Consider the following 56,202-nt stretch of genomic DNA (forward strand, 5'->3'; position numbering starts at 1 on the left):
TTGTCGGGAAGTCGTCCGGGGAGCTGCCCCGACGGAGCGGGACGCAGTCCGCACTCGCGGCCGCCGTGCTCGTCGAGTTGGTCGAGTGCGGTCGAGTGGTGCTCGATGATCAGGACCTGGTCCACGTCGTGTCTGCGGCGCCGGTTGGTGATCCCCTCCTCGACGGCGCTCTTGGGGTACTCGTCGAGGGTCTGCCCGTCGTCGACGCCGTGGCGGGGATCACGCCGCCCGGGCTTTACGTTTGGCTTCTCGACCGGCTGGTCGCGCGCGGGATCCTCGCGCCAAGAGCTCGTAACTTCGTTCCTCTTGGCTCCAAGTACGTCTGGCGGGTCGTCGACACCGCGCCTCGGGAACGGCTCCGCGGTTGGCTTGCGGGCGTGCTCGCCGGGCACACCGCCCTCAACCAGTGGAGTGCCGCTCTGATCTCTCTTCTCTACGCCGTCAACGCGGTCGATGTCGTGGTCGAGGGCTCGGACGCCTTCCGGCGGGCCGACGAGATCAGCCGGAGTGGGTGGGCCGCCTCAGCGGTGGTGCACCCGCTGATCGACCGCAGCCACCTCTTCGCCGACTTCTCCGGCATGCCCGGTCCGATGGACTGACCTCGGGCTGGCCCTCGCAGCCGCCCAGATCAGCGCAGTCCGATGGGCCGGAGGAGGCCGGAACGGCTGGCCTTTTGCCGCGGCGCCGCGAGAACGAGGTGAACCCAGGCACTCGTGCTGATCTCGGTGCGACCTTCTCAGACACATCTGACAGCATGCTGACCTCAACAAACGATGATCATGGGACCACGCTGCGGACGAGGCGCTCCAACGCTTCGCGGGGGAGGCGGTCTCCATCAGCCACAGCGTGCTCGCCCGCGGACGGCGTCGATGGCACGAGCCGGTGTGTGCCGTTTGCCCTTGGGGTCTCCGGTATAGATCTCGGTTCCGGCCTGCTTGATCGCTGGTCCGAACGTCGCCAGGCCCGACTCGATGTCGACGTCGGTCCATCGCAGTCCGCACAGGTCGCCACGCCGTTTGCCGGTGGTGAACGCCAGCCACACGAAGGCGCCCCATGCAGGGTCCTTGCGCCACGCCTTGTTAATCAGTAGCGCGGCTTCATGGGCGCTATGCCTCGGCCTTGCACGCAGGCGAAAGCCTACGTGACACCCGGTGGAAGTCGGTCGACATCAGAACTGTCGATGTGTACCACCAGCAGCAGAGAGTCCACAATCTCACCATCGTCGACATCCACACGTACTATGTGCTAGCCGGTAACACTCCGGTGCTGGTTCACAACAGCAATTTGCATCAACATGTCGTCGGCTATTGGTGAAGACAGCTTTTTGGCCAAGGCGGCGCAGCAAGCTGGGCGCAGCGAGCGGGTTCAGCAGGAAATGGATGGCCTCTTCAGGCAGTTCAGGTCGTGCGCGGCTTTTCTTCAGAATGCGAACGGAGGAATACAGATAGTGGGCAAGGCTGATAAGGGTAACGAGTCGGCTGTGATACGAAGGCTGACTGATATCTATGGCCAGTGATCCGTTCTTTCGAGTCCAACTCAATGATGCCGAAGCAATATTCATGCTTGGTTCTGGGGATGCGGTAGGGGCTGTTGAAAACGTAGACGTGGAAGTCGTTCACGTCGACGGCAGTCGGTGGAGTGGTACCTTCTTGTCGCTCGCTGAGATTGGTCGCATAATGGATCACTGGAGGGTTGCAGGTGAGGGCCTCGGCGGGAGTTACTTCCAATGTCCAGACTTGGTCATTGTGAGATGCGGTGGAATCGCTGCCATGGTGGAGGTGTTGAACGGTCTAGTCGATTCCGGCGAGTTTCGAAATGTACTAGTTCGGATTGACATTGAGGAATGATCAGCCTGATCAATGAGACGGCTGCGGGATTGCTCGTGACAGAGGTAGCTGTGGATGCGCCGAAGGACGTGGGCGTTCGAGCGCGTTGTCGTCACGGTCGCCGTCACCGTTCAGTGAGGTAGTGATCGGCTCCTGACTCTTGAGAGGAGTGCGGCCTTGGCGTGCCGGGCTTCGTCCCGGGAAGGCGATGGCGGGGCCGAAGGCCAGAGCCCGGCGCACCCACTATCGTACGATGGTATAGCACGAAACAAGACATTCCCCGACGCGAAGCCACGTGCCTGAGGGCTGTCCCGCGGTGTCGAGCATGAACGAGGCGACGGACGCGACGTGGCGATAGAACGTCGTCCGGTTGATGTTGAACTGCCTGGCGAGGGCGGCGACGCTGGGATAGGCGCCGCCGCTGCGGTGAGCGGCCAGGAGTGTTCGGCTGCTGCGCGGACTTCCTCGTCGGTGGGCAACGTGGGGCCTTTCACTGGTCTGCCTGGGGATATCCGGCTGCGGTGAGCATCGCGGTCAGTTCCTGGTGTTGCTCGGCGAGGCGGTGCGCGACGTAGGTTAAAACTCAAGCTAGACCACTTTCCAGGAAAGGGCCTTCGCCAGGCTCTCGATCGCGCTCAGTGAACTGATCCAGATCTTTCGGAACCGGCTGGTGCTGGTCACCAGTTTCATCATGCCCGTGGCGGTCAGCGCGTTCATCTACAAGCACGAGACGTTCGAGGCCATCGGCAGCCTCGGCTACATCGCGGCAGTGGTGATGTTCACCGTCGGTGCGTTCGGGCTCTACACCACCACGGTGGCCACCCTGGCATCCCGCCGCCAGAACCTCTTCCTCAAACGACTGCGCTCCACCGCGACGGGCGACGCGGGCATCCTGTCCGGACTGTTGCTCCCGATCTCCGTCATCTCGCTGATCCAGGTCGCCGTGATCATGACCGTGCTGGTGTCGGTCACCGGCGACTCGGCGAACATCCCCTCCTGGTGGCGGCCGTCGTGGCGACGGTGGCCATGATGCCCAGCCTGGGCCTGGCCACGGCCGGACTGACGAACTCGCCGGACCACGCCCAGGTGACCACGTTGCCGGTGAGCCTCGGCGTCATCACGGTGGCCAGCTGGGTGGGGATCACCGGCACCGAGGAACTCACCCTGCTCAAGCGGCTGCCCCCCGGCGGCTCAGCCACCGAACTGGTCGTCAACGCCTGGAACGGCGGCGTTCCGTTGGCGGACTCCCTGCTCCTGCTCGCACCCACGCTGTCCTGGGTCGTCGCTGCCGTCGTACTGGCGTCCCGCCTCTTCAGCTGGGAAGCGCGCCGGTGACTGTCCCTTGCCCCGGGAACTCCGACTCGGAGTTCCCGGGGCGAGTGGCGGATGCGGTTGTCGGTCTACGAGTTGATGGTCGCGGACCACCCGCTGGCGACGTGAACCCATTCGTTTCCGTCCAACACGTACCCGAAGGCCGCGGCGCGGAAGGAAACGCCATCGCCGACGCCGGAACGTGGCGTGTAACAGGCGATTCGGCCAGGTGTGACGTGGCCGTTCCCGCCGGATGTATCACACGACATCCGGCCGTAGTACACGCCGTTGTGGTAACGGTAGATCCATGCGTTCGCGAACTGTCCGTAGGGCATCGGGCCCTGCTGTGTCGTATCCAGGTTGTAGTTGATGTACACGGCGAAGAAGCCGCCGCTGTCCTGGCACAGCTGGACGGCGCCCCAACGGTGACCGCTGTAGTTGTTCTTCACGTAGTTCGCCGACCGGGTCGAGTGTCCGTAACAGTTGTCCACGGCAGCGTCAGCACTGGCCTCAGCCGATGCGGACGATCCCATCAGACATACCGCGAACACGATGGCGCCCACAAGTACGATGATTTTCTTTCTCACATTGCCCCTCTCGCCTGCGCCGAATTTCGGTCTGAACGTTATTCAGCTCGATGTTCCCGCGGTATTGATTCGAGACTGTTCGAATCAATACCAGCGTGGTTGAATCACTGGCGTGATCACATTGCGGATGACGGCCGACACGATGGGCCGGACCAGGCTCGCGGCGTCGCCGGCGGCTGAGGTCACGGTATGGTTGTGGTTGCTCGTGGCCGGTCGCAGTCACCCGTTGTTCGGGGCGCACGGCCCGGCAGCCCGGTCGATCCTGAGCCACCCCGACGTCGCGCTTGTCGCCAGCACGCTGTCCCCGGTTTACGCGCCGGACCTGCTGACGCCCGCCGCCACACCGGGGCAGCCGCGATCGGTGCTTGACACCCAGTTGGACAAGGTGAGTAGCACGGCGCAGGAGGCTATCGCCGATCAGGTCGGCCACGCGGTGGGCCACGGGAGGCAGGTGCCCGCACCGGTCCGGGACGCGGTCGACTCGGGCACCTTCGGCCGCCGCGCGGCGAACGGGCTGGCGGTGTTCTGGCGGCACGTCCTCGCCGACGACTGGGGTTCGCTGAACGGCGCGATGGAAGCCGACCTCGCGGAGCGGACGCGGACGATGGCGGGCCATGGGCTCGGTGCCCTGCTCGGCTCGCTGCACCCGACCGTCAGCTGGGCGGGCGGATCGCTGATGATCGACCTGGGCAGACACGACGAGGACGTCGAGCTGGGCGACCGGGAGCTGGTCCTGTCACCGAGCGTGCTCAACTGGCCGAACGTCACCGTGCAGCCGTGCGGCGACGGTCCGGCGGTCATCAACTACCCGGCAGCCGGGCTGGCGGCCGACGCCCGCCGCGACCCGGACGTGCTCGCCCGGCTCTACGGCGACACCAGGGCCGGCCTGCTCGCCGATCTCGGCGCACCGAGGTCGACGGCCGAGCTGAGTGCCCGTCACGAGGTGGCGCCGTCGACGGTGTCCTACCACCTGCGGATCCTGCACCAGGCTGGCCTGATCACCCGGCGCCGAGACGGACATTTCGTGCTGTACCAACGAAAACCTGGCTAGCTTGACTCGCGGGCGAGCAATCCGGGCGGCACGACTGCGATGTGGGTGAAGGATCGGCTGAACGGGTTGTGGCGTGACGAGGATTTCCTCGACTGGTACCCGCGCGATGGACGCCCCGGTCGATCGCCCGCGCAGTTGGCGACGGTCTGTGTGCTGCAGTTTCGGCTTGATCTGTTCGATCGGCAGGCAGCCGACGCGGTGCGCTGCCGCATTGATTTCAAGTACGCTGGACCTCGCACTGGCCCGTCTCAAGGATGCGGGGCTCGTGTGCGAACGTGGCACCGCAGTGCACCAATTCCACCCATGTTCTGGCCGCGGTGCGCGATCTGACTCGGCTTGCGCTGATCGCCGAGGCGATGCGCGCCGCGCTGGAGGAGATCGCAGGCGCTGCCCCACAGTTGCTGGTCGGTCTGGTGGACGAACAGCGGGGCCGCCGCTACGGCCGTCCGGTCCGAGCGGATGACACCGGCGGAGAGACGGAGTCGCCATAGACTGGGTTCAGCATCGCGTTGGGGATCGGCATCGGGTTGTTCCGAGCGGCTTCCCTGTTTTGCTGGTGAGCGCGTACTGCTCGCCCGTTCAGGATCGTGTATCTCCCGGATCGAGGAGACGGACAACTGCCTGCACCGGTGTGGCTCGCAACGGTGGTCGCATTCGTGCTCGCGCGGGGTCCGGTGGTCGATCCGCGGCCGACGGTCGCAGTGCTGGCGACATTGCCGGAGTTCCGCAAGGAAAGCCCTCGAGGACGTGTGGCTGCGCCCACTTGAGAGTGGTCTCACCCACCAGCGCGGATATGTGGTTCTTGTGCTTGCTGCGCCAGCCACGCATCGTCCCCGGGTCGATGTCGACGACGTCGAGAAAGGCGTCGATCAGCTGATCGACGGTCGCGTTGGTCCGCGGTGCCTTCTGGTCATCGACCCGCTTGAGCCCCTGGTCAGTGCCCGCTCGGCAGCCTTGTCCAGATCCGGCGTGCCGACCGGGATCGTCTCGCCGACGTAGATCGGTCGCTTGGTGATCGGATCCCGGCCGTTGTAGACCCGGATCCTCCGCGCTCCGCTACGGAGCGTCTCGATGTTCCCGCGTTTGCGCCGGTTAGAGCGCTGGGTCGTTGAACCCATGGCAAGCCCCCTGGCTTCACTGTATGCCACGGAGATCATGAAGCCGAGCCTGGCCAGCGCGTTTGCGCTGGCCAGGGCTGGCGCCCCCGGCAGGACTCGAACCTGCGACCCAGAGCTTAGAAGTGGATCTCTGCTGTCACTCGACAACGACTGCCGCTATACGCCCTGAGCTGAGTGTTTCGCGGTAGCAAACGTCCGACAACATGCGTGGTCGGTTGGTGTCTGCGGTCGTTTGGGTGGGGTAAGAGTCAGGCGGCTGCGCCTGATTGCTCGCGTCGACCGCATCGACCGACAAGGTCGACTCCTGACGGAGTTGTCCACAGCCCACTGAGTTGTCCACAACCGCCCGGTAACCCGCGTGGTGTGTCGTGTTCCCGCCGTACCGTCGGTCCCATGAAGTTCCCGTACTCAACCCCTGAACCTACGGCTTCGTGATCACTTGGGACAGGTTCGTACTGTTATCTGTCAACACATGCTCTCACCTGCACCGATGGTCGCCGCGCATCGCGACGTATGCCCCGGTTTGACGTCAGCTGCGGTGGTTGCAGCTGATTAAGAGTGTGAGTCGATCTTGCAGACGCGGCGCGCATGATCCGGTAGGTGATCTTGCACACGTAGGACGTTCGGTTAGCACTGACGCTGACGTGGTCAGTAGGCAGATCTATGCACTCACGCGTCCTACCTCACTTTGGGCAGTTAGCGCAGCTCAGGTGGCCGCCTCTCGTCGCAACACGATCAAGGAGGAACATGCCAACCCCACACCCTACGCAGGGTTGCCACGAACACTCGTGCGACCCGCGCCATACGTCCCACCGTAGGCCTCGTAGTTTTCATAGAGTGAGGCCTATGGATCAACCGGCTGTTGACGAGCACGGCTCCCCGGCGGAACCAGCAGCTGCTGAGTTCTTCGCAGGTATCGGGCTGGCCCGCCTGGGGCTGGAGCGGGCCGGCTTCCGCGTGCCATGGGCGAACGACATCGATGCCGCGAAACACAACATGTACATCGGGCACTTCAAGGACCCGACTGAGTCTCACAAGTTCGTCCTGGGCGATGTAGGTCAGGTGAGAGGAGCGGACCTTCCCGAGGGCCTCTCCGTTGCTTGGGCGTCGTCTCCATGCGTGGATGTATCTCTTGCAGGTGCGCGCCTAGGTTTGAGCGGCGCTCGCTCATCGGCCTTCTACCAGTTCACACGGGCATTGAGCGAGCTACCTGCCGAGGCGCGGCCCCCGGTTGTGACACTTGAGAACGTCGTTGGCTTGGCGACTAGCCACGGAGGCGACGACTTGACCGCGGCGATCGCTGAGTTGAACAAGCTCGGTTACTCGGCCGACGTGTTAACGATCGATGCCCGAATGTTCGTTCCGCAGTCACGGCCGCGACTGTTCGTCATCGGTGCGCTGAACCCTCCGGTTGACGACCCGGATGCCAATCCACAGCTGCGTCCGCGCTGGCTGCAAGCACCGTTCGAGAACCCGTCGCTTGTGACGCATCGCGCCCGTCTGCCAGAGATATCTCCTAGCGCTGGCTCTCTCACGTCAGTTGTCGAAAGCATCCCTCCGAGTGACGAACGTTGGTGGGACGCCAAGCGGCTCGCGGCATTCGAGATGGGACTCTCGCCTGCTCAAGCTGCGCGACTTAAAATCCTGCGTGAAGGATCCACGCTTGTTCATCGGACTGCCTATAGGCGAACTCGTCAAGGTAAGCCTATGTGGGAAGTGCGATCTGACGACATCGCCGGTTGCCTACGCACTGCAAGAGGCGGCTCTTCAAAACAAGCCCTCGTCGAAGCTGGCAAAGGAGAATTTCGCGTACGATGGATGACCGGCCGTGAATACGCTCGGCTGATGGGGGCCGACGACTACGAACTGAAGGGCATGCGAGACAATCAAGTGCTATTCGGCTTCGGCGACGCCGTATGCGTTCCTGTAGTCGCCTGGTTGGCTGAACACTATCTGATGCCGCTGGTCGAAGGAAAATTGCAAGAACCAATGCTTCAACACGAACTTGCCATAGCTGGAACTTAAGTATGTGAGCTCACGGCATGGGATCAATAAAGGAGTCGAAGAGTAGGCAGCCATCTTGGGCCTCCTCCCCTGCGACCCGCAGGTCTATGCAGGCGAATCGAAGCCGAGATACAAAGCCTGAGGTAGCTTTACGGCAGCTGCTGCACGCTCGGGGTCTTCGTTATCGAGTGTGCGCTAGACCGATTCCAGGCATGCGGCGCACCGCCGATATTGTGTTTCGCCCTGCACGTGTCGCGGTTGAGGTGTACGGCTGCTTCTGGCATGGCTGCCCTGAGCACTATCGAGCGCCAGCGACCAACAGCCAATACTGGGCGGGCAAGGTAGAACGAAATATGCGACGGGACGCCGACACCGCTAACACACTCAATGATGCCGGTTGGGCGCTTGTCGTGGTGTGGGAGCACGAGAATCTCACCGAGGCTGCAGAGCGCGTGACTGAGCTAGTGATGCTCCGGCGAGCCGCACTAACTCAGTCACGCACTGCTGGTCGACGCGTCTGAGCCCCCTGCTGGCGGCTGACTGCTTCTGTTGTGACGAGGCGGATCAGTTCAGCCAGCTATAAGTATCGTTTTGACTCAGTTAGTCGTCAGTTATCTCTCTGTCCTCCGCGTCCGGAACTTGAGCGCCCACCTCGACAATGCGTTTCTCCGCCAGCCAAGCCAATCTCTTGGCTTGAAGCAACAAAGTGCGCCGCATACCTCCGGACACCTCCCGCTCAGAGATCATCTGAGAGAGTCTTGATATCGTCGCCGCACGCCTGGCAATACGAATGTCGGAGTGTTTTCGATCTTCCCACAACTCGTCTGGGATTATGCGCCCTCGCACGGGAATGGGCAACTCTACTTCCTCAGTTGCGTGAATCTCACCCTCGTTGAGAACGGCATGGAACCGGCTGGCTTTCTCCAGTTGCAGATAGACAGTGTACTCATATGGATTGAGCATCACGCGCTTTTCAGCCGCCGTCGCTTTCTTCTCCGGATCTTTTGCGCTCGGAGCCACCGCAATACTCGGCACCGACCACATAGAAATCGTCGCGACTTCAAACGGATCGAGAATGAACTTTGCAACGGCATCGGAGCGCTGGCCTGTGAGGTGTCTACCAACACGATCCGAAAAGCTAGAGGAAGTCTGTCCGACATAGATAGGCTCGTCGTCGTAGTCGAAGAAAGCGTAGACTCCCGTCTTGGCTGCACCGATCGTTCCGTCGCCATTCGGATCCGGCTGCTGCATCAGCTCCTTGAATTTGGCGCGGATAGATTTGACAGCCGCTGGGGGCTGGTCGCGTTTCGGTATCTTCTGCACTGGCTGCATGAAGAAGTCATCGTCTGACCAGGGCTCGCCTGCAGGCACTCATACCCCCGTTGCTTACAGTTTCGACTGATCACTCCCCGCTACCAGGAAGTGCACGACATCTTACCAACACGAGCATGACACCCGGTCGACTCAGCCATACCAGCATCGCGAGAGCTTCCCTGAACACTGCGGAGAGGCGTACGCACGAAGACTACAGTTGCGGAAGACTAAGACTCCTCGTCTTCGTCCCAAGCATCGCCGCCGATTGGCGTCGAACTGTTCTTCTCCGCCCAGCGATAGTCGAAGGTCATACTGTGCCGCACGTCGACCAGCCCTCCTTCGAGAAGCTCCGCAGAGGCTGCGTTTATAGCACCTTCAACCGCACCGTTGTAGACCGCTTCCAGTCTCTTCTTTCCCGCTTTTCGATCGCCCAATTCGAACTCGATATTGATGGTCAGTATCTTTCTTGTCGCCACGGTGATCACACCCTTCTGATTGGCACCTTGATCTCTAATCGCTCCGCGAGCAAGATCCGTTTCAGATACTCCCCACGAGGAGGGGGCTCCTGCCATCCCGTCGACCTGGCGTAGCCCGATCGTGCCGGGTCAAGGGGGCACTGTCCTCGTGGCCGGCGCTTTGGGCTGGGTCTGCCCCCTTGACGCGGTGCGATAGCCCTTGTGGAGGTCGACGGGATGGCAGGACTTTCCCCCGACGAACCGCAGCCGGACCGCGGTCCCGCCATCCTGTTGGCCTGCCCGTCCGGCGAGGACATTCTCTTGCCGGTTCAGCGCGGGCCTTGCTCCCGGCCCGCCTTCGGCCGACCGGCGCGCGCTGGGACCGGCGCCAGCCGCACGCCCAGCGCGCAGTGCCGCGTCGGCCATGAGCACAGCGGGCCAGCGGGCGCCGACAGGCGCCCGCCTTGAACAAGTAGAGAAAGTCTGAACACAGCAGCCAACCGGTGGGCGTCCATGTCGGACTAGTCGGCGGCGCGAACCTGCGGACCACGTCCAAGCTGGACAGTTGCGTCTCGCTGGAAGCACGCGCCAGAACCAGAGGGGTCGGGGACGACACGCACAAGCTCGAAACCGCGATCGGCGTAGTAGCGCCACAACCCAGGATTGGACCGCCACGCGTCGAGCCTGATCCACTTGCAACCCACTTCGATGGCGCGGCGCGCGGCCCAGTCGATGAGCGCGGAACCGAGTTCGATCCCCTTTGCGGCTGGCTCGGTGACCATGCGGTGGAGGTAGAGGGCCTCGTCGGGGTGATCCTCGGGCAACCACATCGCCGGGTCGGCGTTTCGGTCGACGGTGATCGTTCCAACAACCGTCTCCGCTGGATCACGGACGAGCCAACAGGTCTTGGCGGCAATCGCGGCTCGGATGTTGTCGAGCTTCACCGGGTACTGCCACTGGTCCAGCCCGACATCCGCGAGAGCTGCAGCCGCTCGCACCCACATGTCAGCCACCACGCCCACGTCGGCGGAAGTCGCCCGACTGACCGTGACCGTGTCCATCAGGCGCTCGGCTTCGGGTGTTCGCGCTCGTACACGATCACGTGACGGTCGCCGGGTAGTACGTACTTCTCGACGCGTCCGACCTTGTCGTCCGCGGTGAAGCCGGTCAGGTAGTGCACAGCCACCGGCGTCCCGGTCGGCAGGGCCAGACGTGTGGACTCCTCCGGCGTTGGCATCCGGACGTAGTACTCGTCGATCGCGCGTACCTCACGGCCGAGAAGACGCGTGATGACAGCGTTCGAACCCTCCGGCATGTCGGCCGGGTTCATGATCGGGGTGTCCTTCACGAGATCGAGCAGGTAGTACGTGTCGTTGATGTTGAACGGCTCGCCGTCGATACTGCGGACCCGTCGGCGCACGGCCACCGGCGTCCCCTCAGGCACCCCGTATCGGGCAGCCACCAACCGGTCAGCGGCCTCGATCTTGACGTCGATCTGCTGCGACGGCGTCCGCCCTTCCTCGGTGAGCGACGTCATGAACCGGTCCATCACCTTGGATCGCCGCGGCTCCTCGTCGGACTGCGGCCGGTACACCATGTTCCGTCGCTGCCGGACAGTGCGGCCACGGCCCGCCCGGGCGGACACGAGGCCCTCCTGTTCGAGCTGAGCAAGCGCCTTGCGCACGGTCACCCGACTAGTGCCGTACTGCTCCTGTAGCTGAGCCTCGGACGGGAACTCCATCTCGGCGGTCAGGTTGCCGTCAACGATGGCCTTCCGCAGGTCAGCGGCGATGCGGCCGTACAGCGTGTCCGTTGCCATCGCTCCTCTTCAGTCTCTCGTCACCTTCGGGTGTTGACACCTAGCTTACCTGTAGATACATTTAATACAGCTCCTGTATCTACAGGTAATACAGGACAGACTACCTGGAGGCGCTGTGTTGCGGAACATCCCCGTTCAGTTGTCCGGTCACAAGGTGCTGGTGACGGAGGCTCCGACCGTGAAGATGCGCCAGGGCAAGGACGGTCAGTCGGAGGTCGTGACGGACCGGGACGGTGCGACGCAGTTCGTGGTCGTGTTGTTCGTGAAGCCGCGGCCGAACCAGTCGGGTTACGCGGGTAAGGGCGCGGAGATCAAGTGCACGTTGGAGACGGACCCGGGTGACGAGGTGTCCGAGGGTGACCTGGTGGAGCTGATCAACCCGCGTGTGTCGCACTGGGAGAACGAGTTGGACGGTCGGATGATGTCCGGCCTGGCGTGGCGTGCGACGGGGATCAAGCCGGTCGCCTGATCGCCACTTTCTTCCGAGTAACCGATTTCGAGCGCGTTTTCTAAGCCGTTTTTCTGGGCTGCTTGTTCTTTGAGAATTCCACAGTGGGCCGATCTATGCCTTCTTCCGGCGCTGCGAGAGGTGTCGGGAGAGGAAGGGTTTCGTTTGTTCCCGCGCTGGTCGCTGCCGTTGGTGGGGCGGTTGGCGCGGGGACATTCGTGGCGCTTTCTGTTGGCAGGAAGGGAGGTTGGGTGGTGACGCGGAGAGTGCGGCCGGTGGTGGTGCGGCAGCGGATCGCGGAGCGGTTGGAGCGTGAGCGGGTGCGTGTGGAGTCGTGCCCGGATGAGGAGTTGTTGGTGTCGCCGGTGTGGCGGCAGGGCTATGTGGCGGGTTTGCGGATCGCGCGGGTGATCGTGCGGGAAGGCGGCGAGTGATGCGGGAGATTGAGCGGATTATCGAGGCGGCGAACGCGGCGTACCGGGAGTTCGCGGCGACCGATCCGGACCGGGAGGTGCGGGACGTGGTGCGGAACGCGGTGCGGTTCCTGACGGTGGATCTGACGACGGCGGTGGAGTTCGCGGCCACGGTGTCGGGGCCGGTGTCGGGTCGGGTGATGGGGAGGGTGGCGTAGATGCAGATCGAGTCGGTGAACCGGAGGGCGCGGGAGCGGTACGCGTCGTTCGTGTCGGCGATGGACATGGTGCGTGAGGCGCTGGACAACCTGACTCCGGTGATCGGGAAGGTTCGCTGGGTCGGGGGCAGTTCCGGGTGGACGGTGCCGAGGCGGGAGGAGCTGGCCGGGATCAAACGCACCGTGGTGGAGGAGCTCGAACGACTGCGGGCCAAGACGAAGAAGTACGAGGCGGAGCTGGTCTCGCGGGAGTGGAGGCTCTGATGTCGCATCAGGTGGACCGGGCCGTGGAGGACGTGGACAAGGCGATGGCGATGTTGCGGGAGGCGATCCGCCTGGTTCCGGCGCGGCGGCAGGCGTTCAAGGCGAACCATGACCGGATGGCGCGGGAGATGGCGCGGTTGACGGTGGCGTTGATGGACGCGCGCACGGCGATCGATCCGAAGGACTAGCGGTAGCGGGACGGCAGAACAGACCAGGCAGGGAGCGGCCCCGATCACCCCTCACGGGTGGTTGGGGCTTTCTCGTGCCTGCTGACGGGAGGTGAACAGGTCGTGAGCAAGACGAGCCGCGGGAACGCGGGTAAGCAGGAGTCGACGCGTCGGCCGGGCGCGGAGTGGCGTGCCGCTGGGTGGGCGATGCGGCATCCGTTGAGCGTGGCGGTGCCGGGTGGGCTCGGCTGGGGCTGCGTGGAGTTGGGGCCGCAGACGATGGGGATCGGTGCCGGGCTGACTGCGGCTGCTGTTGGCGCGTGGTACCGGGGGCACCCGAACAGCTTCGACCGGGTGGTCACGCCGCGGGTGCGGTCGGCGCGGCGTCGGTGGTGGACCTACTCGGGTGGCCGGTGGCGCAGGGCTATGCAGGACTGCGAGCTGTTCACCACCCACCGCAAGACCGGCGCGGATCACTTCCCGCGGGTGCTGAAGGTGCGGGCGCACTCGCCGACCGTGGACACGGTGTTCGTCGGGCTGGCGCGCGGTCAATCGGTGCGGTCGTTCACGGATCGGGTGGAGGAGCTGTGCGCGGCGCTGAACGTGGAGCGGATCGGGATCGAGAAGGTCAGGCCGCGGGTGGTCGGGCTCGTGGTGCAGCACGCCGAACCGTTCACCGAGGTCATCGACGCACCGGAGATGCCGGCGGATTCCGACGCGGTGGACCTGCGGTCGGTCTACCTCGGGGACGACGAGTTCGGCGGGGAGTGGCGCGAGTCGCTGACCGGGAACCACTGGTTCGTCGCCGGGGCCACGGGTGCGGGGAAGAACAGCATCGGGTGGTCGTTGCTGCGCACGCTCGCGCCGTTGATCCGGGATGGGCTGGTGCGGCTGTGGGTGTGCGACCCCAAGCAGATGGAGTTCGCCAAGCTCGCGCCGATCGCGCACCGCTACGCGGCCACCGATGAGGACTGCGCCGACCTGATCGCCGACTACGTCCAGGACCTCAAAGAAGGTCAGAGCCGGTTGGGCGGCAAGGGCAAGCGCACCCTCACCGTGTCGGCTGAGACGCCGATCAACCTGCTGATCGCCGACGAGATGGGCGCCCTGCTCGCCTACGGCGACTACGCCCGGGACAACCGGCGCAACCTCGCCATCGTGGGGTCGCAGGGCCGCTCGTCGGGGCACCACATGGTCGGGTTCGTCCAGGAACCCACCAAGGACACGGTGCCGGTGCGGGACCTGTTCACCGTGCGGGTGTGCCTGCGGCTGACTGCGGCCGGGCAGGTCGACAGCGTGCTCGGGGAAGACGCTCGGCTGCGGGGCGCGCTCGCTGACGAGATCCCCAACATCCCGGAAACCGCGGGCATCGGCTACGTCGTCCGCCCGCGCACCCGGACCCCGATGCGGGTCCGCGCCGCGTATGTCGACGACCGCGAGATCGATCAACTCGTCAACTTCGTCCGCACCGGCACACCGGGCGGGCGCGTCAACCTGGAAGTGGTGGCCTAACCATGTCTTCGCTCGATGAGCGTCAAGCCCTCACGTTGGGCTCCCTGATCCTGCTGGGCCTCGTCACCCTCACCGCGGCCGTGCCGGTCGTCGGGTACGTGCTGCTCGGCCTGGTCATCCTGTCCGTTCTCGGACTGGTCGCCGGTGCGGTGGTGCTGTGGCGGAAAACCCGCTGGCAGCCCCTCGACGACCGTCCGATGCGAGTCGCCACGCCGGTCACGCAGAACCGGGAGGTGGCGTGAGCATGCTGCGCACCACAGGACAACTGATCGGAACCTGGCTGCGGGTCACCTTGCTGCTCGGGCTCGCCGTGCTGATCGCCGGGTGGATCTGGGGCTTCGGCTCCGGCCCGTTCGCGCTGGCCGTGGTCGCCGCGGTCGTCGTCGAGACGTTCGCTGTCCGCGGGCTGGCGCGGGAGTGGGTGTTCGAGGCACGCGGCCGCTGGTGGTGGTTGTGATGGCCGATCAACTCGACCTGTTCGGCACCGGCACCACCGATCCCGGGCACGCATCCGCGGCTGACCCGGCTCGGGGCAGGTCTTCGCGACGTTCCCGGTCGACGGGCCGTCCCGAGGTCGCTGCCGAGGTGCTCGCCGACGTGCACCACGGCCGGTACGGGCTGCTCGACGACGGCGACCGGTACGTGGTGTTCGAGGACGACACCCGCGTCCGGCTCGCCACCGACGAGAACGTACTCGCCTCGCTGACCGCGAACGGCTACGTGGAGCGTCGTCCCGCTCGGGACACCGTGTCGTGCAAGCACGGCGCGATCCGCCGACCGGTCACCCCGCTCCGACTCACCAAGAGCGGGCACGCACTGATGCACCGCTGGGCAGCGCTCGCGAAACCGAAGGTCATCCGCGGTGACGAGTCCACCATGACCGCCTCGTGCGGCCACTCCGCGCACGCGGTGGACGACCGGAAACCGTATGGGCGGTGGCGGGTGTCATGGCTTGCGGGCCGCACCGTGTCCCGTAACCAGGCCATCACCGCGCTGGTGCTCGCCTCACACGTCGCGGGCGGTGTGACCGGTCCGGCGCACCGCCATTGGCCGCACATCGTCGGCTGGGCAGTGGAACTGGACCTGACCGCAGAGGAAGCGGTCGCCGCAGTGCAACACACGTCGAACCGCTGATTCCAGAAAGGACGACCCCGTGTCTACAGCAGTCGAATCGGCCGCGTCCCTGTACGACGCCGCGACGCGTCGCCTCGACGAGGTCATCAAAACGATCGAGGACATCCCGGTCAGCGGCCTCCCGAACGAGAACTCCCGCACCGCGGTCCGGCTGGCTGCCGAGGCGTACGACCTGTGGCGCGGCCTCACGGCCGCCCGCGACGCGCTCACGGGCACCGGCTGACCACACAGAGAGGAGAACGGGCCATGCACGGCAAGCTCGCCGACGTGATCCGGATCGGCGTCGCGGTCATCCTCGGCGGGATCGGCGCGGCGGCCGGGTTCACCCACACCCACGACTGGGCCGTCTCCCACGGCCAAACCGGCTGGCTCGCCTGGGCGACCGCGGTGGTCATCGAGGGCATGGCCGTGGTCGCCGGGTTCGAGATCCACCACGACCGGGCCGCAGGTCGCCCGTACGCGCTCCCGGCGACCGTGCTGGTGTTCGGGGTGCTGGTCCAGATGACCGCCCAGGTCGCCGAAGCCGAACGCTCCCCGGCCGGGTGGCTGGTCGCCGCCATGCCCGCGCTCGGCTTCCTCGCGGTCGTCAAGCTGCTCATGCGGCGCGCACCGACCACCCCACCCGAAGAGACGGCCGACAAGGTGGAACCGGCAGCGGAAGCGCCCGAACCGCTCCCGGCACCGGCACCACCGGAGACGACTGCCGTTCCTCGAGTGCGGCTGCCCGCCGACATCACCGCCCGAATCGACGCCGCCATCACCGCGGCACGGAACGAGGGCCGCGACCCCTCCGTCGAGGACATCCAACGCGTCGCCCGCGTACCTGCCGACCTGGCCCGGCGCGTGCTCGCCGACCGCCCGCCGACCAACGGGCACCCGCTCCCTTCGCTCGACTGACCCGCACACGCACAAGGGCGGGGCACGGCCACACCGGCTGATGTCCCGCCCTTCTCGTTGTGCCCCAACAACTTCGAGGTGATACGCCGTGGGCAAACCCCGTCTGCTCGATCTGTACTGCTGCGCCGGCGGTGCCGCGATGGGCTACCACCGCGCCGGGTTCGAGGTGGTCGGCGTCGACATCCGCCCCCAACCCCGCTACCCGTTCGAGTTCCACCAGGCCGACGCGCTCGACTTCCTCACCGCCCACGGCCACGAGTTCGACGCGATTCACGCCAGCCCACCTTGCCACGACCACACCTCGCTCAAGGCGCGCTCCGGTGAGGACGGCACCGGCTGGCTGCTGGACGCGACACGGCAAGCACTCGTCGACCACCCGGTGACCGTGATCGAGAACGTCGCCGGCGCGGACATGCGCGTGGACCTCCGGCTGTGCGGCGGCATGTTCGACCTCCGCACCTACCGACACCGCTGGTTCGAGATCAACGGCCCCCTGCTGCTCGTCGAACCCGCCCACCCGCTCCACCGCGTCCGCACCTCGGCGAAGAAGCGTCGCACGTGCTGGAACGCCGGCCTGCACATCTCCGTCACCGGCGACGTCACCACCGACGTCGCCGCGCAAGCAATGGGCATCGACTGGATGACCAGTCACGAACTGGCCCAGGCCATCCCACCCACCTACACCGAGTTCATCGGCCGACAACTCGTCGACCACCTCGAACACAACCACCCGAACAAGGAGGTGACCGCCGCATGTGGACGGTAGACGACCGCATCCGCGAACGGCTCCGATCCGCCGACTACGGCAACTGGCGTGCCCGCGTGGAGGCCATTGGCGGCTGCGCGAAGCCCATCCGGCTCGCCGGTGGCTCCACGCTCATGCACGCACCCACCGGCGAAGTGGTCGACGAACACAACGGCACTGCATGGGTGCCCTGCGGCAACCGACGCGCCGCGGTCTGCCCGACCTGCTCGGACCGCTACGCCGCCGACGCGTTCCACCTCATCCGCGCCGGGCTCTCCGGTGGCTCCAAAGGTGTGCCTGAGTCGGTCACCGACCGGCCCCGCGCGTTCGTCACCCTCACCCCGCCCTCGTTCGGGCAGGTCCACAACCGCGCGTACAGCAGCGCTGGACGCCCGCTGCGGTGCCCGTGCGGGGAACGGCACCACGAGCACGACCCGCGCATCGGCGCACCCCTGGACGCCGACGGGTACGACTACACCGGGGCGGTGCTCTGGCAGGCACACACCGGTGTCCTGTGGCACCGGTTCGTCACCCGCCTCCGCCGCGAGATCGCCAAACGCGCCGGTATCCGCGTCCGGGACTTCAAACACGTCGCGCGGGTCTCATACGGCAAGGTCGCCGAATATCAGCGGCGCGGGCTCGTCCACTTCCACGCCGTTGTCCGCCTCGACGGACCCGACGGCGCGGCCACACCACCACCCGCGTGGGCCACGCCCGAGCTGCTCGACGCAGCGGTACACGCTGCTGCTGGCGCGGTCTCGATCAAGACCACCCGGCCGGACGGTGCCGCCCTCACCCTCGCCTGGGGTGGACAAGTCGACATCCGGCCGATCGTCCGCACGTCCGATGTGGAGGACGACGACGGCCAGATCAGCGAACAACGCCTGTCCGGCTACATCGCCAAGTACGCCACCAAGGGCACCGGCAAGACCGAAGCCGCCGACCGCCCGGTCAGGTCCCAACTGGACATCGACCACCTGCGGGTCTCCGACCACCACCGGCGCATGATCCAAACCGCCTGGGACCTCGGCGAACAAGAGAAGTACGAGGACCTGAACCTGCGGCGCTGGGCACACATGCTCGGGTTCCGCGGCCACTTCCTCACCAAATCCCGCGCCTACTCGACCACCTTCAAGACCCTCCGCGGCGACCGCCAAGCCCACCGGCTCGCCGAACGCCTGACCGCGCTCGGCATCCCCGCCGAGGACTTCGACGACATCACCGTGATCAACGACTGGGAGTTCACCGGCACCGGCTACGCCGACGACGCCGAACGCGAACTCGCCGCGGCCATCTCCGACCGGACACGGCAAGCACGTCTCAGCAGGAACCGACAAGAACAGGAACAAGCAGCATGAACGCATCCAAGCTGTGGGGAATCAAGGACGTCGCCGAATACCTCGGCATCCCCGAACAGACCCTCTACCAGTGGCGCACCAAAGGCTACGGGCCTCCTGGACGCCGTGTCGGCAAGTACGTCCGCTACCGCGCCGCTGACGTGATCGAGTGGTTCGAGAAGCTTCCCGCGGAGGTCGCCTGATGCCGCGACCACCACTGCCGCTCGGCACCTACGGGAAGATCAATGTGACTCGGGTAGGGCTGTCTACCTGGCGTGCGGATGCCAAGTACCGAGACTTCGACGGCGTGACTCGCCGTGTCGGCCGGGTGGGTGCTTCGGCCAACAAGGCGGCTGACAACCTGCGGGCTGCGCTCCGGGATCGCGGCAAGATCATCGCCGATGGCGAGATCACGCCTGACTCGCGGTTCGCGGCGGTTGCCGACCTGTGGCTGCGGGACCTCGCCGAGTCCGGTAAGGCGACTCGCACGAAGGAGACCTACACCGAGGTCTGGACGAAACTGCTCGCTCCGGCTGCCGCATCGCTGAGGGTCAAGGACTTTCGCAGGGTGTCTGTAGCCGATCGGATCATCCGGGCGATCCGGGACAGCAACGGCGTCGGCCGGGCGCGGCACGCACGAATCGTGCTTGGCGGCATGTGCTCGTTGGCGGTCCGGTTGGACGCGCTGGATGACAACCCGGTACGCGAGCTGACTCCCGCTCCGCGGAAGCGGAAGTCCGAACGTCGTGCTGGCCGCAAGGTGGTTCTCACTGAGGACAGCGTGGCCAGGCTGCGGGCGCACATGGCTTCCTCCGACGTGGCCGTCCGCAACGACCTCGTGGACGTGGTGGACGTGCTCAGCGGCGTTGGTGCCCGGATCGGCGAACTCGTAGCGCTGGACTGGTCAAAGGTCGACTTCGACGCAGGAACGGTTCAGGTCGCGGGCACTGTGATCCGGGTCAAGGGCCGCGGACTGATCGTGCAGCAGCACACGAAATCGGAAGCGGGCATGCGGACCATCCGGCCACCCGCCTGGGTGTTGGAGATCTTGAAGCGCAGGAATGCCGACCGCACGTGCGAGTGGGTGTTCCCGTCGTCTGCGGACACACTCAGGGACCCTGACAACCTGCGCAAGCAACTCCGCGCGGCGGTCGGGGGCACCACATGGGCCGGGCTGCACCCTCATGCGTTCCGCCACTTCGTGTCCACCCGATTGGATGCCGCGGGTTGGTCTGCTCGGCAGATCGCCGACTACCTCGGTCACGATCGGATCTCGACGACCCAAGATGAGTACATGGACCGGCACGTGGCAGGGGAGGGGAGCACGGCGGCAATGCCGGAGATCCTCCCGAAAGAGGCAGGTAAAGGGCATGTTGATCACGAGATGACTTCGTGATCAACCGCCCTACCTGCGGCTACGCGCCCCCGGCAGGACTCGAACCTGCGACCCAGAGCTTAGAAGGCTCCTGCTCTGTCCGCTGAGCTACGAGGGCATGAGGCAACCGGCCGCCCGGGGGCGGATGGCTGTCCCAGTGGGTCTGATCGTTCGCGGACGCTCTGGCGTTTCTCGTTCTCGCCAAGTTGTCCCGACGTCACACCGTCGCGGCGGTCGAACCGCGGACCTGGAGGTCGACTCCGATGGTGACCGGTCTGCCCGGTCTTGCGCCGTCGAGGACCTGTAATGCCAGCTCACCGGCCTGGCGGCCCTTGGTGACGAGGTCCTGCCGGACGGTGGTCAGCGGCGGATCGCTCCAACTCGCGGCTGGGGTGTCATCGAAGCCCACGATGGAGACCTCTCCCGGCACGGACAGCCCGAGGTCGTTCGCGGCGCGGATGGCGCCCAGCGCCAGTTCGTCGGACATGCAGAGCACCGCGGTCGGTCTCGGTTCGCGCCCGAACAGCCACCTCGCGCCCTCCCTGCCCATCTCGCGCGCGTTGCCCGGCGCCTCCCAGAACGGCGCCGCGGATCCGACGATACCCTGTTCACCCAGGGCTTTCAGGTAGCCGGCGAGGCGGTCGAGGGTGACCCGGAAGTGTGCCTGCGCGATCCTCTGTGGACTGACCGGTCCGCTGACCCCGTCCGCGCTCAGGCCGAGGCCGAGGATGCCGACGTGGCGATGGCCGAGGTCGGCGACGTGCTTGGCGGCCAGGTACGCGCCGCCCTCGTCGTCGACGCGCACGCGCGCGGACCCCGGTACGGCGGGTTGGTCGACGACCACGAGCGGCAGGTCACGGGCGCGCACGGCCTCGAGTGCCGGCGCGTTGTCCGGTAGCGAGTAGGCCACCACGACGTCGGTCTGCGCCCGCATCACCGACTGCGCACGTGGCCCGTCGCCGTTGACGCCGGGCAGGAGCAGCAGCGACCGGTCTCCGCTGTCCACCGTGGCGGACAGGGCGTCGAGCATGATCGACAGCGCTGGGTCGGAGAACGCCGAGGACAGGCCGTCGCACAGCATGAACGCCACCGAACCGGCCTGTTTCGTCGCGAGGCTGCGCGCGACCGGGTCCGGGCCGGCGTAACCCAACAGCTTGGCGGTGGCGATGATGCGCTCGCGGAGCTCGCTGGACAGCTGGTCCGGCCGGTTGTACGCGTTCGACACCGTCGCCCGGGAGACGCCGACGCGCTGGGCGACGGTGTCCAGCGTCGGTCGCCTTTCCCGGTCATGGTGCACCGTTCAAGCCTACGACCAGGTGCTTCAGCAAACTCGTAGCCATGACTGAAGCGCTTCAGTACGATGGCTCCCGCGGGGTCCAGAAGGAGGAACAGGTGCGTTCGGGGCTGTCGGTGTTCATCGTGTTCGCGCTCAACGGCGTGGTCATCGGCTCGTGGGCGCCACGTATGCCGACACTGGCCGAGCAGATCGGCGCCAGTGCCGGTGTCCTCGGCCTCGCGCTGCTCGGCGCGAGCGTGGGCATGATCACCGCCGCGTCGCTGACCGGCCGCCTGTGCGCGCGGTTCGGCGCCCCCGTGGTGGTCCTCGGTTCGGGCCTGGCCACCGCGGCCGTCCTGCCGCTCCTCGCCATGGTCGCCTCGCCGCTGCAGCTCGGCCTGGTCCTGGTTCTGCTCGGCGCGTCGGTCGGCATGCTCGACGTGGCGATGAACGTGGCCGCGGTCACCGTCATCCGCCGCACCGGCCGTGCGCTGATGCCCGTCTTCCACGCGTTCTTCAGCTTCGGAGCCCTCGCCGGTTCGATGGGCGCAGCCTTCGCCGCGGGCCACGAACTGAGCCTGGTCCCGCACTTCTCCCTGGTCGCGGGCGTCGCGGCGGTGCTGACGCTCGGCGTGATCCGGTTCGTGCCACGTGAGGTGGCCGCCGTCGACACCGGCGAGCACAGCGGCCCCGACCGCCGCCTGCTGCGCCGCCCGGTCCTGTGGCTGCTCGGCTTCATCGCCCTGTTCTCCGCCATCGTCGAGGGCGCGAGCGGCGACTGGTCCGCGCTGTTCGCGGTCCGCGAGCGTGGCATGAGCGAGGCGGCGGGCGCGGTCACGTTCTCGGTCTTCTGCATCGCCATGGGCGTGGTCCGGCTGCTCGGCGAGCAGATGGAACGACGGCTCGGCGCCGTGAAGATCCTGGTCGGCGGTGCGCTGATGGCGGGCACCGGGCTGATCGTGATCGCGATCGTGCCCGTGGACTGGCTCGCCTACGTCGGGTTCGCGCTGGCCGGCGGTGGTCTCGCGTTCGCCTTCCCGGTCGCGCTCGACCTCGCGGGCGCGGTCGGCAGGCGCGGCGACGGCACCGGCGGCGAACGGGAGATCGGCTTCGTCACCACGATCGCCTACTCGGGCTTCCTGATCGGCCCGCCGATGATCGGTGGTGTCGCGCAGCTGACCAACCTGGAGTTCGCGATCGGCTTCGCGGGTGGCATCGCGCTGCTGATCGCACCGGCCGCGCTCGCCTCGGCGGCGGCCCGGCGACGGGAGCAGGCGGCCGCCGAGAAAACCGAGCACGAGGTCGCACCGGCAACGCTCTAGGCGTCGGTGACTACAGTCAGAGCGTGTCCGTCGACAGCACCGCGACCTCCACCCATGCGCGGATCCCCAGCGTCGTCCCGCTGATCTTCGTGGCCACGCCGTTCGCGGCACTGGTCGCCGTGGTGCTGCTCAGCTACACCGCGCCGGACGTCACCGTGGACGTACAGGTCGGCGCCGCGGTCCGGGTGCTCGCCGAGGCGGGCGCCGTGCTGACCGTCGGGTCGCTCCTGTTCGCCGCGTTCCTCGTCGCGCCGCAGAAGTCGGGCACCCTCGGCGCGGGCGGCTACGCGGCGTTGCGGACCGCGGCGTGGTCCGCGCTGGTGTGGTTCGCCGGCGCCGTCGCCTCGGTTCCGTTCCTGGTCGCCGACGCGGTCGGCCGCCCGGTGGCACAGATCCTGCGTGACCCGTCGCTGATGTTCGAGCTGATCGGGTTGCTCGAGCAGGCGAAGGCCTGGCTGATCACCGGCGGGGTCGCCCTGGTCATCGCGTTCGCCGCGTTCGTCGTGCTGTCGTGGGGCTGGACCACGGTGCTGTTCGGCCTCGCCGTGTTCGGCGTGCTGCCGGTGCCGATGACCGGCCACTCGTCCTCCGGCGGCAACCACGACCTGGCCAGCAACAGCCTCGTCTACCACCTCGTCGCGGCGTCGCTGTGGGTCGGCGGCCTGATCGCGTTGATGATGTACGCGCGGCGGTTCCAGCGCGGCCCGGCCATGACGACCGCCGTCACGCGGTTCTCCGCCGTGGCGCTCGTGTGCTGGATCGCGATGGCGGTCTCCGGTGTGATCAACTCGTGGGTCCGGGTGCCCGTCAGCGAGGTGTTCACCACCTCCTACGGCCTGCTGGTGGTCGCCAAGATCGTCGCGTTGGTGCTGCTCGGCGGGTTCGGTTACCTGCACCGCCAGTACAGCGTCCGCGCCATCCAGGAAGGTGGCACCAGCAGGCTGCTGGTCCGGCTCGCCGCGGTCGAGGTGCTGGTCATGTTCCTCACCTTCGGCATCGCGGTCGCACTGGCCCGCACGCCGCCACCGCCGCTGGAGTACCTGCCCGACCAGGTCGAACTGGCGCTCGGCTACCCGATCGACGGCCCGCCGACGCTCGTGAACCTGCTGACCGCGTGGCGGTTCGACCTCATCTTCGGCACCCTCGCGATCGTCCTCGCCGTGCTGTACCTGATGGGCGTGCGCAAGCTGGCCGCCCGGGGCGACCACTGGCCGATCGGACGCGTCGTCGCGTGGCTCGCGGGCTGCGCGGTGATCCTCTTCGCCACGTCGGCGGGCATCGGCCGGTACGCGCCCGCCATGTTCAGCGTGCACATGGAAGTGCACATGATGCTGTCCATGCTGGCGCCGGTGCTGCTGGTGCTGGGCGGTCCGGTCACGCTGGCGCTGCGTGCGCTGCCGGTGGCCGGCAAGGACGGGACGCCGGGCCCACGCGAGTGGCTGCTGGCGCTGGTCCGGTCGCCCCTGTCGAAGTTCCTGACCAACCCGATCGTCGCGCTCGTGCTGTTCGTCGGGTCGTTCTACGTCCTGTACTTCTCCGGGCTGTTCGACTGGGCCCTGGACAAGCACTGGGCGCACCTGCTGATGAACGCCCACTTCCTACTGGTCGGCTACGCCTTCTACTGGCCGGTGATCGGCATCGACCCGTCACCACGCCGCCTGCCGCACATCGCCCGGCTCGGCATGGTGTTCGCGTCCCTGCCGTTCCACGCGTTCTTCGGCGTGATCCTCATGGGCATGAACACGGTCATCGGCGAGGAGTTCTACCAGCGGCTCGCACTGCGGTGGAACTTCGACCTGCTGTCCGACCAGCGACTCGGCGGCGGCATCGCCTGGGCCGCCGGGGAGCTGCCGCTGCTGATCGTGCTCGTCGCGCTGCTGGTCCAGTGGGCCCGCGCCGACGACCGCGAGGCCCGGCGGCAGGACCGCCGGGCCGACGCGGAGGGCGACGAGTCCGATCTCGCCGCGTACAACGCGATGCTGAAGAAGATGTCCGACAGGACCTAGGCGGTCAGCGGGCGACGGAAGCCGCGGACCGCGGCCACCATGCCGACCGCCATCAGCCCGGCGCTCGCCGCGAGCGCCGCCATGACCCCGTTGCCGACCGGCAGGTCCAGCGCCAGGTTGCGGGACGCGTCGACCGCGTAGGTCAACGGGTTGACCGTCGCGACCGCGCGCAGCCACGCCGGCAGCCCGTCGACCGGCACGAACGCGCTGGACGCGAACATCAGCGGGAACATCGCGAGGAACCCGATGGTCTGCATGGACTCCGCGTTGCGCACCCACGCGCCGACGGCCAGGAAGATCCACGACAGCGCCCAGCTGACGGCCAGCGCCAGCAAGAACGCCGGCAGCACGCCCAGTAGCCCACCAGCCGGGGAGAAGTCGAACAGCACCACGGCCGCGACCAGCAGGATCACCAGTTGCAGCGCCGTGCGGACCAGGTCCGACAGGCTGCGGGCGACCAGCACGGAGCCTGGGCTGATCGGCAGCGACCGGAACCGTGCCAGCACGCCGTTCTTCATGTCCGACACGAGCCCGATGCCGGACTGCAGTGCCGCGCCGATGCCGGTCGTGACCAGGATGGCGGGCATCAGGTAGTTGATGTAGGTGACCCCGGCGGGGAAGCTCGCCGTGTTCGCCATGCCGCTGAAGACCTGGCTGAACAGCAACAACATGATCAGCGGCTGCAGCACGCTGAAGATCACGAGCTTGGGGTCGCTCACCACGGCGCGCAGCGACCGGCCGGTGAGAATGGTGATCTGCGACGCGGTGCCGGTGCCCTGCCAGCGGGGGAGCGCCACGGTGGGCGCGAGGGTTGCGGTGGTCATGGGTGGCTCCTTCAGGCGGCCTTGTTCTTGGCGAGGGTCAGGTAGACGTCGTCGAGGCTCGGTTCGGTGAGTGCCAGCTCGGCCACCTCGACGTGGACCTCGTCGAGCGCGCGGACCACGACGGCGAGGTCGGCGGAGGTGTCGACGGGGGTGCGCAGCTCGGCGCGCGGCTCGTCGAGCACCGGCGCGAGGCCGTGCCTCTCCAGCGAGACGATGGCGGCGGGCGCGTCCTGCGGTGACGCGAGGGTGACGTGCACCGCCCGCTTGCCGACCTGGGACTTCAGCTCCGCGGCCGTGCCGGAGGCGACCACCCGGCCCGCGGACAGCACGGTGATCGCGTCGGCGAGGCGGTCGGCCTCCTCGAGGTACTGGGTGGTCAGCAATACGGTCGTACCGTCACCGACCAGGTCCTCGACGATCTCCCACATGCCGATCCGGCTCGCCGGGTCCAGCCCGGTGGTCGGCTCGTCGAGGAAGATCACGTCCGGCCTGCCGACGAGGCTCGCCGCCAGGTCGAGCCGCCTGCGCATGCCGCCGGAGTAGGTCCGCGCCGGGCGCTTGGCGGCGGCGGTGAGATCGAACAGGTCGAGCAGTTCGGTGGCCCGTGCCTTGGCCGCACGGCGGTCCGCGCCGAGCAGCCGGGCGATGAGCACCAGGTTGTCGAACCCGGAGAGCTGCTCGTCGACCGACGCGAACTGGCCGGTCAGGCCGATGCGCCCGCGCACCTCGTCGCCGTCGCGCACCACGTCGAACCCGGCGACGCGGGCGGTGCCGCTCGTGGGCGGCAACATGGTGGTGAGGACGTTGACGAGGGTGGTCTTGCCCGCCCCGTTGTGGCCGAGCAGCCCGAGCACGGACCCGCGCGGCACCTGGACGCTCACGCCGTCGAGGGCGGTCACGTCGCCGAAGGTCCTGGTGATCCCGGTGGCTTCGATCATGAGGTCGGTCATGCTGTTCTCCCCTTGTCGGTGCGGATGACCCCGTGCAGGAACAGGTCGACGATCTCGGCCGGGTCGTCTGCGGTCGTGCCGAAGCCCTGGCCCTGCATGCGGTTGCTGAACACGAGACCGAGCAGCATCCGCGTGGCCCGTTCGGCGTCGACGCGGAGGTTGTCGGTGGTCTCGTCGAGCAGGCCGCTGATGGCGTGCGAGACGCGCAGCATCTCCGGCGGCGGCCCCGGCTTGGCGGGTTCGTCGTCCCCGTGCATGCGCTTGCGCATGTCGTCCGGGGAGACGCCGCCGATCCGCATCGCCTGCCCGACGGCCCAGACGCGGTCGAGGTAGCCGCTGATCGCCTCGACGCCGCGGGTGAGCCGGTCCGCCAGCGGCCCGTCGGTGCCGATGCCGTCGATGACCGCGACCTCCTCGTCGGAGTTCATCCCGGCTCGCATGCAGGCGATGAGCAGGTCCTGCTTGTCCTTGAAGGCGCGGAAGACCGTGCCCTCTGCGATGCCCGCGGCCGCGGCGACCTGGCTCGTGGAGACGTTGCCGCCGTGCTCGATCAGCAGGGGGAGCGTGGACCGCACGATCGCTGCCCGTCGCTCTTCCTGGCTCATCGCGGGCGCCCGGCGCCTCTTCTCGTCCTCGACCATGACACCACTATATGAGTGAGCACTCACTCACGTCAATGAGTGAGCCCTCACTCATTTCGTGGTCGCTACCACACCCCGCCGACAGTCCCGGCCCTTCCTGGTTCGGCTCGCCCCGGGTTGTCCACAGCTTGGCCGCTGATCCACAACCCGGCGGTAACTTCCGCCGTCCCCCGGCCGTCCACGGCACGCTGGGGCACATGTTCGAAACACCGATCACCGTGACCGGCCGGGTCGTGTCCGACGTGACCACCCGCACGACCGGGGCAGGGCTCAGGGTCTCCAGCTTCCGCATCGCGTGCCAGGAACGACGCTTCGACAAGGAAAGGAACGCATGGGTGGACGGCGACCGCATGTACATGGGCGTGACGGGCTGGCGCAAGCTCGCCGAAGGGATGGGGGCGTTGGAGAAGGGCGACTACGTGGTGGTGAGCGGCCGGCTGAAGGTCCGCGAGTACACCACCGACGACGGCACCCGCCGGGCCAGTCCCGAGATCAACGCCAACGCCGTCGGCCTCGACCTCGCGTGGCACACCGTGATCGTCAACCGGCAGCCGTGGGCGTCCGCGGAACAACTCGCTCTCGTCGGCCCCGACGGCCAACCCGAGTCACCAGGAGAGGAGGTGGCAGTGGCAGCGTGACCGTCGTCCTTGTGCGGCCGGGTGCGCCCGGCCGGGCGCACACCCACGAACCGAAAGGAGTCGATCACGAGGCCGTGACCAACCGGGTCGCCCGGCGGGGAGGAGGCACGTGAGTCGCCATCGTTCGCGTAGGCAAAACAGCCACACCGCGGTCATGGCCGAGCACGGACCGCTCTACGATCGCGCCCATGGCCGAGTTCATCTACACCATGAAGAAGGTGCGCAAGGCGCACGGGGACAAGGTCATCCTTGATGACGTCTACATCCAGTTCTACCCCGGAGCGAAGATCGGGGTGGTAGGCCCCAACGGCGCAGGCAAGTCGAGCGTGCTCAGGATCATGGCGGGCTTGGACCAGCCGAACAACGGCGAGGCGTTCCTGTCCCCCGGGTACACGGTCGGCATCCTCCAGCAGGAGCCGCCGCTCAACGAGGACAAGACGGTCCTGGGCAACGTCCAGGAAGGCGTCGGCGAGATCCACCAGAAGCTCATCCGCTACAACGAGATCGCCGAGCAGATGGCGACCGACTACTCGGACGAGCTCATGGAGGAGATGAGCAAGCTCCAGGAGGACATCGACCACGCCGACGCGTGGGACCTGGACTCGCAGCTCGAGCAGGCCATGGACGCGCTGCGCTGCCCGCCGCCGGACGCGGACGTCAAGGTGCTCTCCGGTGGTGAGCGCCGCCGGGTGGCCCTGTGCAAGCTGTTGCTGCAGAAGCCGGACCTGCTGCTGCTGGACGAGCCGACCAACCACCTGGACGCGGAGAGCGTGCTGTGGCTGGAGCAGCACCTGCAGCAGTACCAGGGCGCTGTCCTCGCGGTCACCCACGACCGGTACTTCCTGGACAACCTGTCGCAGTGGATCCTCGAGCTGGACCGCGGGCGTGCACACCCGTACGAGGGCAACTACTCCACCTACCTGGAGAAGAAGGCGGAGCGGCTCGCGGTCCAGGGCAAGAAGGACCAGAAGCTGCAGAAGCGGTTGAAGGACGAACTGGCGTGGGTGCGGTCGAACGCGAAGGCGCGGCAGACCAAGTCCAGGGCCCGTCTGGAGCGGTACGAGGAGATGGCGGCGGAGGCCGAGCGGACGCGCAAGCTCGACTTCGAGGAGATCCAGATCCCGCCGGGGCCGCGGCTGGGCAACATCGTCGTCGAGGTCAACAAGCTCAAGAAGGGCTTCGGTGACCGGGTCCTGATCGAGGACCTGTCGTTCGACCTGCCACGCAACGGCATCATCGGCGTGATCGGCCCGAACGGTGTCGGCAAGTCGACGCTGTTCAAGACGATCGTGGGGCTCGAGAAGCCGGACGCCGGCGAGGTCAAGGTCGGCGACACGGTGAAGCTGTCGTACGTCGACCAGGAGCGGGGCGGTATCGACCCGAAGAAGAACGTGTGGGAGGTGGTGTCGGAAGGGCTGGACTACATCCACGTGGGCCAGGTCGAGATGCCGTCCCGCGCGTACGTCAGCGCGTTCGGGTTCAAGGGTGCCGACCAGCAGAAGCCTGCCGGCGTGCTGTCCGGTGGCGAGCGTAACCGGCTCAACCTGGCGCTCACGCTCAAGCAGGGCGGCAACCTGATCCTGCTCGACGAGCCGACGAACGACCTCGACGTGGAAACGTTGGGCTCGCTGGAGAACGCGTTGGAGCAGTTCCCCGGCTGTGCGGTCGTGATCTCTCACGACAGGTGGTTCCTCGACCGCGTCGCGACGCATATCCTCGCGTGGGAGGGCACCGACGAGAACCCCGCCAAGTGGTTCTGGTTCGAAGGCAACTTCGAGGGCTACGAGAAGAACAAGATCGAGCGCCTCGGGGAGGAAGCCGCCCGCCCGCATCGGGTCACCTACCGCAAGTTGACCCGCGACTAGGTTGGGGGTGCGGTGGCGGCGGCCTGGAACGACCTACCGGCGACCGGTGGGCTGCACGAGTGTGCCGCACTCGTGAGTTCAGCGGACGCGCTCAGCGTGAGTGCGCCGGAGCTCAGTGTCCAGCTCGCCCGGCGCGCGCTGCTGGTCGGCGCCACCGATGCCTCGACAAGCGCGGGATCCGGCGAGGCCAGGAACCTGGTGATGCGGGCGCAGGCCTTGCTCGCGTCGGGACTGGTCCGGATCAGCCAGCACGCGAAGGCGGTCGAACCCGGGTTCGCCGCCCTCGCGCTGGCCGAGGCCGGCGGCGCCCCGGACGTCGCGGCCGCGGTGCGGATCGACCTCGCCGCCTGCGCACAGCAGGTCGGCGAGCCGCTCCTGGGTGCCGCGCTCCTGCGGCCGGTCCTGGAGGCGGGGCAGACGCCACCCGCGGTACGCGCGTCCGCGTTGGGCAGGCTCGTCGGGTGCGTCGCGCACGTGGCGCGACGCGACGACGTCGAGGACGCGCTCACGGAGGCCGACCGGCTGCTGGCCGCGGACAGCGGGATCGCCGCGGACGTGCGGCGGATGGAACGCGCGCGGCTCGCCGTGCGCACCGCCGGCTACCACCGTTGGTACGGCGACACCGAGGACGCGATCACCGCGGCCCGCGAGGGGCTCGCCCTGTTGACCAGGCTGCGTCCCGACCTGCGGTCCGAGAGCGACCGGTTGCGGGCACGGCTCGTGCTGGAGCTGGTGTGCGGACTGCTCGACGAGGGTGAGCTGAACGAGGCGCTGAACGCCGCGCACCCGATGGTCGACGAGCCGGTGCGGGCCACGTCGGCCGCGTCCGTGGGCAGGCTGATGCTGGCGGTGGCGACGCGGGTGTACCTGCCGTCCGGGCAGACCGACCGCGGCAGACACCTGCTGGACCAGGCCGCGTGGGTGGCGGAGCGCCACACGCTCGACGGTCTGCGCGCCGACGCGCTCACCGAGGTGTCCCGGCTGGAAGAACAGGCCGGCCGCGCCACGGACGCGCTGGAGGCGATGCGGGCGGCCCGTGCGGCGGAGCACCGGCGCATGCGCGCGGTGTCGCGGGCCGCGCGGATCGTGCTCGTGGAGGTGGGCGCCAACCACGGCGTCCGCGACACGGCCCAGCAGTCGGTGGCGGCGCTCATGCGTCAACTCGCGCACCCGGCCGGCCTGCCGGCCGCGGTGTCCCCCGCGCCGCAGGTCGAGCGGGCACAGCAGAAACCGGCCGCGGAAACCCGCGTTCCCGCCACCGCGCCGGAGATCGCGGGCACGGTCGACATGGCGAAGGACAACGGTCTGCTCGACCGTGAGGGCCTGATCCGCAGGCTGCACTCGGTCCGCACCGGCGAACGCCCGGTGGCGCTGACGCTCGTCCGCTTCGACTCGACCGAGGACGACGACCGTGGCCCGGACACGGGCATCATGGCCGGGCTCGCGGACAAGGTCCGCGACATGGCCCCGGACAACGCGGAGCTGGCCAGGTCCGACGGCAGCGAACTGGCCGTGCTGCTGCCCGCCACGACGAGGGACCAGGCGGAGGAGTTCGCGGCGACCATCCGTGGGTCCGACTGGGCGACGGCCGGTGGCAAGGACATGAACATCAGCACCGGCGTGGTGCAGACGGACCACGCCGCCACGGACGACAAGCTCGACCCGACCGGCTTCCTGACCGCGGCCCGCGACGCGCTGACCCCAGCGCAGCCGTCGGCGCTGTCCGACGACACCCCCACCAGACCGCTGAACCACACACAACCCACCACGACGCAGGACCAGGCGCGCCCGGCCGAGCAGTCCGGTCGCTCGATCCTCAGCTCCCTGAGCATCCCGTCGGGCAGCGGCGGCCGCAGAAGAGCAGGCGAGGAACAACCCCCGGGCGCGAAGTCCCGCTGGCCCGCGGAGCCGGCGGAGGCACCCCGCTGGACAAGAGCGGAACGACGGGCACAGGCGGAGGCGGGCCTGCCCACCGATCCGGCGCAGGCTCCGCCCCCAGCCGGCTGGCCGCCTGCCACTGACGAACCACGCCAGGGCAAGCGCGCCGCCACCCCGACGAAACCGTCCTTCAGCGAGTCCCGCATCGGCGAGGCGGCCACCACCGGCATCGACCGGACCCGCCTCCACGCCCGCCACAGCACCCCCCAGGACGGCCCCGCGGCCGCGGAACCAGGCCCCACCCCCGGCAGCACCCCCGCCGAGGCACCGCACGCCACCCCGCCCACCGACCAGACCCGCGACGCCGCGAGCCGGGGCGACACGAGCCAGTCCGCGCTCCCCACGAGGACTCCGCAAGCCGCGCCGTCGGCTGCCGGCGGCGGCGCGTCGGCGGGCCACGACACGTCCGATCGCGCAGGGCAGTCCGAACCGGCCCCGGCGAGCGCCGACTCCCCGAGCGTCACGGGCACGGACGACGGGTTCTTCTCCAGCCTGGCCGGGTTGTCCACCGGCGGGATGCTGCGCGGCACGGACACCAGCACGGTCACCGACACCGACGACAAGCCCCGCGGCCGCTCCTCCTACGAGGAGACCAAGGCCGAGCTCGCCCGCATGATGTCCGCGCTCAACGCCAAGTCGCAGGCCGCACGGGAGCGGAACGGGGCGCGGCAGTCGATCCCCACCCCGCCCAGGACCGACGACATCCTCGACGCTCCCGACCCCGTGCCGCCGGAGCCCGCAGCCGCGCCCACCCCACCCGAGCCCGAGGTCGGTGGCAGGTCCCGGTTGATGGCGGCCTTCGACGCGCTGACCGGGCCGGTGCCGAATCTGCGGGCCGAGGTCGCGGGCGCCACCGAACTGCCCGCGCGCACGCCGGCCGAGTCGTGGGCGCGGATCGAGTCCTCCGCGGTGGTCGAGTCGCCCGCGGACGAGCTGTTCGGCACCGAGCCCGCCGACACCGACGCACCCCGGTCCTCGCTCGGAGCCGCGTTCGCCGACTTCGGCGGCACCGAGAAAAAGGTCACAGAACCGGTCAAGGAAACGGTTCAGGAACCGTCGTACGACGCGCCCATCGGGCCCGAACCCAGGCCCGACGACCTCCCCCAGCGCGGGGAACGATCGTCCGCGACGATCGCCAGTCTGCTCACCGAGGCACTCGCCGCATATCAGTCCACGGCCGAAGATGCCGAGGTCCACCGTGCGCCGGAGCGGTTCGACTCCTTCGTCGCCGGCGACGACGACCGGCAGCAGTCGGGGGCCTCGGGGCGCCACCGGTCGCTGGACTGAGGTTCAGAGTTCCGTCGTACGGTTGGCGCGTCACCCTCGCGTGATCGCTTAGTCTGTGTGCCGCCTGTGGCACACCGTCGTGCCGCCGATCGTGGAGTCGTCTGAACATGAGCTCGACCGGAACCCGCACCCGCATCGACAGAACCGGTGGGTTGGACCGGACACAAACCGAGGAGAGCCCGGAACAACTCCGGGACGATCTCATCGAGCAGGCCGCGTCGGCCGCCCCGGACATGGCGGACCTGATCCGGCTGTACTACCGCTACATCCCGCCGGAGGAGGTCACCGACACCGACCCGGTCGACCTCGTCGGGATCGTGCGCACGCACCGTGACCTCGCCGCACGCCGCGTGCCCGGCCGGCCCGCGGTCCGCGTCTTCAACCCGGACGCCGAGACCGACGGCTGGCGCACCGCGGGCACCATCGTGCAGCTGGTCACCGACGACATGCCGTACCTCGTCGAGTCGGTGACCGCCGAACTGGTGCGCAGCGGCCTGCCCGTGCACCGGGTGGTCCACCCGATCGTCGTGGTGAACCGGGACGTCACCGGCGGCCTGCGGGAGATCCTGACCGCCGCCGACGCCGACGACCCGCCCGCCGAGGCGCTCGCCGAGTCGTGGATGTCGATCGAGGTCGACCTCATCCGCGACGCCGACCGCAGCCGGGAGATCGAGAACCGCCTCCTGGCCGTCCTGAACGACGTCCGCGAGGTCGTCGAGGACACCGACCGCATGATGGGCACCGCCCGCGCGCTCGCCGACGAGCTGGAGGCGAACCCGCCGGTCGACGAGGCCATGGCACTCGAAGGCGCCGCGCTGCTGCGGTGGCTCGCCGACGGCCACTTCACCTTCCTCGGCTACCGCAGCTACGACCTGGTCCGCGACGGCGACCGGCGCGCGCTCAAGGCCGTCCTCGCGAGCGGTCTCGGCGTGCTGCGCCAGGACAGCCTCGCCACCCGCAACCTCACCCCGGGCGCGGACGCCGACGTCGACGCCGCGTCCCCGGACCTGCTGATCCTCACCGAGGCCTCCGCCCCGTCGTCGGTCCACCGGCCCACCTTCCCGTACTACGTGGGGGTCAAGACCTTCGACGAGAACGGCGAGGTCACCGGTGAGCACCGCTTCCTCGGCGTCTTCACCATCACCGCGCTGCACGAGGACGTGCTCGACATCCCGGTCGTCGGCAACCGCGTCCGCGAGGTCATCCACCGCGCCGGTTTCCCGCTGGAGTCCTACACCGGGCAGAAGATGCTCGAGGTCATCCAGAACTGGCCGCGCTCGGAGCTGTTCTCCACCAGCACCGAGACGCTGTACCAGACGACGACCGGCGTGATCGCGCTCGCCGACCGCCGCCGTCTGCGGCTGTTCCTGCGCCGCGACCCGTACAGCAGGTTCTTCTCCTGCCTGGTGTTCCTGCCGCGCGACCGCTACACCACGACCTCCCGCCTCGCGATGACCGAGGTGCTCATCGACGAGCTGAACGGGACGAACCTGGAGTTCTCCACCCGCATCGGGGAGAACCCGCTCGCGCAGGTCCACTTCACCGTGCACACCGACCCGGCGGTGCCCGTCGACGCCGACGTCAACCGCATCCAGGAACGGCTCACCGAGGCCGTCCGCACCTGGGACGACCGGCTCGTCGAAGCCGTGTTCGCCGAGCAGCGCGAGCGGGTCGACAGCGGTGCCCGCCGTGAGGGCGACATGGTCGCCGTCGGCGCGGAGTCCGCGACCGAGCAGGGACAGCGGTTCGCGAGCGTGTTCCCCGAGGCCTACAAGGAGGACTTCCCGGCCTCCGAGGCCCTCGCCGACCTGCGCAAACTCGAGGGGCTGCGCGACCTCGACATGTCCTTCTACCGCCCGGAGGACGCGGAGCCGGGCGAGCGCCGCTTCAAGCTGTACCTGGCGGGCGAGGGCGTCACGCTGTCGCAGATGCTGCCGGTGCTGCAGAACATGGGCGTCGAGGTCGTCGACGAGCGGCCCTACGAGATCCACCGCGAGGACGGCACCCGCTGGTGGATCTACGACTTCGGGCTGCGGGTCGACCCGGCCGAGGTCGAGGACAAGACCGCGGAGCAGCAGCTGCGGCAGCGCACGCTGTTCCAGGACGCGTTCGGCGCGATCTGGCGCGGGGACGCCGAGTCCGACCGGTTCAACTCGCTCGTCCTGCGCGGCGGGCTGAGCTGGCGGCAGGCGGCGCTGCTGCGTGCCTACTCCCGCTATCTGCGGCAGGCCGGTGTGCCGTTCGACCAGGGCGACGTGGAGTCCGCGGTCCTCGACCACACGCACGTCGCGCTCGCGCTGGTCCGCCTGTTCGAGACCCGGTTCGACCTGTCCAAGGCCGACGAGGTGCGCGAGCGGGCGATGGACACCCAGGTCGCCGAGATCACCTCGATGATCGACGAGGTCACGAGCCTCGACGCCGACCGCATCCTGCGCAGCCTGCTGGCGCTCATCCGGGCCACGCTGCGGACCAACTACAACGTGCGTGACGACGGTGGCGAGCCGCGGCCCTACCTCGCCATCAAGCTCGACCCGGCGCAGGTCATCGACCTGCCCGACCCGAGGCCGAAGTTCGAGATCTTCGTGTACTCGCCGCGCGTCGAGGGCGTGCACCTGCGGTTCGGGCCGGTCGCGCGTGGCGGGCTGCGCTGGTCCGACCGCCGTGCCGACTTCCGCACGGAGATCCTCGGCCTGGTCAAGGCGCAGGCCGTGAAGAACGCGGTGATCGTGCCCGTCGGTGCGAAGGGCGGGTTTGTGGTGAAACGCCCGCCCGCCGGTGACGACCGCGAGGCCTTCATGGCCGAGGGCGTCGCCTGCTACCGCATGTTCATCTCCGGCCTGCTGGACCTGACCGACAATCTGCGTGCCGGCGAGGTCGTGCCAGCCCGTGACGTGGTCCGCTACGACGCCGACGACACCTACCTGGTCGTCGCCGCTGACAAGGGCACCGCGAAGTTCTCCGACATCGCGAACGAGGTCGCCGCGAGCTACGGCTTCTGGCTCGGTGACGCGTTCGCCTCGGGCGGCTCGGTCGGCTACGACCACAAGGCCATGGGCATCACCGCCCGCGGTGCGTGGGAGAGCGTGAAACGGCACTTCCGGGAGCTGGGCAAGGACACCCAGACCGAGGACTTCACGGTCGTCGGCATCGGCGACATGGCAGGTGACGTGTTCGGCAACGGCATGCTGCTGAGTGAGCACATCCGGCTCGTCGCCGCGTTCAACCACATGCACGTGTTCATCGACCCGAACCCGGACGCCGCCACGTCCTACGCGGAGCGGCGGCGCCTGTTCGAGCTGCCGCGTTCCAGCTGGGACGACTACGACCGGTCGCTGATCAGCGAGGGTGGTGGCGTGTGGCCGCGCACGCTGAAGTCGATCCCGGTCAGTGAGCAGGCGCGGGTCGCGCTGGGCCTGCCGGAAGGCGTCACGAAGCTGTCGCCGCCGGAGTTGATGAAGGCGATCCTGCTCGCGCCCGTCGACCTGCTGTGGAACGGCGGCATCGGCACCTACGTGAAGGCCGGGACGGAGTCGCACGCGGACGTGGGCGACAAGGCCAACGACGCGGTCCGCGTCGACGGCACCGACCTGCGGGTGAAGGTCGTCGGCGAGGGCGGCAACCTGGGCCTCACGCAACGCGGCCGCATCGAGGTCGCGCGGGCGGGGGGCAAGGTCAACACCGACGCGCTGGACAACTCGGCTGGTGTGGACTGCTCCGACCACGAGGTCAACATCAAGATCCTGCTCGACCAGCTGGTCGCGCGCGGCACACTCGCGCGGGAACAGCGCGACGAGCTGCTCGCGGAGATGACCGACGAGGTCGCCCACCTCGTGCTGGCCGACAACTACTCGCAGAACGCGGTGCTCGGCGTGAGCCGCGCGCACGCGGTGCCGATGCTGACCGTGCTCGCACGGCTGGTCAACGACCTGGAGACGAACTCCGGCCTGGACCGCGACCTGGAGGCGTTGCCGACCAAGGCGCGGTTCCGGGACATGGACAAGAAGGGCGAGGGCCTCACCTCACCGGAGCTGGCGACGCTGCTCGCGCACGTGAAGCTGCGGCTCAAGCACGAGGTGCTGGCCTCCGAGCTGCCCGACGCGGACGTGTTCTCGCGGCGGCTCCCGGAGTACTTCCCGACACAGCTGCGGGAGCGGTTCGCCGCCGACATCCACGACCACCCGCTGCGTCGCCAGATCACCACCACACTGGTCGTCAACGAGGTGGTCGACGGTGGCGGCGTGTCGTACGCGTACCGGCTGGCCGAGGAGATGAACGCGTCCGCGACCGACGCCGTGCGCGCGTTCACGGCGGTCACCAAGATCTACGACCTGCCGGACATGTGGCGCGACATCCACGCGCTGGACAACGTGGTGCCCACCGACACGGCTGACCACATGATGTTGGAGACCCGCCGCCTGCTGGACCGCGCGTCCCGCTGGCTGCTGTCGAACCGGCCGCAGCCGCTCGCGGTGGGTGCGGAGATCAACCGGTTCCACAAGGTGGTCGCCGAGCTGGTGCCGGAGGTGCCGAACCTGTTGCGCGGCGCGGAACAGGAGGCCGTCGCACGCCAGGCCGACGAGCTGGTGGCCGTCGGTGTGCCGACCGCGCTCGCGCAGCGCATCGCGTCCCTGCTGGACTGCTACGCGCTGCTGGACATCACCGAGGTCGCCGAGCTGGCCGACCGTGACGGGCTCGACATCGAGCGCAGCCCGCGCGAGACCGCCGAGCTGTACTACGCGCTGTCCGAGCACCTCAACATCGACTCGATGCTGACGTCGATCAGTGCGCTGGAACGGGGCAACCGCTGGCACGCGCTCGCCAGGCTCGCGCTGCGGGACGACCTGTACTCGTCGCTGCGTGCGATCACGCTCGACGTGCTGCGCCAGAGCGACCCCGGCACCTCGGCGGACGAGAAGATCGAGAACTGGGAACACGCCAACTCCCGGCGCATCTCGCGGTCGCGTGAGTCCCTGGAGGAGATCCGCCGGGTGGGCGCTCTGGACCTCGCGACACTGTCGGTGGCCACTCGGCAGGTGCGCAGTATGGTTCGGTAGTGGGTGTCTTCATCGCCGAGGTCCGTCCGCGCTGGTCGGACATGGACGCGTACGGTCACGTCAACCACGCCAACACCGTGACGCTGCTGGAAGAGGCCCGCGTCGAGCTGCTCTTCACCGAGGCGGCACGGCTGGGCGCCGAGGGCATGGCGCGCGGTGTGGTGGTGGCGCGGCTGGTCGTGGACTACTTGATGCCGTTGGTGGCGGACGGCAGTCCGGTGCGGGTGTCGATGAGCGTCCGGGAGATGCGGCACGCGGCCTTCACCCTCGACTACAAGGTCCACATTGGACCGTTGGAGGAGATGCCCGCGGTGACCGCGCAGACACTGCTCGTGCCGTACGACACGAGCAGCGGCAGGCCGCGCAGGCTCACCGAGGGCGAGCGCGATTTCCTTGCCGCGTACCGGAGTGGGAGCAACGGTGCCTGAGCTGAGTTTCACCGACCAGTCCGAACGGGACGACCTCGGCGCGTTCGTCGCGCGGGCGGTCCGCCTCGACGGGCAGACCGTGGTGCGCCTGCGCACCCGCGACGGCGGACGGGTCGACGCGTGGGTCGCGACCCCGTTCGACGTGCTCGCCACCCGCACCGTGCTGGGCACGATGGACCCGGGCGACGTGACCGTGTTCGGCAACGACCTGCTGGCCGCCCTCGCGGTCTCGCGGGCCGACCGGGTCGACCCCGGCCGTGCGGTTGACATGCAGTGGCGGTCGGCGCTGCCCCCGCAGGCGCACTGGCAGGTCGTGGAGGAGCAGCTGCCCGCGAAGGTCGTCACGGAGCTGACCGAGCGCGGCCTGGAGCTGGCGCGGGAGAACCAGGGCCCGCACGGCACCCCGCCCGCGTCGCTGCTCGACCAGACGGTGCTCACGGTGTCCGGCGACGGTCTCGAGGTGAAGATCCCCATGCGGTGCCTGTTCGCCATGTCGGGCATGGGCTTCCTGGGGTCCGGCGAGAGCGAGCACGTGCGGGTCACGGCCACGGACGCGTGGCTGCGGATCGACGCCCGCTTCGGCGCGGTGGTCCGCCGCAGGCACGCCTTGCTGCCGTTGCTCGTCTAGGGTTCGATGACGGCATGAGCGAGCCAGAGGACCCGGCGCGCCGGTTCCTGGACCAGACCGTGCCCAAGCACGACGAGTGGGACGGCCGCGAACCGGAGGACGGTCCGGCACGGCCGAGGCACGTCCAGTACCCGTCGGAGCCCCTCGAGCCGCTGAGCGCCAAGGAACGCCGCGCCAACACGATCCGCAACGTGGCGTGGGGTGCCGGCCCGGTGGCGGCGTTCGCCGCGGGCGCCGCACTGTCCGACGACCCCGAACCGGAGCAACCGGAGATCGACCCGGGCTTCGGCGAGGCCGGCAGCGGGTTCTAGTCAGCGTCCCGGCTTCGGGATCCGGGAAGTCGGGACACTGGCTGCTAGACCAGCCAGGCCGCGGTGTCCGGTGGCAGCAGGCCGTCGGACAGCGCGCCGCTCGTCAGCAGGATCTCGCCAGCGGGCAGCGGCACCGCGGTCTCGGACGCGTTGAGAACGCACACCAGCCCGCCGCCCTTGCGGCGGTACGCGAAACAGCCCTCGGGCGCGCCGTACCACTCCAGCTCGGTGCCCGCGAACGCCGTGTGGGTCTTCCGCAGCTCGATCGCGTGCCGGTACAGCGACAGCGTCGAGTCCGCGTCCTCCAGCTGGTGCTCCACGGTCAGCTTCGCCCAGTCCGGCGGCATCGGCAGCCACGTCGACGCCCCGGGGGAGAAACCGAACGGCGGCTCGTCGCCCTCCCACGGCAGCGGCACGCGGCAACCGTCGCGCCCGCGGATCTCGCCGCCGGAACGGAAGTACTTCGGGTCCTGGATGGCCCAGTCCGGCAGCTCCACGTTCGGCAGGCCCAGCTCCTCGCCGTTGTACAGGTAGACCACGCCGGGCAGGCCCAGCTCGACGAGCGCCATCGCCCGCGCCCGCTGCCTGCCGTGGTGCCCGTCGCCGTACCGGGTCACCTCGCGGGCCACGTCGTGGTTCGACAGGGTCCACGTCGGCGGCACCCCGGCGACGGCGGCGGTCTCCAGCGACGCCTCGATGGCGGTGTGGAGCGCGGCCGCGTCGAACGGCGCCAGCACCAGCCGGAAGTTGAAGCCCAGGTGCAGCTCGTCGGGGCGCAGGTAGCGGGCGAGCCGCTCGTTGTCGGTCACCCAGATCTCGCCGACGGCCATGGTGCCCGGGTACTCGTCGAGGACGCGGCGGACGAGCCGGTGGATGTCGTGCACGCCGTCGTCGTCGAACCGCGGGTCGAACAGGTCGTGCTGGCCGATCCGGTTGCCCGCCCGCAGGTCCATGTCCGGCAGGTCGGCAGGCTTGGCCATGCCGTGCGCGACGTCGATGCGGAAGCCGTCCACGCCGCGCGCCAGCCAGAACCGCAGCGTGTGCTCCAGGTCGGCGCGGACCTCGGGGTGCGTCCAGTTCAGGTCCGGCTGTCGCACGTCGAACAGGTGCAGGTACCACTGACCGTCGTCGACCTGCGTCCACGCCGGTCCACCGAAGACGCTGATCCAGTTGTTCGGCGGCCCGTCGCCCCGGCCGGGCCGGAAGAGGTAGCGGTCCCGGGCGCTGGGGTCCGCGAGGGCCTCCTGGAACCACACGTGCTCGTCGCTCGTGTGGTTGGGCACCAGGTCGATGGTGATCCGGATGCCGTGCTGATGGGCCTCCGCGACGAGCCGGTCGAACGCGTCGAGGTCGCCGAACAGCGGGTCCACGTCACGCGGGTCGGCCACGTCGTAGCCGTGGTCGGCCATGGGGGAGCGGAAGAACGGTGTCAGCCAGAGCGCGTCCACGCCGAGCAGTTCCAGGTAGCCGAGGCGGTCCCGGATGCCGTCCAGGTCGCCGACGCCGTCACCGTCCGAGTCGGCGAACGAACGCACGTACACCTGGTAGAACGTCGCGTCGCGCCACCAGTCGGAGGCGTCCTCGGGGCTGTCTCCGGCTCTGCGCACGATCGGTCATCCTGCCAGCAATCGGGTTGCTCCGGGCGGGAATTCGGCGGGCTGGGTCACACCCAGCTGTTCATCAGGCTGTTGGCGGCCATCTCCAGATAACCCCACAGCTGGCGGCGGTGCTCCTCGGACAGGTTCTCCTCGTCGACCGCCGTGCGCATGCACCGCAGCCAGGCGTCCCGTTCGATCGGGCCGATCGAGAACGGTGCGTGACGCATCCGCAACCGGGGGTGGCCGCGGCGTTCCGAGTAGGTGTGCGGGCCACCCCAGTACTGCATGAGGAACAGCCGGAAGCGCTCCTCGGCCGGGCCCAGGTCCTCCTCCGGGTACAGCGGGCGCAGCACCTCGTCCTTCGCGACTTCCTCGTAGAACCGCGCGACGATGCGGTGGAAGACGGGTTCGCCGCCCACGGCCTCGTAGAAGCTCGTCACTTCCTCAGGTGTCGGTGTTGCCACGTTTCCATCCTGCCATCAGTGCTCACGACTCCGTGGCGGGGAAGCCGTGCACCACGGGGCCCTGGATGCCGGCGTCCTCGAAGGCGCCCATGATCCGTGCCCGCAGCGTCCGCTGGACCGCCCACTGACGGCCGGGCCGCACCTTGACGGTGGTCCGCAGCATGATGCCCTCGGTCGCGGACACCCGCTCGACGCCCAGCACCTCGACCGGCTCGAGCACGTCCTCGGACACCGGCTCGCTCTCGGTGGTTTCGCGCGCGACCCGGCCGAGGATGTCGGTGGCCTGCCCCACATCGGCTCCGTACCCGATGGGCACGTCGACCACGGCGACCGCGAAGCCCTGGCTGGAGTTGCCGACGCGGAGGATCTCGCCGTTGCGGACGTACCAGACGGTGCCGTTGACATCACGCATGGTGGTGATCCGCAGCCCGACGGCCTCGACGGTGCCGGAGGCCTCCCCGACGTCGACGACGTCCCCGACGCCGTACTGGTCCTCGAGCATCATGAAGACCCCGGACAGGAAGTCCCTGACGAGATTCTGCGCACCGAACCCGACCGCGACGCCGAGAATCCCGGCGGAGGCCAGGACGGGCGCGAGGTTCACGCCCAGTTCGGCGAGGATCATCATGAACGCGATCCCGAACACGAGCACCGACGTGATCGACTTGAAGACGGAGCCGATCGTCTTGGCCCGCTGGGCCCGCCGTTCGGACAGCAACGTGCCCAGCGCCTGGGGGGCGCGTTCCTTCAACGGCCGCAGCAACGTGGGGACCCTGCCGCCGCTGGCCCGGGTGAGCCGGTCGATCAGCCTGCGTGCGATGGACCGGATGATCATCGCGACGGCCAGGATCAGGATGATCGTGAGCGGCTTGGCGATGAGCCAGTTCGCGGACTGCGCGAGCCACTGGCTGCCGGTCAACCGGTCCACGATCTCACACCAGTTGTCGCCGGGCTCACAGTTCGGTGCCTGGAATGACAACTCCACATCGGTCACGGGCCCGACGATAACGGCGCGGCAACGACGGATGTTAAGGGGCTGGTGTGACAGAAATCGCGTGAACCCCAGCAGGTGTCCTCCGCGGCGCGCCACCACGCCACTCGGCGGAAGCGGTCCCGGGCCGCACGGTCGATTCGGTCACCGATCAAGCACGGTGGCCGGACACGTTGCACAACACGCGTGCGTTCGGGGGGTGATCTGTGGTCTGCTATGGCTGCCAGATCCGGTGGAGGTGGTCGCGTGCCCGACCGACATCCGACTCCGATCGGCGCCGCCCGTGGGCCGGCGTCGCGGACGCCCCTGCGTTCGCAAGCCGAACCGTCGGATGCCGGCGCGACTGAGCCGCTTAACGGCGCCCTGTCCTGGGGCAAGCGCCGTGTGCTGTTGCTGAACACCACCTTCGAGCCGCTGACCGCTCTTCCGCTGCGCCGCGCGGTGGTGCTGGTGGTCTGCGGGAAGGCCGAGGTGGTGCACGGCGACCCGGCCGGGATCGTGCTGCACTCGGCGAGCGACAGCGTTGTGGTCCCGTCCGTGATCCGCCTCTCCAGCTACGTCCGCGTGCCCTACCGGGCGCGGGTGCCGCTCACGAGAGCCGGGCTGATGCACAGGGACCGGCACCGTTGCGCCTACTGCGGTGGCCGAGCGGAGACCATCGACCACGTGATCCCGCGCAGTCGCGGCGGCGAGCACACGTGGCAGAACTGTGTGGCGTGTTGCGTGAAGTGCAACCACCGCAAGGCCGACAAGCTGCTCTCCGAGCTGGGCTGGCGGTTGCGGGTGGTGCCGAGGGCACCGCGCGGGACGCACTGGCGCCTGCTCGCCGGTGTCGTGGACACCGACCCCCAATGGCTGCCTTACCTGGGAGAGCCGGCCGCGTAGACCGGCCCTCCCGCGCGAACTAGGACGCCGTCACCCGAGTGCCGAGCGTGACTCGCGTGCCCCTCGTGACGCGGGTTCCCGCGGTGACGCGCGTGCCTCGGGTGACCCGGGTGCCACGCGTGACCCTCGTGCCCGCCGTGACGCGCGTTCCCCGCGTGACCCTGGTTCCTCGGGTGACCCTGGTGCCACGGGTGACGCGGGTGCCCAGCAGCGAGCACTCGTCCGAATGGGTGATGATCGTCGGGGTGGTGGTCTGCATGACGGGGACTCCTCGGCGATACGGGCACGCAGCGTGCCGGGGAAGGGACCGCAAGGGCCGTACAGGTGAAAGCTATGAGCTGGAACTGTAATCGACAAGACGTAAAGCGTGATGATGCGATGTCTCTCCGTGAGATGCGGCCGTTCGCAGTCACCGCTTCATCCCGGGGCATGAACGACTCGGCGCGCACACGGCCCAGCACGGCTACCGGAGTCGCAGTAGTTGATCACTCGATGTGATCTTGAGCGGTCCTCCGGCTGCCGAGTTCCGCGGTCCGGGCGGCGCTGGGTAGTGTGTCGCGCGTGAGCGTCGTGCAGACACTTCTGATCTTCGCGGTGATTCCGCTGGCCATTTACGGCGTGGTGGCGTTGCTGACGTTGCGGGACAAGTTCGCCAAGGCGCCGCGGTACCGCCCGGGGCAGCCCTGGGAGTACCCGGCGGTCTGGTGGACCGCCAACCCGGCGGGTGCTGACGCGTCCGCCGTTCCGACCGGTGGCGGCAAGCCGCGCCCCACGGCCAAGGGAGGCGCTCGTGGCAGCTGGTGACGTCGTTCTGCACGGCAAGCCCGGTGACATCGTCGCCGAGGACGTCGAGCACGGGTACGGCGCGGTCGTGACCGCCAGCGGCCGCGTGTCGGTCGCCAAGGAGTACGAGCCCGCCCAGGCCGAGCTGCCGTTCAGCTCGGTGCAGCTCGCCCGCCTCGATGAGGCCCTGACGCTGTCGGCCCGCACCACGGGCCTCGGTTTCAGCGTCTACCTCGGCCACCTGGGTGACGACACGCGCGCGACCGCCGAGCAGCTGCACGCCGAGTCCGGCGAGAACGCGCCGTCGGCGGTGCTCGTCGCCGTGTCCCCCGGCCAGCGCAAGGTCGAGGTCGTGACGGGCGCCGAGTCCACCCGCCGCCTGCCCGACCGCGCCTGCAACCTGGCGGTCATGAGCATGGTCGCGTCCTTCAAGGAGGGCGACCTGATCGGCGGCCTGGTGAGCGGCCTGCGCATGCTCACCGACCAGGCAGGCGCCAAACACTAGAAGCCAACGAACAACGCCGCGCCTCCCTTAGAAGGCGCGGCGTTTTCGCGCCCCCAAACACCGCGAGTCGCGTTCTCGGACACAGTGAGTTGTTGGTTTCGTGCGGAAACGGGACTGCACGAAACTGACAACTCGGTATGTCGGGGAGCGCGACTCGCGGTGTTCGAGAGCGTGACTCGCGGGGTTACTCCTTGTCGAAGGAGCGGGCGGCCAGGGAGCGGACGATGCCGGCGCGGCCTTCCGAGACCAGACGGCGCAGGGCCGGTGGGTGGGACTCGTCGGCCAGCCACTCGTCGGAGGCCGCCACGGTGTCCGACGAGACCGCCCACGACGGGTACAGGCCCAGCGCCACCGGCTGTGCCCGCTCGCTGGACCGCCGCGACCACACGTCGGCCACGTCCGCGAAGTACCGCGACACGTACGGCGCCAGCAGCTCCTTCTGCGTCGGGTGCGAGAAGCCCGCGATGATCGCCTCGTTGACGGCGTTCGGCAGCTCGTCGTCGTGCACGGCCCGCCGCCACGCCTCCGCCTTGACCTCGGCGGACGGCCGCAGCGCACGCGTGCGCTCCGCCTGCCGCTGCCCGGTCGCCGTCGGGTCGGCCGACAGCATCTCGGCGACCTCGGCGTCGGTCGCCGCGTCGTGCGCCACCAGCGCCTGCAGCAGCCGCCACCTCAGGTCCGTGTCCACCACGAGCCCCTTGAGCGGCGCGGAACCGTCCAGCCACCCGCGCAGCACGCCCAGCTGGTCGGCCTCCAACCGCGACCCCGTCAGCGAGTTCACGAACGCCAGCTGCTGGTCCGACTCCGTGGCCGGGTCGGCGGCCAGCGCGAACAGGCGGTCGGTGAACGTCCGCCAGCCGGTCGGCGCCCACGCCGGGTCGGCGTAGGAGTTGATCGCGGTCTGCGCCTGCAGCAACAGCCGCTGCACCACGCCCACCTCGGTCTCCGCAGGCAGCCCGTGGCACACGAGCGTGACGAAGTCACGCGCCTTCAGTTCGGCCTCGCGGGTCATCTCCCACGCCGCCGACCAGCACAGCGTGCGGGGCAGCGGCTCGGTGATGTCGCCGATCCGGTCCACGAGCGTCGCGAGCGAGTCCGGGTCGAGCCGCATCGCGCAGTACGACAGGTCGTCGTCGTTGACCAGCACCAGCTTGCCGCGCGCGACACCCACCAGGTCCGCCACCTCGGTGCGCTCACCGGTGACGTCCAGCTCCACGCGGTGCGTGCGGACGAGCTTCCCGTCCTGGTCGTCGTACACACCGACGGCGACCCGGTGCGTGCGCAGCTCACCGGCCCCCGGCCGCGCACCGCCCTGCGTGATCGCGAACGACGTGAACTTCCCGTCCCCGTCGACCTCGAACGACGGGCGCAGCGAGTTCAGGCCGGTCGTCTCCAGCCACTGAGCGCTCCACCACGACAGGTCCCGCCCCGACGCCTCCTCCAGCGCCGCGAGCAGGTCGGCGAGCGTCGCGTTGCCCCACGCGTGCTTGGCGAAGTACACCCGCAGCCCCGACAGGAACTGTTCCTGCCCGACGTACGCGACGAGCTGCTTGAGCACCGAGGCGCCCTTGGCGTAGGTGATGCCGTCGAAGTTGACCTCGACCGCCTGCAGGTCCGGGATGTCCGCCGCGACCGGGTGCGTCGAGGGCAGCTGGTCCTGCCGGTACGCCCACGACTTCTCGATGTTGGCGAAGGACGTCCACGCGTGCTTGTACTCGGTGGCGCCCGCCTGCGCGAGCACCGACGCGAACGTCGCGAACGACTCGTTCAGCCACAGGTCGTTCCACCAGCGCATGGTGACGAGGTCGCCGAACCACATGTGCGCCATCTCGTGCAGCACGGTCTCGCAGCGGCGCTCATAGGCGTACCGGGTGACCCTGCTCCGGAACACGTAGTCCTCGAGGAAGGTCACGCAGCCTGCGTTCTCCATGGCACCCGCGTTGAACTCCGGCACGAAGCACTGGTCGTACTTGCCGAACGGGTAGGTCACCCCGAAGTTGCGGTGGTAGAAGTCGAAACCCTGCTTGGTCTCGGTGAACAGCCGCTCGGCGTCCATGTGCTCGGCGAGCGAGGAGCGGCAGTAGATGCCGAGCGGGATGGTGCCCCACTCGTCGGTGTACTCGTCCCGCCACTCCGCGTACGGGCCCGCGACGAGCGCGGTCACGTACGTCGACATCGGCTTCGTCGTCTCGAAGACGTGCCGGACCGCGCCCTCGGCGGTCTCCTCGCTGGACTCGATGGGCGCGTTCGAGATCACCTTCCAGTCCGCGGGCGCGATGACCGTGAACCGGAACGTCGCCTTCAGGTCGGGCTGGTCGAAGCAGGTGAACATGCGCTTCGCGTCGGCCGTCTCGAACTGCGTGTACAGGTACACGCCGCCGTCGACCGGGTCGACGAAGCGGTGCAGGCCCTCACCGGTGTTCATGTACCGGCATGTCGCGGCGACGGTCAGCTCGTTCTCCTCCGCGAGCGAGGGCAGCGCGATGCCCGTGTCCTCGCGGTAGGCGGACACGTCGACGGCCGTGCCGTTCAGCGTCGCGTTCTCCACGGACGCGGCGACCAGGTCGATCCAGGAGTCGGCGCCCGCCTCCTTGCTCGCGAATCGCACGGTCGTGGTGGACCGGAACGTGGCGTCGCCCGGCTTGCCGCCGCCGTCCGTGAGGTCCAGCTCGACGTCGTAGGAACGGACGTCGAGCAGCGCGGCGCGCCGTTGTGCTTCGTCACGGGTCAGGTTGGGCGGAGCCACTGGTCACCTCAGGTCATTGTTCGGTACTGACAATCCTGTTCATCGGCATCCAATCACCCGACGGCACGGTTTGGCCCGTCAGGCGTGAAGAACGGGAAGAACTCCTCGTCTTCGTCGGTTGTTCCGGTTATGACTTCCCCCAGCAAGACGAAGATCGACTTCTACTTCGACCCGTTGTGCCCGTTTGCCTGGATCACCTCCAGGTGGATTCTCGAAGTGGAGCAGCAGCGCGACGTCGACCTCCGGTTCCGCGTGATGAGCCTGTCCGTGCTCAACGAGGGCCGCGACCTGCCCGAGGACTACCGCAGGATGCTGGACAACGGGTGGGGGCCCGTGCGCGTCGCGATCGCCGCCGCGCAGCAGCACGGTGAGGAGGTCCTGCGCGACCTGTACACCGCGATGGGTACCCGGATCCACAACCAGGGCAACCAGGATCTCGACGTGGTCATCGCGGAGGCGCTCGCCGAGGTGGGTCTGCCCGCCGCGCTCGCCGAGGCCGCGCACACGAGCGACAACGACGAGGCGCTGCGCAAGAGCCACCACGAGGGCATGGATCCGGTCGGCGAGGACGTCGGCACCCCGACGATCCACGTGAACGGCGTCGCGTTCTTCGGTCCGGTGCTGACCTCCATACCGCGCGGCGAGGACGCGCTCAAGGTGTTCGACGGCACAGTCGCGCTGGCGAGTTTCCCCAACTTCTTCGAGCTCAAGCGCACCAGGACCGGCGATCTGTCCTTCGACTGACCGCACCGGGATGTGACAGGCTGGGGGGCGACTCCCGTTTACGCGTCACATCACGGAGGACCGATGGCCGCCCCTACCGTCAGCACCGCTCATTTCGTCAACGGCTCGTTCACCGAGAGCGACGGCGAGCGGATCGACGTCATCAACCCGGCGACGGAAGAGGTCATCGCATCGGTGCCGTCGGGTACCCAGAGCAACGCCGACGCGGCGGTGCAGGCTGCCGCGTCGGCCTTCGAGGCGTGGGCGGCGACCCCGCTGACCGACCGCGTCGCCGCGGTCCGGCGCATCAACGATGGCCTGAAGGCCCGTGCGGACGAGCTGGCCGCCACGATCACGGCCGAGGTCGGCACGCCGATCACGTTCGCGCAGAAGGTGCAGGTCACGAACCCGGTCGGGATCACGGCCGGGGTGCTGGCGGAGGTCGAGGCAGGCGCGCTCGACCCGGTGACGTTCGGCAACTCCACGGTCGTGCGTGAGCCGATCGGTGTCGTCGGCGCGATCACCCCGTGGAACTTCCCGCTGCAGCAGATGGTCGCCAAGGTGACGCCGGCGCTGGTCGCGGGCAACACGGTGGTGCTCAAGCCCAGCGAGATCGCGCCGCTGACCGCCGGCCTGCTGGCCGCGATCATCGAGGAGGCCGGGCTCCCGGCGGGCGTGTTCAACATGGTGCACGGCACGGGCCCGGTGGTGGGGGAGGCGCTGGCCGCGCACCCGCTCGTCGACATGATCTCGTTCACCGGCTCCACCCGCGCGGGCCGCCGGGTGGCCGCCGTCGGCGCCGAGACGATCAAGAAGATCGCGCTGGAGCTGGGCGGGAAGTCCGCGTCGGTGGTGCTCGACGACGCCGACCTGGTCCGCGCGGTCAAGATCACCGTCGCGAACGGCTACATGAACAACGGCCAGGCCTGCAGCGCGCTCACCCGCCTGCTGGTGCCCGCGGACCGACACGACGAGGCGGTCGAGGTGGCCGCCGCGGCCGCCGCGAAGTACGTCCCCGGCGACCCGGCACTGGAGTCGACCCGCATCGGCCCGTCGGTGTCGGCGGCGCAGCGTGACCGGGTGATCGGCTACATCCGCACGGGCATCGAGGAGGGCGCGACGTTGGCGGCCGGTGGCCCCGAGCCCGTCGAGGGCCGTGGCTACTTCGTGCGCCCGACGGTCTTCGGCAACGTCAGGCCGGACATGACGATCGCGCAGGAGGAGATCTTCGGCCCGGTCCTGGCGGTGCTCCCGTACACCGATGACGACGACGCCGTGCGCATCGCGAACGGCACCCAGTACGGCCTGGCAGCCGGTGTTTTCGGCGGTGACGCCGACCGCGCCCGTGCCGTCGCGGGCCGCCTGCGTGCGGGCCAGGTCGACATCAACGGCGCCGCGTTCAACACCAGGGCCCCGTTCGGTGGCTTCAAGCAGTCCGGCAACGGCCGCGAGTTCGGCCGCTACGGGCTGGAGGAGTTCACCGAGCTGAAGTCCATCCAGGCCTAGTGTCCCGCTGAGCGGCGTTGCCGATCCACCCAGGTACAACCCGGTACGAGGGAGGATCGGCGCCTTGCCAGCGGAAACCTGGATCCGCCGATAAGCGCACCAGCTTCCGACTCGCGACCCTAGCGGCGGCCGCGCGCCAGCTCGTTGCGCTGGCGCCGCACGAACTCCGCGTCGACCGGATCTCCGTGCCCCGGCACCACCACGGTGGGCCGCAGGTCGAGGATCCGGTCGAGCGCGGCGGGCCAGTTCGGCACGTTCGAGTCCGGTCCGACGGACGGCGGCGCGCCCTGCTCGACCAGGTCGCCCGCGAACACCACGTCGACGTCCGGCACGTGCACGAACAGGTCGTGGTCGGTGTGCGCCTGCCCGGGGTGGATCAGCGTCACGGTGCGCCCGCCCAGGTCGAGCAGCACCTGCGAGGTGATCACCTCGGTCGGCGCGACCAGCTGCGCCGACGCGAGCCGTTCCGCCTGCTCCGCCTTGCCCTCCGAACGGTACTTCGCCGACCACACGCGCCGTTGCCGTTCGCCCTCGGCGAGGATCAGCGCCCGGCACCGCTCGTGGGAGATCACCGACGCGGGCAGGAACGCGGCCGTGCCGAAGAAGTGGTCGAAGTGTGCGTGCGTGATCACCACGGTCCACGGCAGCGGTGTCACGAACCGCACGGCGGCCGCCATGGACGCGCCGTGCACCTCGTCCGTGCCGGTGTCGATCACCAGGCAGTGCGTGTCACCGACGACGAGCCCGAGCGTCTGGTCCAGCTCGACGTAACGGCGCGCGTAGACCCCGTTCGCGACCTCGACCCATCGGCCGCTCATGCGGTGAACACGCCGTTCTCGAGCACCGGCACGACCGTGCTGACGTCCACGTCGCCCGCCAGCTTCACGTCGTCCGCCACACCGGCGGCGACCAGCTCACGTCCGGAGACCGAGTCGGCGAGCACGTCCGGGACGCGGTCCTGGACCGCCCGGTACGACAGCACCGCGAGCGCCGCCTCCGACGACGGCGCGGCACGCCCGGTCACGGCCGCCGCGACCGCACCCGCACCGAGAAGGTCCTCGACCGAGGGCCGCAGGGTCTGCTGCGGCCGCCAGCGCTCGCCCGCCGCGATCACGCCGACCGGCCGGTCCCCGGCGAGCCTGGCCGCCGCGGCCCCCACGGCGGACGCGTTGCGCAGGCAGCCCGCGAGCACGGTGGCACCCGTCTCGGCGGCGGCCGCGGACAGCGTGGCGCCGTTGGGCGAGGTGATCCCCAGCAGGGTGTCCGGCGGCAGTTCGGTCAACGACGACGGTCGCAACGACCACCCGGACGTCTGCTGCCCGTCGAGTTTCTCCAGGCCGGTCGGCGTGAGCGTGGCCCCCGCGGCCTTCGCCGCCTCGGCCGCGCGCTCGTCGTGCCACGCCAGCGGTAGGACCCGCGCGCCCCGCCCCAGAGCCACGTCGACCGTGGTCGTGAACACCAGCACGTCGACGATGACCAGCACCGCGCAGTGGGGACCGAGCGCACGAACACCGTCCAGGCCCCACTCGACACGAAGGTCGTAGCCGTCCTGTTCGAAGACCGTCACCGGGCACATGCTTCCAGAACTGGCAGAATGCCGGGCGTGCGTGTCTATTTGGGTTCCGACCACGCCGGCTTCGAGCTGAAGGCGCATCTCGTCAAGCACCTGTCCGACGCCGGTCACGAGGTCGTCGACGTCGGCCCCGCCGTCTACGACGCGGCGGACGACTACCCGCCCTACTGCGTCGAGGCTGCGCGCCGCACGGTCGCCGACGAGGGCAGCCTCGGCGTCGTGATCGGTGGCTCCGGCAACGGCGAGCAGATCGCCGCCAACAAGGTGCCCGGCTGCCGTGCCGTGCTCGCGTACGACACCGAGACCGCCGGGCTGGGTCGCTCCCACAACAACGCGCAGGTCGTGGCCGTGGGCGGGCGGATGCACAGCGTCGAGGACGCGACGGCGATCGTCGAGACGTTCCTCGCGACCCCGTTCTCGGGCGACGAGCGGCACGCCAGGCGCATCGCCATGCTGACCGACTACGAGCGCACCGGCACCCCGCCGCCGCTGCCCGCCTGAGCCGTGCCAGAGGGACACACGCTCCACCGGCTCGCCCGTCTGCACACCCGGCGGTACGCCAAACATCCGGTGTCTGTGACGAGCCCACAGGGCCGTTTCCCGGCGTCCGCGGTGGACGGCAGGGTGCTGGCGCGGGCGGAGGCGTACGGCAAGCACCTGTTCCACGTGTACGACCGGGACGCGATCGTGCACGTCCACCTCGGCCTCTGCGGGACGTTCACGGAGCAGCCGCTGCCGACGACACAGCCGGTCGGCCAGGTGCGGATGCGCATGGTCGGCGAGACGCACTGGACGGACCTGCGCGGGCCCACGCGGTGCGAGGTCATGAACGTCGCCGAACAGCGGGAGCTGCTGTCGAGGCTGGGCCCCGACCCGCTGCGCCGCAACGCCGACCCGGCGGTGGCGTACGCGCGGATCACCCGCTCGAAGCTGCCGGTCGCGTCGCTGCTGATGGAGCAGAAGATCCTCGCGGGCGTCGGGAACGTGTACCGCGCCGAACTGCTGTTCCGCCACGGCGTGAACCCGCTGCTGCCGGGCCGTTCGCTGGACGACGTGCTGTGGAAGGACATGTGGGCCGACCTGGTCGACCTCATGCGCGACGGGGTCCGCAAGGGCCGCATCGACACGGTCCGCGACGAGCACCTGCCGCACGTGACGGGCCGTGCGCCGCGCGTGGACCGGCACGGCGGCGAGGTGTACGTGTACCGCCGCCACGACATGCCGTGCCTGGTGTGCGGCACGCCGGTCCGCAAGACCGAGCTGGCGGCCCGCAACCTCTACTGGTGCCCCACCTGCCAGGCCTGACTGCCCTGAAAGACGCTTGCAGGACGTTCAGTGTCCCGAAAGCGTCTTTCAGGGCGTTGGGTCAGAAGCCGCCGAAGTCGCCGCCACCGAAGTCGCCGCCACCCCAGTCGCCACCGCCGCCGTAGTCGCCACCGCCGTAGTCGCCACCGCCGTAGTCGCCGCCGTAGTCGCCGCCGTAGTCACCACCGGCGTCACCGGCGTCGCCGCCTTCCATGGCGTCGGCCTGGCCGGCGTCGTAGCCCTGCTCCCAGGCCTGCGCGTCCGGGATGCCGTACATGCCGGAGAACATCGCGCTGAACAGGAGCATCGACCCGACACCCCAGGCACCCGCGACCAGCGCGGGCTTCCACCACGGCTCGCTGTACCAGCCCTGCGGCACCGGCCGCCCGGCCACGCGCCCACCCGGGTAGTAGTGCGGTGTCGCGTTGCTCGGCGCGGGGGACGCCTCGTAGTCGTGGCCCTCGACGCTCACCCTGCGGTCCTCGGTGACCTTGCCGGCACGCTCCCGCTCGGGGTCCGCGGGCAGCTCCGGGCCCGGGTCCAAGTCCATGGCGAGTCGCGCGGCACGCACGTAGTACAGGCCCTCCAGGGCCGTCTGCTTGACGAGCCGGGACTGCTCGGCGGTGGTGGCCTGTTCCATCTGCGAGCCCGCGGCCGTGTACCGCTCCGAGGCGTCGGCCAGCGCCTGCTTGGCGGCCTCGTTCGTGCCGACCAGGTTCATCACCTGGCCGCCCAGCCGCTCGACCCAGCGCCGGGCGTCCGCCTTGGCGTCCTCGAGCCGTTGCTGCTTGGCGTTGGCCTGGTTCTTCATGTAGGTCGCCGCCAGTGCCACCACGACGAGCACCAGCACGACGACGACGATCGTCCCCATCACGTGCACCTTCCGACGGCGAAGCCTTGTGAACGGACAACGGGGACGCTACGCGCAGAGTTCCGGGTGCGTGGGGCGCGTAATCCCCTCGTAAGGGATGTCACCCGGCAGTGGTCTGACCTATCGTGGGGAGATGGTCTTTCGCCGGGGTCCGGACGTGCCGGTCCTGGTGCGCGAGGCCACCCAGGACGACGTCGACGCCATCGGCGAGGTGCACGCCGAGGCCTGGCGGGTGGCACACCGGGACCTCTTCGAGAGCCGCTGGCTGCGCAGGTTCGTCGACGAGCGACGCGAGATGTGGAAGACGGTGATGGCGTCCCCCGAGTTCGGGCGCAACACGCTGCTGGTGGCCGAGCGCGGTGACCGGGTCGTGGCGTTCGTGTACTTCGGGCAGGTCGACTACGGCGTGCGGGAGGGCGAGGTGTTCGACCTGTACGCCCATCCGACCGTGTGGGGCAGCGGCGTCGCGTGGACGTTGATGGACAACGCGTGGGAGTTGATCGTCGAGGGTCGCCTGCGCCGGATCCACCTGTGGACGATCACCGGCGCGAACCGCGCACAGCACTTCTACGAGTCGTTCGGCTTCGCCCGGACCGGCAAGACCCGCGAGACCGACTTCGGCGACGGCAGGCCGGTCCTCGAGGTGGAGTACCTACGCGCTACCCGATAGGGCGGCGCGGAGGTCGTCCGGCATCGGCTTCTTGACCAAAGTGGACGGATCGACGAACACGTGCCGGATCTCCCCGTCCGCCACGAGCCGGTCCCCGACCCGGAACTCCGGCCGGACGATCATGCTGGTGGTCCCGAGGTGCGCGACGGGCATCGCGATGTCGACCAGTTCGTCGAACCGCGCCGCGCTGCGGTACCGCAAGGTCGCCTCGGCCACCACGATGTCGAACCCGCGCGACACGGTCTCCTGGTAGGGCCCGACGCGGTCGCGCCACAACTCGGTGATCGCGGTGTCGTAATAGAACAGGTAGTGCCCGTTGAACACCACGCCCTGCTGGTCGCACTCGTTGTACCGGACCCGCAACCGATGCACGAAGACCGTCACAACCCACCTGCCTGGTCGCTGCCCGCGAACCGGCTGAGCCGGGCCGCGGCCTGCGGCGCCAACTGTCCGAACACGACACCCGCCCGCATCACGGGATCGGCGACGTCCATTTCGGCCCGGTCATGCCGAACGGCCCGGACCACAGCCGCGGCAACGTCCTCAGGCGACTTCGGCCGGAACCCGGCGGGCAACGCCACCCCGTCAGCCGTCTCGGCCTCTCCGACCGCCCCGACGTTCACACAGGACACCCCCACCCCGAGCGGCGCCCAGTCCTGCCGCAACCCGAGCGCGAACCCCCGCACCCCGAACGCGACCGCACTGTGCAGCGCGGCGTCCGGCCCAGCGGCCTTCCCGGCGAGCGAGGACACGAACACGACGTGCCCACGCCCACGCGCGACCATGCTCTCCCCAAACAACCGGGTGAGGACAAGCGGCCCCCGCAACCCGACGTCGATCACCCGGTCGATGTCGTCAAGCCCAAACCCGCCGAACGCCCCCACCCCGGAACCCCCCACCCCGGCGACGAGCAGGTCGACACCCCCAACAGCGTCGACAACCCGCGACACCCCGTCCCGAGTGGCGAGGTCGGCAACCACCGCCACCCCACCGACCTCGTCGGCAAGCTCCTCAACCCCGTCCCCGACCCCCCCAGCGACAGCGAGCGAACACCCTTCGTCCCGCAACCGCGCACCAATGGCCCGCCCAAGCCCCCCCAAGCCCCCGGTGACAAGAGCCGCCCCACCACGAATCTCCATGGCGGGATGGTAATCGCCACCCCCGACACCCCAACCCGCACAGCCCGTGTCCAACCGCACGCAACAAGCACTAGGACACCATCAGGCTCCAGCGCGGCCGACCGAGGCCCCGCGGACAGGAAGCACCGCGAGCGGGAAGCCCTCGTGAATGGGTGGTGCTCCCATGGAGGGGTCGGGGGCCGAGACCCGCCGGTGGGGTGTGGGCTACGCCCCGACAAGAGGTGGCGAGCTGGCACGCCGAGCGCAATCCGCGCCCCAACAAAAGTCGTGAGCCGCCAAGGCGAGCGCAGTCCGTGATGGGAAGCCCTGAACGGAAAAGTGCCGCGATTGGGTGGGGGTCCCATGGAGGGGGTCCGGGGGCGAAGCCCTCCGGGCGGGGCGCGGGGGTTGCACCCCCGAGGAAATGGCGAGTGACCAGGGCGAGCGCTCTCCGCGAGCAGGGGAGGCCCAGAACGAGCGGGTGACGGGAATCGAACCCGCATGACCAGCTTGGAAGGTCGGTCGGCGATCTTGGTCCCGACCTGCCAAAGCTCTGACCTGCGGCGGAGCGGGGCAGTGGTGCGCTGAGTACCCGTGATTGACCGCTGTTGACCGCCACAAGGGGCACGCGAGGGGCACGGCTCGTCGCGTGCCTCGTCGTGCCCTCGGGCAGGCGTAGGCATCGGTCAGTGCGTGCCGGGGCCAGAGCACGAGCTGACGCGGGCTGATCGAATGCCGTCGAGCCATGTGTGACCTTCCTCTCACTTCCTCGCTCAGTCCTCCGGCGGTCCCTGCTCCCCGCCGTTCCCCTCGCCCTGGCCGCAGTTAGCGCCGGGTCGTCGGGGTCAAGGGGCGAGCGAAGCTCGATCGCGCCAGCGACGCGACGAAGGAGCGCCCTTGATGCCGATGGGCCGGTGTTAAACGATCACCGGGCGCACGAGGGGTCGGCAGAAGTGACACAAAGTCGCCGAGTCGGACGATGTGATCGGTCATGAGCGTGATCACGGCGCGCCGCCGCTGGGGGCGCTGCCGTCGCGAGGCCGTGGGCTGCGCCGCGCAGGCCGGGCGGCGTGAGCGGAGCGGCAGCCGCCCGAGCCGCGATGGATGCAGGCCACGTCGCCAACGCGACGGGCACAGCGCGCCGCCAGCGGCGGCGCGCCTTGATCTCATAGAGCCAAGTTCCGCAGTGGACAGGCCAGACGGTGGTGTCCTGTCTCGGTAGATGCTTGACGTTCCTGTCCCACCTGATGCTTGACAGTGGCCGTGATCGGCTTGGCTGTCGCGCAGTGTTGTGCGCGTCA

General features: G+C 68.7%; 58 protein-coding genes, 1 tRNA gene and 1 pseudogene (1 of these 60 running past the window's edge). 39 read left to right on the plus strand and 21 right to left on the minus strand.

Annotation, left to right across the window (positions count from 1 at the left end):
- From ACIBVP_RS42175 to ACIBVP_RS42185, 3 genes and pseudogenes are all read left to right on the plus strand, one after another.
- On the plus strand, nt 1-599 hold the 3' portion of the coding sequence (locus tag ACIBVP_RS42175) for a GPP34 family phosphoprotein (RefSeq protein WP_396112231.1). It extends 31 nt beyond the left edge of the window; the window shows 599 of its 630 coding nt (coding positions 32-630); its start codon lies off the left edge, out of view; its stop codon occupies nt 597-599.
- A 520-nt stretch (nt 600-1,119) separates the two neighbouring features.
- A complete protein-coding gene (locus ACIBVP_RS42180) occupies nt 1,120-1,314 on the plus strand; it encodes a hypothetical protein (protein ID WP_396112232.1) in 195 nt (64 codons plus the stop codon).
- A gap of 1,140 nt (nt 1,315-2,454) precedes the next feature.
- Nucleotides 2,455-3,161 (plus strand): annotated as a pseudogene (locus ACIBVP_RS42185) (ABC transporter permease).
- A 65-nt stretch (nt 3,162-3,226) separates the two neighbouring features.
- Here the strand turns inward: ACIBVP_RS42185 and ACIBVP_RS42190 are convergent.
- Nucleotides 3,227-3,724, minus strand: a complete 498-nt coding sequence (locus ACIBVP_RS42190; protein WP_396112233.1) for a hypothetical protein — start codon at nt 3,722-3,724, stop codon at nt 3,227-3,229.
- A gap of 112 nt (nt 3,725-3,836) precedes the next feature.
- On the opposite strand from ACIBVP_RS42190, the gene ACIBVP_RS42195 reads away from it, so the two are divergent.
- Both ACIBVP_RS42195 and ACIBVP_RS42200 read left to right on the plus strand, forming a co-directional pair.
- Nucleotides 3,837-4,775, plus strand: coding sequence for a DUF5937 family protein (locus tag ACIBVP_RS42195; RefSeq protein WP_396112234.1), 939 nt, complete (start codon nt 3,837-3,839; stop codon nt 4,773-4,775).
- Nucleotides 4,776-5,050: 275 nt separating this feature from the next.
- Nucleotides 5,051-5,266, plus strand: coding sequence for a hypothetical protein (locus ACIBVP_RS42200; protein ID WP_396112235.1), 216 nt, complete (start codon nt 5,051-5,053; stop codon nt 5,264-5,266).
- 378 nt (nt 5,267-5,644) lie between these two features.
- On the opposite strand, the gene ACIBVP_RS42205 is transcribed toward ACIBVP_RS42200, so the two are convergent.
- Complete coding sequence (locus ACIBVP_RS42205) at nt 5,645-5,932, minus strand: hypothetical protein (RefSeq protein WP_396112236.1); 288 nt, start codon at nt 5,930-5,932, stop codon at nt 5,645-5,647.
- 807 nt (nt 5,933-6,739) lie between these two features.
- On the opposite strand from ACIBVP_RS42205, the gene ACIBVP_RS42210 reads away from it, so the two are divergent.
- Nucleotides 6,740-7,918, plus strand: coding sequence for a DNA cytosine methyltransferase (locus ACIBVP_RS42210; RefSeq protein ID WP_396112237.1), 1,179 nt, complete (start codon nt 6,740-6,742; stop codon nt 7,916-7,918).
- 17 nt (nt 7,919-7,935) lie between these two features.
- Entirely contained in the window at nt 7,936-8,418 is a 483-nt protein-coding gene (locus tag ACIBVP_RS42215) for a very short patch repair endonuclease (protein WP_396112238.1), read from the plus strand.
- A 79-nt stretch (nt 8,419-8,497) separates the two neighbouring features.
- Here the strand turns inward: ACIBVP_RS42215 and ACIBVP_RS42220 are convergent, their stop codons facing one another.
- The 4 genes from ACIBVP_RS42220 to ACIBVP_RS42235 form a co-directional block, all read right to left on the minus strand.
- Nucleotides 8,498-9,268 carry a GIY-YIG nuclease family protein gene (locus ACIBVP_RS42220; RefSeq protein ID WP_396112239.1) on the minus strand — a complete coding sequence of 257 codons (771 nt, stop codon included), beginning with the start codon at nt 9,266-9,268 and terminating at the stop codon, nt 8,498-8,500.
- 170 nt (nt 9,269-9,438) lie between these two features.
- Nucleotides 9,439-9,696 (minus strand): hypothetical protein, encoded by a 258-nt coding sequence (locus tag ACIBVP_RS42225; protein WP_396112240.1) that lies wholly within the window; start codon nt 9,694-9,696, stop codon nt 9,439-9,441.
- A gap of 491 nt (nt 9,697-10,187) precedes the next feature.
- On the minus strand, nt 10,188-10,727 hold the full coding sequence (locus tag ACIBVP_RS42230; protein WP_396112241.1) for a GNAT family N-acetyltransferase: 540 nt from the start codon (nt 10,725-10,727) through the stop codon (nt 10,188-10,190).
- Complete coding sequence (locus ACIBVP_RS42235; RefSeq protein WP_396112242.1) at nt 10,727-11,485, minus strand: GntR family transcriptional regulator; 759 nt, start codon at nt 11,483-11,485, stop codon at nt 10,727-10,729. The genes ACIBVP_RS42230 and ACIBVP_RS42235 overlap by 1 nt, the downstream gene beginning before the upstream one ends.
- A 160-nt stretch (nt 11,486-11,645) precedes the next feature.
- Between ACIBVP_RS42235 and ACIBVP_RS42240 the strand changes: the two genes are divergently transcribed.
- The 15 genes from ACIBVP_RS42240 to xerC all read left to right on the plus strand — a co-directional run bounded on the left by ACIBVP_RS42240 (nt 11,646) and on the right by xerC (nt 20,016).
- On the plus strand, nt 11,646-11,954 hold the full coding sequence (locus ACIBVP_RS42240; RefSeq protein ID WP_396112243.1) for a hypothetical protein: 309 nt from the start codon (nt 11,646-11,648) through the stop codon (nt 11,952-11,954).
- Nucleotides 11,955-12,184: 230 nt separating this feature from the next.
- The gene (locus ACIBVP_RS42245; RefSeq protein WP_396112244.1) at nt 12,185-12,367 is read left to right on the plus strand and encodes a hypothetical protein; all 183 of its coding nucleotides are present in this window, start codon (nt 12,185-12,187) and stop codon (nt 12,365-12,367) included.
- The gene (locus ACIBVP_RS42250) at nt 12,367-12,564 is read left to right on the plus strand and encodes a hypothetical protein (RefSeq protein WP_396112245.1); all 198 of its coding nucleotides are present in this window, start codon (nt 12,367-12,369) and stop codon (nt 12,562-12,564) included. Before ACIBVP_RS42245 ends, ACIBVP_RS42250 begins: the two co-directional genes overlap by 1 nt.
- Nucleotides 12,565-12,828, plus strand: a complete 264-nt coding sequence (locus tag ACIBVP_RS42255; RefSeq protein WP_396112246.1) for a hypothetical protein — start codon at nt 12,565-12,567, stop codon at nt 12,826-12,828.
- The gene (locus ACIBVP_RS42260; protein WP_396112247.1) at nt 12,828-13,016 is read left to right on the plus strand and encodes a hypothetical protein; all 189 of its coding nucleotides are present in this window, start codon (nt 12,828-12,830) and stop codon (nt 13,014-13,016) included. Before ACIBVP_RS42255 ends, ACIBVP_RS42260 begins: the two co-directional genes overlap by 1 nt.
- Nucleotides 13,017-13,118: 102 nt before the next feature.
- Nucleotides 13,119-14,507 carry an FtsK/SpoIIIE domain-containing protein gene (locus ACIBVP_RS42265; RefSeq protein ID WP_396112248.1) on the plus strand — a complete coding sequence of 463 codons (1,389 nt, stop codon included), beginning with the start codon at nt 13,119-13,121 and terminating at the stop codon, nt 14,505-14,507.
- Nucleotides 14,508-14,509: 2 nt separating this feature from the next.
- A complete protein-coding gene (locus tag ACIBVP_RS42270; RefSeq protein ID WP_396112249.1) occupies nt 14,510-14,749 on the plus strand; it encodes a hypothetical protein in 240 nt (79 codons plus the stop codon).
- A 2-nt stretch (nt 14,750-14,751) separates the two neighbouring features.
- Nucleotides 14,752-14,964, plus strand: a complete 213-nt coding sequence (locus tag ACIBVP_RS42275) for a hypothetical protein (RefSeq protein WP_396112250.1) — start codon at nt 14,752-14,754, stop codon at nt 14,962-14,964.
- A complete protein-coding gene (locus ACIBVP_RS42280) occupies nt 14,964-15,641 on the plus strand; it encodes a hypothetical protein (protein ID WP_396112251.1) in 678 nt (225 codons plus the stop codon). The genes ACIBVP_RS42275 and ACIBVP_RS42280 overlap by 1 nt, the downstream gene beginning before the upstream one ends.
- Nucleotides 15,642-15,660: 19 nt before the next feature.
- Nucleotides 15,661-15,864: a hypothetical protein gene (locus tag ACIBVP_RS42285; protein ID WP_396112252.1), complete on the plus strand. Its 204-nt coding sequence runs from the start codon at nt 15,661-15,663 to the stop codon at nt 15,862-15,864.
- A 23-nt stretch (nt 15,865-15,887) separates the two neighbouring features.
- Nucleotides 15,888-16,538 (plus strand): DUF2637 domain-containing protein, encoded by a 651-nt coding sequence (locus ACIBVP_RS42290; RefSeq protein ID WP_396112253.1) that lies wholly within the window; start codon nt 15,888-15,890, stop codon nt 16,536-16,538.
- Between the two features lie 88 nt (nt 16,539-16,626).
- Nucleotides 16,627-17,304 carry a DNA methylase gene (locus ACIBVP_RS42295; protein ID WP_396112254.1) on the plus strand — a complete coding sequence of 226 codons (678 nt, stop codon included), beginning with the start codon at nt 16,627-16,629 and terminating at the stop codon, nt 17,302-17,304.
- Nucleotides 17,292-18,641 (plus strand): replication initiator, encoded by a 1,350-nt coding sequence (locus tag ACIBVP_RS42300; RefSeq protein WP_396112255.1) that lies wholly within the window; start codon nt 17,292-17,294, stop codon nt 18,639-18,641. The genes ACIBVP_RS42295 and ACIBVP_RS42300 overlap by 13 nt, the downstream gene beginning before the upstream one ends.
- The gene (locus tag ACIBVP_RS42305; RefSeq protein ID WP_396112256.1) at nt 18,638-18,823 is read left to right on the plus strand and encodes a helix-turn-helix transcriptional regulator; all 186 of its coding nucleotides are present in this window, start codon (nt 18,638-18,640) and stop codon (nt 18,821-18,823) included. Before ACIBVP_RS42300 ends, ACIBVP_RS42305 begins: the two co-directional genes overlap by 4 nt.
- Entirely contained in the window at nt 18,823-20,016 is a 1,194-nt protein-coding gene (gene xerC / locus ACIBVP_RS42310; RefSeq protein WP_396112257.1) for a tyrosine recombinase XerC, read from the plus strand. The genes ACIBVP_RS42305 and xerC overlap by 1 nt, the downstream gene beginning before the upstream one ends.
- 24 nt (nt 20,017-20,040) lie before the next feature.
- Here xerC and ACIBVP_RS42315 read toward each other — a convergent pair.
- Nucleotides 20,041-20,113 (minus strand) — tRNA-Arg (locus ACIBVP_RS42315).
- Between the two features lie 99 nt (nt 20,114-20,212).
- Nucleotides 20,213-21,292: a LacI family DNA-binding transcriptional regulator gene (locus ACIBVP_RS42320; protein WP_396112258.1), complete on the minus strand. Its 1,080-nt coding sequence runs from the start codon at nt 21,290-21,292 to the stop codon at nt 20,213-20,215.
- Between the two features lie 41 nt (nt 21,293-21,333).
- Between ACIBVP_RS42320 and ACIBVP_RS42325 the strand changes: the two genes are divergently transcribed.
- Both ACIBVP_RS42325 and ACIBVP_RS42330 read left to right on the plus strand, forming a co-directional pair.
- Entirely contained in the window at nt 21,334-22,593 is a 1,260-nt protein-coding gene (locus ACIBVP_RS42325; protein ID WP_396112259.1) for an MFS transporter, read from the plus strand.
- A gap of 23 nt (nt 22,594-22,616) precedes the next feature.
- Nucleotides 22,617-24,599, plus strand: a complete 1,983-nt coding sequence (locus ACIBVP_RS42330; RefSeq protein ID WP_396112260.1) for a cytochrome c oxidase assembly protein — start codon at nt 22,617-22,619, stop codon at nt 24,597-24,599.
- On the opposite strand, the gene ACIBVP_RS42335 is transcribed toward ACIBVP_RS42330, so the two are convergent.
- From ACIBVP_RS42335 to ACIBVP_RS42345, 3 genes are read right to left on the minus strand one after another with little or no spacing between them, the layout of a single operon-like run.
- Nucleotides 24,596-25,423 carry an ABC transporter permease gene (locus tag ACIBVP_RS42335; protein ID WP_396112261.1) on the minus strand — a complete coding sequence of 276 codons (828 nt, stop codon included), beginning with the start codon at nt 25,421-25,423 and terminating at the stop codon, nt 24,596-24,598. The genes ACIBVP_RS42330 and ACIBVP_RS42335 overlap by 4 nt on opposite strands.
- An 11-nt stretch (nt 25,424-25,434) precedes the next feature.
- Nucleotides 25,435-26,373 carry an ATP-binding cassette domain-containing protein gene (locus ACIBVP_RS42340; RefSeq protein WP_396112262.1) on the minus strand — a complete coding sequence of 313 codons (939 nt, stop codon included), beginning with the start codon at nt 26,371-26,373 and terminating at the stop codon, nt 25,435-25,437.
- Nucleotides 26,370-27,014, minus strand: a complete 645-nt coding sequence (locus tag ACIBVP_RS42345) for a TetR/AcrR family transcriptional regulator (protein WP_396112263.1) — start codon at nt 27,012-27,014, stop codon at nt 26,370-26,372. Before ACIBVP_RS42345 ends, ACIBVP_RS42340 begins: the two co-directional genes overlap by 4 nt.
- A 197-nt stretch (nt 27,015-27,211) precedes the next feature.
- On the opposite strand from ACIBVP_RS42345, the gene ACIBVP_RS42350 reads away from it, so the two are divergent.
- The 7 genes from ACIBVP_RS42350 to ACIBVP_RS42380 all read left to right on the plus strand — a co-directional run bounded on the left by ACIBVP_RS42350 (nt 27,212) and on the right by ACIBVP_RS42380 (nt 39,163).
- Nucleotides 27,212-27,652, plus strand: coding sequence for a single-stranded DNA-binding protein (locus ACIBVP_RS42350; RefSeq protein ID WP_396112264.1), 441 nt, complete (start codon nt 27,212-27,214; stop codon nt 27,650-27,652).
- A 188-nt stretch (nt 27,653-27,840) separates the two neighbouring features.
- Nucleotides 27,841-29,517, plus strand: coding sequence for an energy-dependent translational throttle protein EttA (gene ettA, locus ACIBVP_RS42355; protein WP_396112265.1), 1,677 nt, complete (start codon nt 27,841-27,843; stop codon nt 29,515-29,517).
- A gap of 72 nt (nt 29,518-29,589) precedes the next feature.
- Complete coding sequence (locus ACIBVP_RS42360) at nt 29,590-32,742, plus strand: hypothetical protein (protein WP_396112266.1); 3,153 nt, start codon at nt 29,590-29,592, stop codon at nt 32,740-32,742.
- Between the two features lie 107 nt (nt 32,743-32,849).
- Entirely contained in the window at nt 32,850-37,796 is a 4,947-nt protein-coding gene (locus ACIBVP_RS42365; protein ID WP_396112267.1) for an NAD-glutamate dehydrogenase, read from the plus strand.
- On the plus strand, nt 37,796-38,224 hold the full coding sequence (locus ACIBVP_RS42370) for an acyl-CoA thioesterase (RefSeq protein WP_396112268.1): 429 nt from the start codon (nt 37,796-37,798) through the stop codon (nt 38,222-38,224). The genes ACIBVP_RS42365 and ACIBVP_RS42370 overlap by 1 nt, the downstream gene beginning before the upstream one ends.
- The gene (locus ACIBVP_RS42375; protein ID WP_396112269.1) at nt 38,217-38,852 is read left to right on the plus strand and encodes a hypothetical protein; all 636 of its coding nucleotides are present in this window, start codon (nt 38,217-38,219) and stop codon (nt 38,850-38,852) included. The genes ACIBVP_RS42370 and ACIBVP_RS42375 overlap by 8 nt, the downstream gene beginning before the upstream one ends.
- A gap of 14 nt (nt 38,853-38,866) precedes the next feature.
- On the plus strand, nt 38,867-39,163 hold the full coding sequence (locus ACIBVP_RS42380) for a hypothetical protein (protein ID WP_396112270.1): 297 nt from the start codon (nt 38,867-38,869) through the stop codon (nt 39,161-39,163).
- 44 nt (nt 39,164-39,207) lie between these two features.
- On the opposite strand, the gene ACIBVP_RS42385 is transcribed toward ACIBVP_RS42380, so the two are convergent.
- Genes ACIBVP_RS42385 through ACIBVP_RS42395 form a run of 3 tightly spaced genes read right to left on the minus strand, consistent with a single transcriptional unit; the run spans nt 39,208 to nt 42,219 of the window.
- Nucleotides 39,208-40,770 (minus strand): glycoside hydrolase family 13 protein, encoded by a 1,563-nt coding sequence (locus ACIBVP_RS42385; protein ID WP_396112271.1) that lies wholly within the window; start codon nt 40,768-40,770, stop codon nt 39,208-39,210.
- Nucleotides 40,771-40,826: 56 nt separating this feature from the next.
- The gene (locus ACIBVP_RS42390) at nt 40,827-41,225 is read right to left on the minus strand and encodes a globin (protein ID WP_396112272.1); all 399 of its coding nucleotides are present in this window, start codon (nt 41,223-41,225) and stop codon (nt 40,827-40,829) included.
- A 22-nt stretch (nt 41,226-41,247) separates the two neighbouring features.
- Entirely contained in the window at nt 41,248-42,219 is a 972-nt protein-coding gene (locus ACIBVP_RS42395; protein ID WP_396112273.1) for a mechanosensitive ion channel family protein, read from the minus strand.
- A gap of 243 nt (nt 42,220-42,462) precedes the next feature.
- Here ACIBVP_RS42395 and ACIBVP_RS42400 point away from each other — a divergent pair, with 243 nt between their 5' ends.
- A complete protein-coding gene (locus ACIBVP_RS42400; RefSeq protein WP_396112274.1) occupies nt 42,463-43,101 on the plus strand; it encodes an HNH endonuclease in 639 nt (212 codons plus the stop codon).
- 19 nt (nt 43,102-43,120) lie between these two features.
- Here ACIBVP_RS42400 and ACIBVP_RS42405 read toward each other — a convergent pair whose 3' ends face one another.
- Nucleotides 43,121-43,360, minus strand: coding sequence for a hypothetical protein (locus ACIBVP_RS42405; protein WP_396112275.1), 240 nt, complete (start codon nt 43,358-43,360; stop codon nt 43,121-43,123).
- Nucleotides 43,361-43,662: 302 nt separating this feature from the next.
- Between ACIBVP_RS42405 and ACIBVP_RS42410 the strand changes: the two genes are divergently transcribed.
- Both ACIBVP_RS42410 and ACIBVP_RS42415 read left to right on the plus strand, forming a co-directional pair.
- On the plus strand, nt 43,663-43,905 hold the full coding sequence (locus tag ACIBVP_RS42410) for a hypothetical protein (RefSeq protein WP_396112276.1): 243 nt from the start codon (nt 43,663-43,665) through the stop codon (nt 43,903-43,905).
- Nucleotides 43,892-44,389 carry a DUF5130 family protein gene (locus ACIBVP_RS42415; RefSeq protein WP_396112277.1) on the plus strand — a complete coding sequence of 166 codons (498 nt, stop codon included), beginning with the start codon at nt 43,892-43,894 and terminating at the stop codon, nt 44,387-44,389. Before ACIBVP_RS42410 ends, ACIBVP_RS42415 begins: the two co-directional genes overlap by 14 nt.
- A 184-nt stretch (nt 44,390-44,573) precedes the next feature.
- Here ACIBVP_RS42415 and pepN read toward each other — a convergent pair whose 3' ends face one another.
- Nucleotides 44,574-47,135: an aminopeptidase N gene (gene pepN, locus ACIBVP_RS42420; protein WP_396112278.1), complete on the minus strand. Its 2,562-nt coding sequence runs from the start codon at nt 47,133-47,135 to the stop codon at nt 44,574-44,576.
- A 129-nt stretch (nt 47,136-47,264) separates the two neighbouring features.
- Here pepN and ACIBVP_RS42425 point away from each other — a divergent pair, with 129 nt between their 5' ends.
- A complete protein-coding gene (locus ACIBVP_RS42425; protein WP_396112279.1) occupies nt 47,265-47,879 on the plus strand; it encodes a DsbA family protein in 615 nt (204 codons plus the stop codon).
- Nucleotides 47,880-47,942: 63 nt separating this feature from the next.
- Entirely contained in the window at nt 47,943-49,364 is a 1,422-nt protein-coding gene (locus tag ACIBVP_RS42430; RefSeq protein WP_396112280.1) for an aldehyde dehydrogenase family protein, read from the plus strand.
- Between the two features lie 119 nt (nt 49,365-49,483).
- On the opposite strand, the gene ACIBVP_RS42435 is transcribed toward ACIBVP_RS42430, so the two are convergent.
- Entirely contained in the window at nt 49,484-50,182 is a 699-nt protein-coding gene (locus tag ACIBVP_RS42435) for an MBL fold metallo-hydrolase (protein WP_396112281.1), read from the minus strand.
- Complete coding sequence (locus ACIBVP_RS42440; protein ID WP_396112282.1) at nt 50,179-50,931, minus strand: 2-phosphosulfolactate phosphatase; 753 nt, start codon at nt 50,929-50,931, stop codon at nt 50,179-50,181. Before ACIBVP_RS42440 ends, ACIBVP_RS42435 begins: the two co-directional genes overlap by 4 nt.
- 36 nt (nt 50,932-50,967) lie before the next feature.
- Between ACIBVP_RS42440 and ACIBVP_RS42445 the strand changes: the two genes are divergently transcribed.
- Nucleotides 50,968-51,438, plus strand: a complete 471-nt coding sequence (locus ACIBVP_RS42445; RefSeq protein ID WP_396112283.1) for a ribose-5-phosphate isomerase — start codon at nt 50,968-50,970, stop codon at nt 51,436-51,438.
- Nucleotides 51,439-51,441: 3 nt separating this feature from the next.
- A complete protein-coding gene (locus ACIBVP_RS42450; protein WP_396112284.1) occupies nt 51,442-52,242 on the plus strand; it encodes an Fpg/Nei family DNA glycosylase in 801 nt (266 codons plus the stop codon).
- Between the two features lie 61 nt (nt 52,243-52,303).
- On the opposite strand, the gene ACIBVP_RS42455 is transcribed toward ACIBVP_RS42450, so the two are convergent.
- Nucleotides 52,304-53,113 carry a hypothetical protein gene (locus ACIBVP_RS42455; RefSeq protein ID WP_396112285.1) on the minus strand — a complete coding sequence of 270 codons (810 nt, stop codon included), beginning with the start codon at nt 53,111-53,113 and terminating at the stop codon, nt 52,304-52,306.
- Between the two features lie 133 nt (nt 53,114-53,246).
- Between ACIBVP_RS42455 and ACIBVP_RS42460 the strand changes: the two genes are divergently transcribed.
- Nucleotides 53,247-53,783, plus strand: a complete 537-nt coding sequence (locus ACIBVP_RS42460) for a GNAT family N-acetyltransferase (RefSeq protein WP_396112286.1) — start codon at nt 53,247-53,249, stop codon at nt 53,781-53,783.
- On the opposite strand, the gene ACIBVP_RS42465 is transcribed toward ACIBVP_RS42460, so the two are convergent.
- Nucleotides 53,766-54,167, minus strand: a complete 402-nt coding sequence (locus ACIBVP_RS42465; protein WP_396112287.1) for an acyl-CoA thioesterase — start codon at nt 54,165-54,167, stop codon at nt 53,766-53,768. The genes ACIBVP_RS42460 and ACIBVP_RS42465 overlap by 18 nt on opposite strands.
- Nucleotides 54,164-54,922: an SDR family NAD(P)-dependent oxidoreductase gene (locus tag ACIBVP_RS42470; protein ID WP_396112288.1), complete on the minus strand. Its 759-nt coding sequence runs from the start codon at nt 54,920-54,922 to the stop codon at nt 54,164-54,166. The genes ACIBVP_RS42465 and ACIBVP_RS42470 overlap by 4 nt, the downstream gene beginning before the upstream one ends.
- Nucleotides 54,923-56,202 lie beyond the last annotated feature (1,280 nt).

It is taken from the genome of Actinophytocola sp. NPDC049390 (assembly GCF_044466355.1).
Lineage (GTDB): Bacteria > Actinomycetota > Actinomycetes > Mycobacteriales > Pseudonocardiaceae > Actinophytocola.

What these genes read in the sequence shown, in the direction of transcription:
- ACIBVP_RS42205 (WP_396112236.1), bottom strand. Translation starts at nt 5,932, where the DNA reads ATGATCTCCGTGGCATACAGTGAAGCCAGGGGGCTTGCCATGGGTTCA.
- ACIBVP_RS42210 (WP_396112237.1), top strand. Translation starts at nt 6,740, where the DNA reads ATGGATCAACCGGCTGTTGACGAGCACGGCTCCCCGGCGGAACCAGCA.
- ACIBVP_RS42215 (WP_396112238.1), top strand. Translation starts at nt 7,936, where the DNA reads ATGGGATCAATAAAGGAGTCGAAGAGTAGGCAGCCATCTTGGGCCTCC.
- ACIBVP_RS42230 (WP_396112241.1), bottom strand. Translation starts at nt 10,727, where the DNA reads ATGGACACGGTCACGGTCAGTCGGGCGACTTCCGCCGACGTGGGCGTG.
- ACIBVP_RS42235 (WP_396112242.1), bottom strand. Translation starts at nt 11,485, where the DNA reads ATGGCAACGGACACGCTGTACGGCCGCATCGCCGCTGACCTGCGGAAG.
- ACIBVP_RS42250 (WP_396112245.1), top strand. Translation starts at nt 12,367, where the DNA reads ATGCGGGAGATTGAGCGGATTATCGAGGCGGCGAACGCGGCGTACCGG.
- ACIBVP_RS42255 (WP_396112246.1), top strand. Translation starts at nt 12,565, where the DNA reads ATGCAGATCGAGTCGGTGAACCGGAGGGCGCGGGAGCGGTACGCGTCG.
- ACIBVP_RS42260 (WP_396112247.1), top strand. Translation starts at nt 12,828, where the DNA reads ATGTCGCATCAGGTGGACCGGGCCGTGGAGGACGTGGACAAGGCGATG.
- ACIBVP_RS42270 (WP_396112249.1), top strand. Translation starts at nt 14,510, where the DNA reads ATGTCTTCGCTCGATGAGCGTCAAGCCCTCACGTTGGGCTCCCTGATC.
- ACIBVP_RS42275 (WP_396112250.1), top strand. Translation starts at nt 14,752, where the DNA reads ATGCTGCGCACCACAGGACAACTGATCGGAACCTGGCTGCGGGTCACC.
- ACIBVP_RS42280 (WP_396112251.1), top strand. Translation starts at nt 14,964, where the DNA reads ATGGCCGATCAACTCGACCTGTTCGGCACCGGCACCACCGATCCCGGG.
- ACIBVP_RS42290 (WP_396112253.1), top strand. Translation starts at nt 15,888, where the DNA reads ATGCACGGCAAGCTCGCCGACGTGATCCGGATCGGCGTCGCGGTCATC.
- ACIBVP_RS42300 (WP_396112255.1), top strand. Translation starts at nt 17,292, where the DNA reads ATGTGGACGGTAGACGACCGCATCCGCGAACGGCTCCGATCCGCCGAC.
- ACIBVP_RS42305 (WP_396112256.1), top strand. Translation starts at nt 18,638, where the DNA reads ATGAACGCATCCAAGCTGTGGGGAATCAAGGACGTCGCCGAATACCTC.
- xerC (WP_396112257.1), top strand. Translation starts at nt 18,823, where the DNA reads ATGCCGCGACCACCACTGCCGCTCGGCACCTACGGGAAGATCAATGTG.
- ACIBVP_RS42325 (WP_396112259.1), top strand. Translation starts at nt 21,334, where the DNA reads ATGACTGAAGCGCTTCAGTACGATGGCTCCCGCGGGGTCCAGAAGGAG.
- ACIBVP_RS42335 (WP_396112261.1), bottom strand. Translation starts at nt 25,423, where the DNA reads ATGACCACCGCAACCCTCGCGCCCACCGTGGCGCTCCCCCGCTGGCAG.
- ACIBVP_RS42340 (WP_396112262.1), bottom strand. Translation starts at nt 26,373, where the DNA reads ATGACCGACCTCATGATCGAAGCCACCGGGATCACCAGGACCTTCGGC.
- ACIBVP_RS42345 (WP_396112263.1), bottom strand. Translation starts at nt 27,014, where the DNA reads ATGGTCGAGGACGAGAAGAGGCGCCGGGCGCCCGCGATGAGCCAGGAA.
- ACIBVP_RS42350 (WP_396112264.1), top strand. Translation starts at nt 27,212, where the DNA reads ATGTTCGAAACACCGATCACCGTGACCGGCCGGGTCGTGTCCGACGTG.
- ettA (WP_396112265.1), top strand. Translation starts at nt 27,841, where the DNA reads ATGGCCGAGTTCATCTACACCATGAAGAAGGTGCGCAAGGCGCACGGG.
- ACIBVP_RS42365 (WP_396112267.1), top strand. Translation starts at nt 32,850, where the DNA reads ATGAGCTCGACCGGAACCCGCACCCGCATCGACAGAACCGGTGGGTTG.
- ACIBVP_RS42380 (WP_396112270.1), top strand. Translation starts at nt 38,867, where the DNA reads ATGAGCGAGCCAGAGGACCCGGCGCGCCGGTTCCTGGACCAGACCGTG.
- ACIBVP_RS42405 (WP_396112275.1), bottom strand. Translation starts at nt 43,360, where the DNA reads ATGCAGACCACCACCCCGACGATCATCACCCATTCGGACGAGTGCTCG.
- ACIBVP_RS42425 (WP_396112279.1), top strand. Translation starts at nt 47,265, where the DNA reads ATGACTTCCCCCAGCAAGACGAAGATCGACTTCTACTTCGACCCGTTG.
- ACIBVP_RS42430 (WP_396112280.1), top strand. Translation starts at nt 47,943, where the DNA reads ATGGCCGCCCCTACCGTCAGCACCGCTCATTTCGTCAACGGCTCGTTC.
- ACIBVP_RS42435 (WP_396112281.1), bottom strand. Translation starts at nt 50,182, where the DNA reads ATGAGCGGCCGATGGGTCGAGGTCGCGAACGGGGTCTACGCGCGCCGT.
- ACIBVP_RS42455 (WP_396112285.1), bottom strand. Translation starts at nt 53,113, where the DNA reads ATGGGGACGATCGTCGTCGTCGTGCTGGTGCTCGTCGTGGTGGCACTG.
- ACIBVP_RS42460 (WP_396112286.1), top strand. Translation starts at nt 53,247, where the DNA reads ATGGTCTTTCGCCGGGGTCCGGACGTGCCGGTCCTGGTGCGCGAGGCC.
- ACIBVP_RS42470 (WP_396112288.1), bottom strand. Translation starts at nt 54,922, where the DNA reads ATGGAGATTCGTGGTGGGGCGGCTCTTGTCACCGGGGGCTTGGGGGGG.